Annotated in this window: 50 protein-coding genes and 1 riboswitch (1 of these 51 cut by a window edge); of the genes, 26 read left to right on the plus strand and 24 right to left on the minus strand. The window is 71.5% G+C overall.

Annotated features, from left to right (window positions below):
• On the minus strand, positions 1-817 hold the 5' portion of the coding sequence (gene hemW / locus ACYVLJ_RS42140; protein WP_460442904.1) for a coproporphyrinogen-III oxidase family protein. The gene continues 383 nt to the left of window position 1, outside the view; only the first 817 of its 1,200 coding nucleotides appear in the window; it begins with the start codon at positions 815-817; its stop codon lies beyond the left edge, outside the window.
• 14 nt (positions 818-831) lie between these two features.
• A complete protein-coding gene (locus tag ACYVLJ_RS42145; protein WP_451978665.1) occupies positions 832-1,248 on the minus strand; it encodes a VOC family protein in 417 nt (138 codons plus the stop codon).
• A 76-nt stretch (positions 1,249-1,324) separates the two neighbouring features.
• On the opposite strand from ACYVLJ_RS42145, the gene ACYVLJ_RS42150 reads away from it, so the two are divergent.
• The 11 genes from ACYVLJ_RS42150 (at position 1,325) to ACYVLJ_RS42200 (ending at position 9,764) form a co-directional block, all read left to right on the plus strand.
• Positions 1,325-1,900: a TetR/AcrR family transcriptional regulator gene (locus ACYVLJ_RS42150; RefSeq protein ID WP_460442905.1), complete on the plus strand. Its 576-nt coding sequence runs from the start codon at positions 1,325-1,327 to the stop codon at positions 1,898-1,900.
• A gap of 13 nt (positions 1,901-1,913) precedes the next feature.
• Positions 1,914-2,048, plus strand: coding sequence for a putative leader peptide (locus tag ACYVLJ_RS42155; protein ID WP_460442906.1), 135 nt, complete (start codon positions 1,914-1,916; stop codon positions 2,046-2,048).
• A 108-nt stretch (positions 2,049-2,156) separates the two neighbouring features.
• Positions 2,157-3,851: a nitrite/sulfite reductase gene (locus ACYVLJ_RS42160; protein ID WP_460442907.1), complete on the plus strand. Its 1,695-nt coding sequence runs from the start codon at positions 2,157-2,159 to the stop codon at positions 3,849-3,851.
• Positions 3,848-3,997 (plus strand): Insertion element protein, encoded by a 150-nt coding sequence (locus ACYVLJ_RS42165; protein WP_103348823.1) that lies wholly within the window; start codon positions 3,848-3,850, stop codon positions 3,995-3,997. The genes ACYVLJ_RS42160 and ACYVLJ_RS42165 overlap by 4 nt, the downstream gene beginning before the upstream one ends.
• A complete protein-coding gene (locus ACYVLJ_RS42170; RefSeq protein ID WP_460442908.1) occupies positions 3,994-4,689 on the plus strand; it encodes an adenylyl/phosphoadenylyl-sulfate reductase in 696 nt (231 codons plus the stop codon). Before ACYVLJ_RS42165 ends, ACYVLJ_RS42170 begins: the two co-directional genes overlap by 4 nt.
• Positions 4,690-4,700: 11 nt before the next feature.
• A complete protein-coding gene (gene cysD / locus ACYVLJ_RS42175) occupies positions 4,701-5,621 on the plus strand; it encodes a sulfate adenylyltransferase subunit CysD (RefSeq protein ID WP_451978653.1) in 921 nt (306 codons plus the stop codon).
• Positions 5,621-6,883, plus strand: a complete 1,263-nt coding sequence (locus ACYVLJ_RS42180) for a sulfate adenylyltransferase subunit 1 (protein WP_460442909.1) — start codon at positions 5,621-5,623, stop codon at positions 6,881-6,883. Before cysD ends, ACYVLJ_RS42180 begins: the two co-directional genes overlap by 1 nt.
• Positions 6,880-7,617, plus strand: a complete 738-nt coding sequence (locus ACYVLJ_RS42185; protein WP_460442910.1) for a sirohydrochlorin chelatase — start codon at positions 6,880-6,882, stop codon at positions 7,615-7,617. The genes ACYVLJ_RS42180 and ACYVLJ_RS42185 overlap by 4 nt, the downstream gene beginning before the upstream one ends.
• A gap of 163 nt (positions 7,618-7,780) precedes the next feature.
• On the plus strand, positions 7,781-8,410 hold the full coding sequence (locus tag ACYVLJ_RS42190; protein WP_460442911.1) for a cyclase: 630 nt from the start codon (positions 7,781-7,783) through the stop codon (positions 8,408-8,410).
• Between the two features lie 45 nt (positions 8,411-8,455).
• Positions 8,456-8,959: a DUF3291 domain-containing protein gene (locus tag ACYVLJ_RS42195; protein WP_460442912.1), complete on the plus strand. Its 504-nt coding sequence runs from the start codon at positions 8,456-8,458 to the stop codon at positions 8,957-8,959.
• A gap of 37 nt (positions 8,960-8,996) precedes the next feature.
• A complete protein-coding gene (locus ACYVLJ_RS42200; RefSeq protein ID WP_460442913.1) occupies positions 8,997-9,764 on the plus strand; it encodes an enoyl-CoA hydratase family protein in 768 nt (255 codons plus the stop codon).
• Between the two features lie 19 nt (positions 9,765-9,783).
• Here the strand turns inward: ACYVLJ_RS42200 and ACYVLJ_RS42205 are convergent, their stop codons facing one another.
• The 3 genes from ACYVLJ_RS42205 to ACYVLJ_RS42215 are packed head-to-tail and all read right to left on the minus strand — an operon-like array spanning position 9,784 to position 10,822.
• Positions 9,784-10,152 carry a barstar family protein gene (locus ACYVLJ_RS42205; RefSeq protein ID WP_451978636.1) on the minus strand — a complete coding sequence of 123 codons (369 nt, stop codon included), beginning with the start codon at positions 10,150-10,152 and terminating at the stop codon, positions 9,784-9,786.
• The gene (locus ACYVLJ_RS42210) at positions 10,149-10,607 is read right to left on the minus strand and encodes a guanyl-specific ribonuclease (protein ID WP_451978633.1); all 459 of its coding nucleotides are present in this window, start codon (positions 10,605-10,607) and stop codon (positions 10,149-10,151) included. Before ACYVLJ_RS42210 ends, ACYVLJ_RS42205 begins: the two co-directional genes overlap by 4 nt.
• Before the next feature lie 11 nt (positions 10,608-10,618).
• Positions 10,619-10,822 carry a hypothetical protein gene (locus ACYVLJ_RS42215; protein WP_257919930.1) on the minus strand — a complete coding sequence of 68 codons (204 nt, stop codon included), beginning with the start codon at positions 10,820-10,822 and terminating at the stop codon, positions 10,619-10,621.
• A 59-nt stretch (positions 10,823-10,881) separates the two neighbouring features.
• Between ACYVLJ_RS42215 and ACYVLJ_RS42220 the strand changes: the two genes are divergently transcribed.
• The 3 genes from ACYVLJ_RS42220 to ACYVLJ_RS42230 all read left to right on the plus strand — a co-directional run bounded on the left by ACYVLJ_RS42220 (position 10,882) and on the right by ACYVLJ_RS42230 (position 14,557).
• On the plus strand, positions 10,882-11,847 hold the full coding sequence (locus ACYVLJ_RS42220) for a quinone oxidoreductase family protein (RefSeq protein ID WP_451978630.1): 966 nt from the start codon (positions 10,882-10,884) through the stop codon (positions 11,845-11,847).
• Between the two features lie 137 nt (positions 11,848-11,984).
• Entirely contained in the window at positions 11,985-13,028 is a 1,044-nt protein-coding gene (locus tag ACYVLJ_RS42225; protein ID WP_451978627.1) for an alpha/beta fold hydrolase, read from the plus strand.
• A gap of 92 nt (positions 13,029-13,120) precedes the next feature.
• Positions 13,121-14,557, plus strand: a complete 1,437-nt coding sequence (locus ACYVLJ_RS42230) for an amino acid permease (protein WP_460442914.1) — start codon at positions 13,121-13,123, stop codon at positions 14,555-14,557.
• Here ACYVLJ_RS42230 and ACYVLJ_RS42235 read toward each other — a convergent pair.
• From ACYVLJ_RS42235 to ACYVLJ_RS42245, 3 genes are read right to left on the minus strand one after another with little or no spacing between them, the layout of a single operon-like run.
• Positions 14,554-15,603 (minus strand): NAD(P)H-dependent flavin oxidoreductase, encoded by a 1,050-nt coding sequence (locus ACYVLJ_RS42235; RefSeq protein WP_460442915.1) that lies wholly within the window; start codon positions 15,601-15,603, stop codon positions 14,554-14,556. The genes ACYVLJ_RS42230 and ACYVLJ_RS42235 overlap by 4 nt on opposite strands.
• Before the next feature lie 17 nt (positions 15,604-15,620).
• On the minus strand, positions 15,621-15,977 hold the full coding sequence (locus ACYVLJ_RS42240; protein WP_460442916.1) for a nuclear transport factor 2 family protein: 357 nt from the start codon (positions 15,975-15,977) through the stop codon (positions 15,621-15,623).
• A gap of 56 nt (positions 15,978-16,033) precedes the next feature.
• On the minus strand, positions 16,034-16,543 hold the full coding sequence (locus ACYVLJ_RS42245; RefSeq protein WP_451978615.1) for a MarR family winged helix-turn-helix transcriptional regulator: 510 nt from the start codon (positions 16,541-16,543) through the stop codon (positions 16,034-16,036).
• Between the two features lie 107 nt (positions 16,544-16,650).
• Here ACYVLJ_RS42245 and ACYVLJ_RS42250 point away from each other — a divergent pair, with 107 nt between their 5' ends.
• Positions 16,651-18,423, plus strand: coding sequence for a family 20 glycosylhydrolase (locus ACYVLJ_RS42250; protein ID WP_460442917.1), 1,773 nt, complete (start codon positions 16,651-16,653; stop codon positions 18,421-18,423).
• A 22-nt stretch (positions 18,424-18,445) separates the two neighbouring features.
• Here ACYVLJ_RS42250 and ACYVLJ_RS42255 read toward each other — a convergent pair whose 3' ends face one another.
• Positions 18,446-18,646, minus strand: coding sequence for a hypothetical protein (locus ACYVLJ_RS42255; protein WP_460442918.1), 201 nt, complete (start codon positions 18,644-18,646; stop codon positions 18,446-18,448).
• Between the two features lie 97 nt (positions 18,647-18,743).
• Between ACYVLJ_RS42255 and ACYVLJ_RS42260 the strand changes: the two genes are divergently transcribed.
• Positions 18,744-19,190 carry a pyridoxamine 5'-phosphate oxidase family protein gene (locus ACYVLJ_RS42260; protein ID WP_460442919.1) on the plus strand — a complete coding sequence of 149 codons (447 nt, stop codon included), beginning with the start codon at positions 18,744-18,746 and terminating at the stop codon, positions 19,188-19,190.
• A gap of 28 nt (positions 19,191-19,218) precedes the next feature.
• Positions 19,219-19,794, plus strand: a complete 576-nt coding sequence (locus tag ACYVLJ_RS42265; protein WP_451978603.1) for a hypothetical protein — start codon at positions 19,219-19,221, stop codon at positions 19,792-19,794.
• Positions 19,795-19,806: 12 nt separating this feature from the next.
• Here the strand turns inward: ACYVLJ_RS42265 and ACYVLJ_RS42270 are convergent, their stop codons facing one another.
• Together ACYVLJ_RS42270 and lepA are read right to left on the minus strand one after the other, a co-directional pair.
• Entirely contained in the window at positions 19,807-20,376 is a 570-nt protein-coding gene (locus tag ACYVLJ_RS42270) for a Uma2 family endonuclease (RefSeq protein ID WP_451978600.1), read from the minus strand.
• 130 nt (positions 20,377-20,506) lie between these two features.
• On the minus strand, positions 20,507-22,348 hold the full coding sequence (gene lepA, locus ACYVLJ_RS42275; protein ID WP_460442920.1) for an elongation factor 4: 1,842 nt from the start codon (positions 22,346-22,348) through the stop codon (positions 20,507-20,509).
• Between the two features lie 115 nt (positions 22,349-22,463).
• On the opposite strand from lepA, the gene ACYVLJ_RS42280 reads away from it, so the two are divergent.
• Entirely contained in the window at positions 22,464-23,084 is a 621-nt protein-coding gene (locus tag ACYVLJ_RS42280; protein WP_451978594.1) for a class I SAM-dependent methyltransferase, read from the plus strand.
• Here the strand turns inward: ACYVLJ_RS42280 and ACYVLJ_RS42285 are convergent.
• Both ACYVLJ_RS42285 and ACYVLJ_RS42290 read right to left on the minus strand, forming a co-directional pair.
• Positions 23,081-23,455: a VOC family protein gene (locus ACYVLJ_RS42285; RefSeq protein ID WP_451978591.1), complete on the minus strand. Its 375-nt coding sequence runs from the start codon at positions 23,453-23,455 to the stop codon at positions 23,081-23,083. The genes ACYVLJ_RS42280 and ACYVLJ_RS42285 overlap by 4 nt on opposite strands.
• A 23-nt stretch (positions 23,456-23,478) precedes the next feature.
• Entirely contained in the window at positions 23,479-24,342 is an 864-nt protein-coding gene (locus tag ACYVLJ_RS42290) for a DMT family transporter (protein WP_451978588.1), read from the minus strand.
• Positions 24,343-24,672: 330 nt separating this feature from the next.
• Between ACYVLJ_RS42290 and rpsT the strand changes: the two genes are divergently transcribed.
• A complete protein-coding gene (rpsT, locus tag ACYVLJ_RS42295; RefSeq protein ID WP_013228460.1) occupies positions 24,673-24,933 on the plus strand; it encodes a 30S ribosomal protein S20 in 261 nt (86 codons plus the stop codon).
• Between the two features lie 66 nt (positions 24,934-24,999).
• On the opposite strand, the gene holA is transcribed toward rpsT, so the two are convergent.
• Positions 25,000-25,980, minus strand: a complete 981-nt coding sequence (holA, locus tag ACYVLJ_RS42300; RefSeq protein ID WP_451978585.1) for a DNA polymerase III subunit delta — start codon at positions 25,978-25,980, stop codon at positions 25,000-25,002.
• Positions 25,981-26,116: 136 nt separating this feature from the next.
• Positions 26,117-26,250, plus strand: a riboswitch (SAM riboswitch).
• A gap of 13 nt (positions 26,251-26,263) precedes the next feature.
• Between holA and thrC the strand changes: the two genes are divergently transcribed.
• Complete coding sequence (thrC, locus tag ACYVLJ_RS42305; protein ID WP_451978582.1) at positions 26,264-27,529, plus strand: threonine synthase; 1,266 nt, start codon at positions 26,264-26,266, stop codon at positions 27,527-27,529.
• Positions 27,530-27,652: 123 nt separating this feature from the next.
• Here thrC and ACYVLJ_RS42310 read toward each other — a convergent pair whose 3' ends face one another.
• The 7 genes from ACYVLJ_RS42310 to nadD form a co-directional block, all read right to left on the minus strand.
• Complete coding sequence (locus ACYVLJ_RS42310) at positions 27,653-30,025, minus strand: ComEC/Rec2 family competence protein (protein ID WP_460442921.1); 2,373 nt, start codon at positions 30,023-30,025, stop codon at positions 27,653-27,655.
• Positions 30,022-30,747 (minus strand): helix-hairpin-helix domain-containing protein, encoded by a 726-nt coding sequence (locus ACYVLJ_RS42315; protein ID WP_460442922.1) that lies wholly within the window; start codon positions 30,745-30,747, stop codon positions 30,022-30,024. The genes ACYVLJ_RS42310 and ACYVLJ_RS42315 overlap by 4 nt, the downstream gene beginning before the upstream one ends.
• Positions 30,748-30,912: 165 nt before the next feature.
• Complete coding sequence (locus tag ACYVLJ_RS42320; RefSeq protein WP_451978573.1) at positions 30,913-31,770, minus strand: DegV family protein; 858 nt, start codon at positions 31,768-31,770, stop codon at positions 30,913-30,915.
• A 4-nt stretch (positions 31,771-31,774) separates the two neighbouring features.
• Positions 31,775-32,503 (minus strand): diglucosylglycerate octanoyltransferase, encoded by a 729-nt coding sequence (gene octT, locus ACYVLJ_RS42325; RefSeq protein ID WP_460442923.1) that lies wholly within the window; start codon positions 32,501-32,503, stop codon positions 31,775-31,777.
• A gap of 3 nt (positions 32,504-32,506) precedes the next feature.
• Positions 32,507-33,121 carry a histidine phosphatase family protein gene (locus ACYVLJ_RS42330; RefSeq protein WP_451978567.1) on the minus strand — a complete coding sequence of 205 codons (615 nt, stop codon included), beginning with the start codon at positions 33,119-33,121 and terminating at the stop codon, positions 32,507-32,509.
• On the minus strand, positions 33,118-33,513 hold the full coding sequence (gene rsfS / locus ACYVLJ_RS42335; protein WP_451978564.1) for a ribosome silencing factor: 396 nt from the start codon (positions 33,511-33,513) through the stop codon (positions 33,118-33,120). The genes ACYVLJ_RS42330 and rsfS overlap by 4 nt, the downstream gene beginning before the upstream one ends.
• A gap of 59 nt (positions 33,514-33,572) precedes the next feature.
• The gene (gene nadD, locus ACYVLJ_RS42340) at positions 33,573-34,142 is read right to left on the minus strand and encodes a nicotinate-nucleotide adenylyltransferase (protein ID WP_451979040.1); all 570 of its coding nucleotides are present in this window, start codon (positions 34,140-34,142) and stop codon (positions 33,573-33,575) included.
• A gap of 197 nt (positions 34,143-34,339) precedes the next feature.
• On the opposite strand from nadD, the gene ACYVLJ_RS42345 reads away from it, so the two are divergent.
• The 5 genes from ACYVLJ_RS42345 to ACYVLJ_RS42365 all read left to right on the plus strand — a co-directional run bounded on the left by ACYVLJ_RS42345 (position 34,340) and on the right by ACYVLJ_RS42365 (position 40,315).
• On the plus strand, positions 34,340-36,451 hold the full coding sequence (locus tag ACYVLJ_RS42345; RefSeq protein ID WP_460442924.1) for a RecQ family ATP-dependent DNA helicase: 2,112 nt from the start codon (positions 34,340-34,342) through the stop codon (positions 36,449-36,451).
• 100 nt (positions 36,452-36,551) lie between these two features.
• Positions 36,552-37,838, plus strand: coding sequence for an MFS transporter (locus tag ACYVLJ_RS42350; protein ID WP_460442925.1), 1,287 nt, complete (start codon positions 36,552-36,554; stop codon positions 37,836-37,838).
• A 69-nt stretch (positions 37,839-37,907) separates the two neighbouring features.
• The gene (argS, locus tag ACYVLJ_RS42355) at positions 37,908-39,632 is read left to right on the plus strand and encodes an arginine--tRNA ligase (RefSeq protein ID WP_460442926.1); all 1,725 of its coding nucleotides are present in this window, start codon (positions 37,908-37,910) and stop codon (positions 39,630-39,632) included.
• A 12-nt stretch (positions 39,633-39,644) separates the two neighbouring features.
• Positions 39,645-40,034 carry a PPOX class F420-dependent oxidoreductase gene (locus tag ACYVLJ_RS42360; protein WP_451978552.1) on the plus strand — a complete coding sequence of 130 codons (390 nt, stop codon included), beginning with the start codon at positions 39,645-39,647 and terminating at the stop codon, positions 40,032-40,034.
• The gene (locus tag ACYVLJ_RS42365; protein ID WP_460442927.1) at positions 40,031-40,315 is read left to right on the plus strand and encodes a putative quinol monooxygenase; all 285 of its coding nucleotides are present in this window, start codon (positions 40,031-40,033) and stop codon (positions 40,313-40,315) included. Before ACYVLJ_RS42360 ends, ACYVLJ_RS42365 begins: the two co-directional genes overlap by 4 nt.
• Here ACYVLJ_RS42365 and ACYVLJ_RS42370 read toward each other — a convergent pair.
• Positions 40,285-40,884 carry a TetR/AcrR family transcriptional regulator gene (locus tag ACYVLJ_RS42370; RefSeq protein ID WP_460442928.1) on the minus strand — a complete coding sequence of 200 codons (600 nt, stop codon included), beginning with the start codon at positions 40,882-40,884 and terminating at the stop codon, positions 40,285-40,287. The two genes, ACYVLJ_RS42365 and ACYVLJ_RS42370, sit on opposite strands and share 31 nt — an antisense overlap.
• Before the next feature lie 60 nt (positions 40,885-40,944).
• Between ACYVLJ_RS42370 and ACYVLJ_RS42375 the strand changes: the two genes are divergently transcribed.
• Positions 40,945-41,658 carry an SDR family NAD(P)-dependent oxidoreductase gene (locus ACYVLJ_RS42375; RefSeq protein WP_460442929.1) on the plus strand — a complete coding sequence of 238 codons (714 nt, stop codon included), beginning with the start codon at positions 40,945-40,947 and terminating at the stop codon, positions 41,656-41,658.
• A 111-nt stretch (positions 41,659-41,769) separates the two neighbouring features.
• On the opposite strand, the gene ACYVLJ_RS42380 is transcribed toward ACYVLJ_RS42375, so the two are convergent.
• A complete protein-coding gene (locus ACYVLJ_RS42380; RefSeq protein WP_460442932.1) occupies positions 41,770-42,243 on the minus strand; it encodes an IS3 family transposase in 474 nt (157 codons plus the stop codon).
• A partial coding sequence (locus tag ACYVLJ_RS42385) for an IS3 family transposase (RefSeq protein WP_460442930.1) occupies positions 42,233-43,043 on the minus strand: 811 nt, incomplete at its 5' end. The genes ACYVLJ_RS42380 and ACYVLJ_RS42385, both read right to left, overlap by 11 nt.

Here is a 43,043-nt window from a genome sequence, read left to right on the forward strand (position 1 = left end):
ACCGGGCGGCGTCGGACGCCGCCCAGTTCGACACCTCGTACCAGCGCAGACCCGCGGCCGACAGGGCGGCGTCGATCATTTCGTAGTCCGCGGCCAGCACGTCGTCGTCCGGCGCGGGCAGCTCGCCGCGGCGGACCCGGCGGGCCAGCGCCGTGCCGTCCTCGACGATCAGCGCGTACGCCGACACGTGGTCGACACCCGCCGCGAGCACGGCGTCGAGCGTCGCGAGGAGGTCGTCGGGCCGCTCCCCCGGCGTGCCGTAGATCACGTCGAGGTTCACGTGCTCGAACCCGGCCGCGCGCGCTTCGGCGGCGGCCTTCCCGGGCCGGCCCGGGGTGTGCACGCGGTCGAGGATCTTCAGCACGTGCGGCGCGGCCGACTGCATGCCCAGCGAGACACGCGTGTAGCCGGCTTCGCGGATGCCGGCGAAGAACTCCGGCGACGTCGACTCCGGGTTCGACTCGGTCGTCACCTCGGCGCCCGGGGCGAGCCCGAAGACGTCGCGGACGGCGTCGAGGACCGAAGCGAGACCGTCGGCGCCGAGCAGTGACGGCGTGCCGCCGCCGACGAACACGGTGTCGGCGGCGGGCGGCACGACCAGGACCTTCGCGGCGAGCTCCAGCTCGCGCCGCAGCCCTTCGAGCCAGGACTGCGGCGACGAGCCCGAGTCGAGCTCACCCGCGGTATAGGTGTTGAAGTCGCAGTACCCGCAGCGCGTCGCGCAGAACGGGACGTGCACGTAGACCCCGAACGCTCTGCTGCCGAGCCCCTTCAGGGCGCTTTCGGGCAGCGTGAGGTCGGTCGGGGAATCGGGCACCCCCCGATTGTCCCTTACGAAGCCGGGAGGTTCGCCGCCGCCCACTCGGGGTCGGGCGCGATCATCTCGATGACGTCGAGCAGCACGCCGTTCGGATCGGCGACGAAGAAGTGCCGCTGCCCGTACAGCTCGTCGACGACCGGGGCGACCAGTTCGACGCCCGCCTCCGCGAGCCGCTTCGCCTCGGCCGCGGCGTCCTCGACCACGAGCCCGAAGGACAGCCCCGACGTCGGCTGCGCCCGGAACCCCTCGGGCAGCGACTCGTGCCCGCGCCGGACGAAGCTGATCTCGTAGCCGGGCGCGCCGGCGTTGATGCTGGCGAACCAGTCCAGCTCGACCGTGACCGGCAGGCCGACCACGTCCCGGTAGAAGCGGGTGGTCGCGGCGACGTCGTCGACCAGGTACCCCGCCCCGAACCCCTTGACCTGCATCCCCAGTTCCTCTCTTCAAACCACTGCGTCCGTAGTACTCTATCCGTAGTGGCTCTAATCGGGCAAGGAGGATTTCGTGCGGCAGAACACCGAACGGCGGACGGCGTTGACCGACGCGGCCATCGAGGTCCTCGCCCGCGACGGCGCACGCGGCCTCACCTACCGCGCGGTGGACACCGAGGCCGGGGTCCCGCCGGGGACGACGTCGAACTACTTCCGCAGCCGCGACCAACTGCTCTCGGAAGCCGGGGAACGCGTGCACGTCCGGCTGTCCGCGCCGGAGGACGTCATGGCCGACCCGCGGGCCGAAGAGCCGTCGACCGGGCGGGTCGCCGCCCTGCTCGGCGACCTGGTGACGCGGCTGACCACGCGCCGCAGCTCGTACCTGGCGCTGCTCGAACTGCGCCTGGAGGCGAACCGCCGTCCGGAGCTGGCGACGGCGCTGACCGCGACGGTGAAGGAGAGCTTCGACGTCAGCGTGGGCTTCCACGAAGCCGCCGGGCTGCCCGGCGGACGGGACGAGGTCCTGCTGCTCTATCTGGCCCTCACCGGCCTGACCGTCGAGCGGTTGACATTGCCCGGGGCGTTCGCGGGGTACTCGGACGCGCAGGTCGTGGGCCTGCTGGTCGACCGCATTCTCCCAGGCGAGTGACCCTTCTCCCACCATGCGGGCAGCTCTGGACCACATTGTGGACGCGTGGCACGCTGGCGCCGTGACTCATGCCGGTGTTCTCCTCGTGGCCCGCCGCCACGTCGACCTCCTGCGGGTCGCCAGCGCCCTCTGCGTACCCGTTCGCTGACTGCCGCCGCCACCACCTGCCACGAAATCTGGACAGCCGGCGCCGGAGGAAACCCGCGCGAGCCGGTGCTCCTCCGCTGCCACGAAGAGCCTCTCGGAGGACGCCGCCATGGCCACCCCCACGCGCCAGACCCCCGCCCGCCCCGCGCGCGCCAAGCAGAAGCGCGGTGAGGGGCAGTGGGCGCTCGGTTACCGGGAGCCGCTGAACCCGAACGAGCGCTCCAAGAAGGACGACCACCCGCTCAACGTGCGGGCGCGGATCGAGAACATCTACGCCCACCGCGGGTTCGACGCCATCGACCCCGGTGACCTGCGCGGCCGGTTCCGCTGGTTCGGCCTCTACACCCAGCGCAAGCCGGGCATCGACGGCGGCCGCACGGCGACGCTGGAGCCCGAAGAGCTCGACGACCGCTACTTCATGCTGCGGGTCCGGCTCGACGGCGGCGCGCTGACCACCGGCCAGCTCACCGTGCTCGGCGAGATCTCGCAGGCGCACGCGCGCGACACCGCCGACATCACCGACCGGCAGAACATCCAGTACCACTGGATCCAGATCGAAGACGTCCCGAAGATCTGGGCGAAGCTCGAGAACGCCGGCATGACGACGATGGAGGCCTGCGGCGACAGCCCGCGCGTCATCCTCGGCTCGCCGGTCGCGGGCATCGCCGCCGACGAGGTGATCGACGGCACCCCGGCGATCGACGAGATCAAGCGCCGCTACATCGGCAAGCCCGAGTTCGCGAACCTGCCGCGCAAGTTCAAGACGGCGATCTCGGGCCAGCCCGACGTGGCGCACGAGATCCACGACATCGCCTTCGTCGGCGTGAACCACCCCGAGCACGGCCCCGGCTTCGACCTCTGGGTCGGCGGCGGCCTGTCCACCAACCCGATGCTCGGCCGGCGCCTCGGCGCCTGGGTGCCGCGCGACGAGGTCCCGGACGTCTGGGAAGGCGTCATCTCGATCTTCCGCGACTACGGCTACCGCCGGCTGCGCTCGCGGGCCCGGATCAAGTTCCTGGTCAAGGACTGGGGCGCCGAGAAGTTCCGCCAGGTGCTGCAGGAGGAGTACCTCAAGCGCGAGCTGATCGACGGCCCGCCGCCGGTCGACCCGGCCGTCCCGATCGACCACGTCGGCGTGCACCCGCAGGTCGACGGCAAGTTCTACGTGGGCGCCGCGCCGATCGCCGGCCGCGTCTCCGGCGGCACGCTGGTCGCCGTCGCGAAGGCCGCCGAGCGTGCCGGGTCGGGCCGGGTCCGGCTCACCCCGCAGCAGAAGCTCGTCGTGCTGGACGTCCCGCAGGAGCAGGTCGCCGGGCTGCAGGCGGAGCTGGCCGAGCTGGGCCTCGAGACGAAGCCTTCGCCGTGGCGGCGCAACGTGATGGCGTGCACCGGGCTGGAGTTCTGCAAGCTCGCCATCGTCGAGACGAAGGCGCGTGCGCAGCAGCTCGTCGCCGATCTGGAGAAGTCGCTCGCGGACATCCAGGACGGCCTCGACACGCCGGTCACCGTGCACCTCAACGGCTGCCCCAACTCCTGCGCGCGGATCCAGACCGCGGACATCGGGCTGAAGGGCCAGATCGTCACCGACGCCGACGGCAACCAGGTCGAAGGCTTCCAGGTGCACCTCGGCGGGGGGCTCGGCCTCGACGCCGGGTTCGGCCGGAAACTGCGGGGCCACAAGGTGACCGCCGCGGAGCTGACCGGGTACGTCGAGCGCGTCGTGCGCAACTACGTCGCCGGGCGCGAAGACGGTGAGCGGTTCGCGCAGTGGGCCGCCCGGGCCGAGGAAAGCGCGCTGCAATGACCGAGCGCGCGACGCCGTTCTACTGCCCTTACTGCGGGGACGAGGACCTGCGGCCGGAAGAGAACGGCGGCTGGCTTTGTTCCGCCTGTCGCCGGGTTTTCTCGGTCAAGTTCCTCGGACTGTCCCTTCCGGAGGTGTCCCGATGACCGCCACTGCCGACTACAAGACCCTCGCCGAGCGCGCTTCCAAGGAGCTCGCCGAAGCCACCGCCGACGAGGCGATCCGCTGGACCGTCGACACGTTCGGCGACGACTTCATCGTCGCGTCCAACATGCAGGACGCCGTCCTGATCGACCTCACCACCAAGGTGAAGTCCGATGTGGACATCCTGTTCCTGGAGACCGGCTACCACTTCGCGGAGACCATCGGCACCCGCGACGCGGTCGAGGCGGTCTACCCGAACGTGAAGATCGTCAACGCGCAGGCCGAGCAGAGCGTCGCCGAGCAGGACGCGGAGTACGGCGAGAAGCTGCACGACCGCGACCCGACGCTGTGCTGCAACCTGCGCAAGGTCGTACCGCTGCGCAAGACGCTGGCGAACTACTCGGCGTGGATCACCGGTGTCCGCCGCGTCGACGCGCCCACCCGCGCGAACACCCCGATCGTCACCTGGGACGACCGCAACGGCCTGGTCAAGATCAACCCGATCGCGGCGTGGACCGACGACGAGTTCAACGGCTACATCCGCGAGCACGGCATCCTCGAGAACCCGCTGGTGTCGATCGGTTACCTGTCGATCGGCTGCGCGCCCTGCACGGCCAAGGTGGCGCCGGGACAGGACCCGCGTAGCGGCCGGTGGGCGGGGCAGAGCAAGACCGAGTGCGGACTGCACGGCTGAGGAAGGGACGCATGACGACCTTGGAGCCCGCTACCGACGCGGCGCAGGACAACCTGGCCGCTCTCGAATCCGAAGCCATCCACATCTTCCGCGAAGTGGCGGGCGAGTTCGACCGGCCGGTGATCCTGTTCTCCGGCGGCAAGGACTCGACGCTGCTGCTGCACCTGGCGATCAAGGCGTTCTGGCCGGCGCCGGTGCCGTTCCCGCTGCTGCACGTGGACACCGGGCACAACTTCGACGAGGTCATCGAGTTCCGCGACCGCGTCGTCGAGCAGCACGGGCTGCGGCTGGTCGTGGCGAAGGTCCAGGACTGGATCGACGACGGCCGCCTGGAAGAGCGCGCCGACGGCATGCGCAACCCGCTGCAGACCACGCCGTTGCTGGACACGATCTCCGAGAACAGGTTCGACGCCGTGTTCGGCGGCGGCCGCCGCGACGAGGAGCGCGCCCGCGCGAAGGAGCGGATCTTCAGCCTCCGCAACGCTTTCGGCCAGTGGGAACCTCGGCGGCAGCGGCCCGAGCTGTGGAACCTCTACAACGGACGCCACCGCCCGGGCGAGCAGGTCCGCGTCTTCCCGCTGTCCAACTGGACCGAGGCCGACGTCTGGAACTACATCGCCCGCGAGAAGGTCGAGCTGCCGTCGATCTACTACGCGCACCGGCGCGAGGTCTACCTGCGCGACGGGATGCTGCTCGCCGAGGGCCCGTGGGGCGGCCCGCGTCCGGGCGAAGACGTCCGCGAGCTGACGGTCCGCTACCGGACGGTCGGCGACGGCTCGTGCACCGGCGCGATCGAGTCCACCGCGACCACCGTCGAAGAGGTCATCGCCGAGGTGTCGGCCTCGCGGCTCACCGAACGCGGCGCGACCCGCGCCGACGACCGGATGTCCGAAGCGGCCATGGAAGACCGCAAGCGTGAGGGGTACTTCTGATGAGTTCGCTGCTGCGCCTGGCCACGGCCGGGAGCGTCGACGACGGCAAGTCCACCCTGGTCGGCCGGCTCCTCTACGACACGAAGTCGGTGCTCGCCGACCAGCTCGACGCCGTCACGCGCGCGTCCGTCGACAAGGGACTGTCCACTCCGGACCTTTCCCTGCTCGTCGACGGCCTGCGCTCGGAGCGTGAGCAGGGCATCACCATCGACGTCGCGTACCGGTACTTCGCGACGCCGAAGCGGTCGTTCGTGCTGGCGGACACGCCCGGGCACGTGCAGTACACGCGCAACACGGTGACCGGCGCTTCGACCGCGCAGCTCGCCGTGCTGCTGGTCGACGCGCGCAAGGGCGTCATCGAGCAGACCCGCCGGCACGCGGCCGTGCTGGCCCTGCTGGGCGTCCCGCAGCTGGTGCTGGCGGTGAACAAGATCGACCTGGTCGGCTACGACGAAGCGACCTTCACGGTGATCGCCGAGGAGTTCGCCGAGCACGCGCTTTCGCTGGGGTACAAGCGGGGTTCGGTGCTCGCGATCCCGGTGTCGGCACTGGAGGGCGACAACGTCGCGACGCGCTCGGAGCGCACGCCGTGGTACTCCGGCCCCAGCCTGCTGGAGCACCTGGAGGACGTGCCGGTCGCGCCGGACCCGCACGACTCGGCGCTGCGGTTCCCGGTGCAGTACGTGATCCGCCCGCGCACGCCCGAGTACCCGGACTACCGCGGCTACGCGGGCCAGATCGCGGCGGGCACGGTGCGGCCCGGCGACGAGATCGTCGTGGTGCCGCAAGGCATCCGCAGCCGCGTCGAACGCATCGACACGGCGGACGGTCCCCTCGCCGAGGCGGGCGCCGGGACGTCGGTGACCCTCGTGCTGGCCGACGACATCGACATCTCCCGCGGCGACCTGATCGCCGCCGCGGACGCGCCGCCGCAGGTCACCGACGAGATCACCGGCACGCTGTGCTGGCTGTCGTCGAAGCCGCTGAAGCCGGGCGCGCGAGTGCTCGTCAAGCACGGTACCCGCACGGTCCAGGCGCTGGCCGGCGACCTGCACGCGCGGTTCGACGAGCAGACGCTGTCCAGTGTGGACTCACCGTCGTCGCTGGAGCTGAACGACATCGGGCGGGTCACGCTGCGGCTGGCCGAGGAGCTGGGCGTCGACGACTACGGCGTCATTCCGCGCACGGGCGCGTTCCTGGTCATCGACCCGAAGGACGGCGACACGCTCGCCGCCGGCCTGGTGGGTGAGCGCTTCTCGTGACGCCGCCCCTGGTCGCCGTCGCGCACGGCAGTCGTGACCCCCGCTCGGCCGCGACCGTGCGGGCGCTCGTCGACGTCGTGCGCGCGCAGGCGCCAGGGCTTCCGGTCCACGAGTCCTTTTTGGACCTTTCTTCGCCGCTGGTGACCGACGTGCTGCGCAAGCTGTACGCGGACGGCCACCGGTCGGCGGTCGTGGTGCCCCTGCTGCTCGGGAGCGCGTTCCACGCCCGGGTCGACCTGCCCGCGCTGATCGACCAGGTCGTCTCGGAATGCCCGGGCTTCCGCATCCGGGTGTCGGACGTGCTCGGTGCGGACCCGGCACTGGAGGCCGTCGCCTTGGACCGGCTGGCTTCCGCGTCACGCCGCCGCGGCACGGGCGTGCTGGTCAGCGCGGTCGGCTCGGCCAACGCCGACGCGAACGCGGTGGTCGCCTCCCTGGCCGCGCGCTGGGAAGAGCGCCTGGGTGTCCCGGTGAGCGAGGCCTTCGCTTCGGCGTCCCAGCCGGACATCCCGGCGGCGGTGGCGAAACTGCGTTCGCGGGGCGCGCGGCACCTGGTCGTGGCGTCGTGGTTCCTGGCGCCGGGTCTGCTGCCGGACCGGATCGCCCGGCTGGCCCGCGAGGCGGACCCGAAGGCGTTCATCGCCGGGCCGCTGGCCGACGACCCGCGCGTCGCCGACGTCGTGATCAGCAGGTATGCCGCCGCGATGAGCGGGTTGCTCCGCCAGTACGCCTGACCCCGGCCCGTACCGCCAAAAGGTGAGCGTCATTCACATTTAGCGTCACCGCGCGTACATGGGAACGGTAAATCCTTGACGCGCTACTTAACTTGCCGGTAACTCTCTAAGCGCTGCGCAGCTTTCTCCCTCCCCTCTTGAAACCGCAGGTAGGTGGATACAGATGAAAGCTCTTCACTTTTCCGAACTCGGCGCTCTGGTCGCGGCCGCGGCCCTTCCGGTCGCCCTCGCCGCCCCGGCGTCGGCGGCCACCACGGTCACCTTCGACTGCCAGGCCGACGCACCCATCGTCGGACCGCAGAAGGTGTCGCTGAACCAGGACGCGGACGTCACCGCGCCCGCCACGGTCGCCCCCGGCGGCGCGTTCGACGTCGTCATCGACCCGGCACCGAACACCGTGCCGAGCGACGTCAGCGGGAACAAGGTCAAGAACATCAACACCTTCGCGCTGAAGTTCCCGATCCCGGCCAACTCCACCTACGTCGGCGCGGACCTCGCCGGCGGGTCCGGCCTCGGCAGCACCGCACCCACCATCGCGGTCGCGAACGGCGTCGCGACCCTGAGCTTCCCCGGCCCGATCGCCGGCGGCGCCACCTTCGAGCTGCCGACCATCACCGCCCACCTGACCGCCGGCCAGTCGGGCACCATCGAGACGAAGCTGTCCGGCACCAGCTACACGGACCCCGGCCTGACGTTCAAGGCCGTGGCGAGCAGCATCATCGGCGACGTCACCGCGCCGACGGCCTGCTTCCCCAACCCCAGCCCGGTCTTCACCACGACGACCATCGGCTGACCGCGCGCCACCCCGCGGGCGGGATTCCGCCCGTAGGGTGGCCGCATGGGGAACTTCGAACTCGCTCAGGTCAACATCAGCCGGATGAAGACGCCGCTGGACGACGAGTCCTTCCGCGACTTCGTCGGCAACCTCGAACCCGTGAACGCCCTCGCCGACGCCGCACCCGGGTTCGTCTGGCGCCTGCAGACTGAGGACGGCGACGCGACGTCGGTCCGCGCCTTCGAGTGGGACGTCCGCGGCACGTCCGGGGTCCTGGTCAACATGTCCGTGTGGACGTCGGTGGAGACGTTGGCCGCCTTCGTCTACTCAGCCGGGCACGTGGCGATCATGAAGCGCCGCCGCGAGTGGTTCCACCACGTCCGCGAGGCGATGACGGTGCTGTGGTGGGTCCCCGCCGGGCACCGGCCGACGACCGCGGAGGCCGAGGCGAAGATCAAGCACCTGCGCGTCCACGGCCCGACGCCCGAGGCGTTCACGCTGAAGCAGCACTTCTCGCCCGTGGCGGAAGCCCGCGAGGGTGACCCCGGCTGGCTGTGCCCCGCGTAACACCGGCCGCGTGCGGGGAGTGTGCAAGGGTGTCGGCATGGCTGACGAACTGGTGCACTACGACGTGGTGGGCGGCACCGCCACGATCACCCTGGACTCCCCGCACAACCGCAACGCGCTCTCGGCCCAGCTGCGCCGCGAACTCTCGGACTCGCTGAGCGAAGCGGCGGCCGACGACGCCGTCCGCGTCATCGTGCTGACCCACACGGGCCCGGTGTTCTGCGCGGGGATGGACCTCAAGGAGGCCCGCGGCGCCGGCGCGGGCGACCAGGGCGTGAACGAGTTCCCGAAGATCCTCGAGCAGCTGTGGACGAGCCCGAAGCCGGTGGTCGCCCGGCTGGCCGGCCCGGCCCGCGCGGGCGGCATCGGCATGGTCGCGGCGTGCGACATCGCGGTGGCGGTGCCGGAAGCGACGTTCGCCTTCTCCGAGGTCCGCATCGGCGTGGTCCCGGCGGTCATCTCCCTGACGGTGCTGCCGCGGTTGAACCCGCGCGCGGCGCACGAACTGTTCCTGACGGGCGACACGTTCGACGCCCGGCGCGCGGTCGAAATCGGCCTGCTGAACTCGGCGACGTCCGACCTCGACGCCGAAGTGGCCCGGTTCGTGAAGGCACTCGCGGCGGGCGGCCCGAAGGCGCTGGCGGCGACGAAGGAACTGCTGAGCCGCCCCCGCCCCGCAACGCCGTCGGAGGGCTTCGAGGAGATGCTCGGCCTCTCGGCGAAGTTCTTCGCCAGCGAGGAAGGCCAGGAGGGCATCCTGGCCTTCGCCCAGAAGCGCAAGCCGAACTGGGTCCCCGAGGACTGACGTGGCGGCCGGACGCCGCTCAGGCGTCCGGCAGCACGACCGTGAGCCGCCACGAGCCGGCGCTGCGGCCGCTCGGCCCGAGGGCGCGCTGCGCGTCCGAAAGCACGCTGCGGATCGCCAGGTACGTCTTCGGCTCGGCCTTGCGCAGCGCCTCCGAGCCCGGCCAGATCAGCACGTGCTCCCCCGGCGGCAGCCAGGACAGATCCGTCAGGCAGTCGTAGAGCGCGTCGAGGTTGTGACCGAAGTAGTCCGGAAAGGACAGTGCCTCGGCGAACGCGTTCAGCGTGCCCGCCTTGTCCACGGTCGGCTGCGAGTTCACCACGTGCGGGTACGCGCCCCTCGCGAAGGCCTCTTCGGCGGCGGCCTTCGCCTGCTCCGACGCGCTCATCGGGCCGGGTCCACGACGACGAACGACGCGTAGTGGTCGCCGGTGTAGTACAGCTCGTGCGCGGAGCCCGTGATCAGCCGCCGCGCGCCGCGGTCGGCGCTGCCCGGGGTCTTCACGGTGTACTCGTGGTAGTAACCGGACTTCTTGGCGGGCAAGCGCTTCTCGCGGTTCTCGAACACGACGTCGTCGTTGCGCGGGTACGGGTACGGGCCGCCCTTTTCGATCAGCTTCCACGTGTCGGACGCCTGCGGGGGCAGAGCCGACAACGCCTTGACGGGCAGCCCGGAGTCGGTGCCCGGCACGGCCGCGCTCCCCTTCGCGGGCGCACTCGCCGAGGTGCTCGAAGCAGGCGTCGCCGGCGAGGTGCCGCTCACGACGTCCTTGACCAGCCAGCCCCCCAGCACCAGCACGAGGAGCCCGATCAGGGCGGCGGTGATCCGCCTTCGGTTGAACATGGTGCGCCAGCCTAGGACGGGGTGTCGGAGCGGTCGTCGTCACGCCCCGGAGTGAGCCGGCGGGCGAACAGGCCCACGAGCTTGTCGAGCACCCACGCGGCGGCCAGGCACAGCGGCACGACGACCACCATGACCAGCACGAACTGGACCGGGAACCACGCCTGGGCGAGCCACAGCTCGACCCCGTCCCACCAGTCGGCAAGCCCGTTGAACACGGTGTGAGCCTACGCGCGGTCTGCTGCCCCCGCGCCCCAGGGGAGGTACGTTGCCTGACATGTTCGCCGTGTACGCGCAGGAACCCAACGCCGAAAGCCCGCTGGACTCGCTCGTCGTGGGCGAGCGACCCGAACCCGACGTGCCGGACGGCTGGGTCCGCGTGCACGTCAAGGCCGCCAGCCTCAACATGCACGACCTCTGGACCCTGCGGGGCGTCGGCATCAAGCCCGACCAGTTCCCGATGATCCTCGGCTGCGACGGCGCCGGCACCCTCGACGACGGCTCCGAGGTCGTGATCCACTCCGTGATCAACGCGCCGGGCTGGCAGGGCGACGACACGCTCGACCCGAAGCGCACGCTGCTCACCGAGAAGCACCAGGGCACCTTCGCCGACCAGGTGATCGTCCCGGCCCGCAACGTCGTCCCGAAGCCCGCCGGGCTCACCTTCGCCGAAGCCGCCACGATGGGCACGGCCTGGCTGACCGCCTACCGGATGATCTTCGTCAAGTCCGGGCTGCGGCCGGGCCAGACGATGCTCGTGCAGGGCGCCTCCGGCGGCGTCTCGACGGCGCTGGTGCAGCTCGGCCGCGCGGCCGGGCTCCGCGTCTGGGTCACCGGCCGCACCGAGGAGAAACGCGCCCTCGCCTCGAGCCTGGGCGCCCACCGGACGTTCGAGTCTGGCGCGCGGCTGCCCGAACGCGTCGACGCCGTGTTCGAGACGGTCGGCAAGGCCACCTGGTCACACTCGGTGAAGTCGCTCAAGCCGGGCGGCATCATCGTGGTCTCCGGCTCGACCAGCGGCCCCGACGCGAACGCCGAGCTGCAGCGCGTCTTCTTCCTCCAGCTGCGCGTCTCCGGGTCGACCATGGGCACCCGCGACGAGCTCGCGGACCTGCTCGCCTACCTCGACCTGACCGGCGTCCGGCCGCAGATCGGCACCGAGCTGCCGTTCACCGAGGCCCCCAAGGGGTTCCGGGCGATGCTCGACGGCGACACCGCCGGCAAGATCGTCTTCACCCGCTAGAGCCCCGCTGAGCTGGGCGGATCGTCTTGTTCCGCCCGGCTCGGCATCAGGTGAATCTCTAACGTACTCAGTTCGAGATCTGGTCGTTAGCACCTGAATTCGACCAAAAGCCAATGGTCGCAAGGTAATCTGTAGTCATGACCGCGACGCAGCGGCCCGACTCGGCTGGACCGGGCGGCCGGCCCAGCAGCGACCCGGACCCCATCCGGGTCTCCTTCCGGCGCTACGCCGGCGTCCGCACCCGTGTCCTCGAGGTCGGCGAACCCGCCCAGGACCCGGAGCTCCCCCGCCGTTCACTGCGCCGGCGGTCCGCAGTGCCGCACGTGCGGCCCTCGGCACCGCGCTTGGTGCTGCTGCACGGGTACTGCGACAGCGCCGACACGTGGCGCCCCGCCCTGGAGCAGCTCGCGGCCGCCGGGATCCCGGCGGTCGCGGTCGATCTGCCCGGCTTCGGGGACGCGCAGCCACTGCGGCCCGGCCCGATGCTGCCGCAGCTCGACGCGTTCACCACGGCCGTCGTCCGCGAACAGGCCGTGCTCGGCTCGGTCGTGCTGGCCGGCAACTCCCTCGGCGGCACGATGAGCCTGCGCGCGGCCCAAAACAGCCGTTTGCCGATCTCCGGCGTCGTCTCGATCGCCGCGCCCGGGTTCGTCGACTCGTGGCTGATCCGCACGGTCGCGCGCTACCCGCTGCCGCTGCGGCTGTACTCCTCGCTGCCGGTACCGGTGCCGGGCTTCCTGGTGCGCAAGGTCGCCGAGCAGGTCGTCCCGCGGCTGCTCTACGCGAACTCGACCGCGGCGGACGCGACGCAGGTGCAGCGCTTCACCGCGCTCTTCCCGGACTACCGGGCGACCAAGAACCGCCTGGAGGAGGCCCGCCAGCTGGTCGCCGAGCTCGCCGACGCCTACCGGCTCGACTCGGTGAAGGTCCCACTGCTCGTCGTCGCGTGCGGCAAGGACAAGCTGGTCACGGCCGCGTCCGGGCGCCAGCTGCACACGCTGGTGCCGCACAGCAGGCTGCTGGTCCGCGAGGACTGGGGGCACTGCCCGCAGCTGGACGACCCGGTCGAGATCGCCGAGCTGCTCACGTACTTCGCGGCGAGCGCGGTCCGGACCACCCAGGCCAAGCGGGCCGCCGAAACGGCGTCGCGGGCCGTGAGCGAGGACACCGCGGCGGGCTGAGCGGCTCACACTGTCTTCACGCGGAGTTGGCGGTAGGTTCCCCCGTTGGGGTCCGTGATCCGGGCTCGTACACCGACGTTCGGGAGACGAAGATGTCCGCTCCAAGCCTGGGCTCCAGCTCCGGCATCTTCCGGCGCAAGCCGATCGACCAGATCCAGGACACCAGCGAAAGCGGTGGCCTCAACCGCACCCTGGGCCTGTGGCAGCTGACCGCCATCGGCATCGGCGGCATCATCGGCGCGGGGATCTTCGCCCTCGCCGGCAGCGTCGCGCACGGCGACGACTCGGCGGGCATCCCCGGCGTCGGCCCGGCCGTGCTGATCTCGTTCCTCATCGCCGGCGTCGCGAGCGCCGCGGCCGCGTTCTCCTACGCCGAGTTCGCGGGCCTGATCCCCAAGGCCGGTTCGGCCTACACCTACGGCTACGCGGTGCTGGGCGAGGTCGTCGGCTGGTTCATCGGCTGGGACCTGCTGCTGGAGTACACCGCGATCGTCTCGGTCGTCGCGATCGGCATCTCCGGCTACTTCAGCTTCCTGCTCGGCCAGCTCGGCCTCGACCTGCCCGCCTGGATGCTCGGCGCGCCCGGCACCGGCCCGGGCCACAAGGTCGACCTGTTCGCCGCGCTGCTGTGCCTGCTGATCGCGTACCTGCTCAACCGCGGCATCCGCAGCGCCGCCCGCTTCGAGACGGCGATGGTCGGGATCAAGGTCCTGATCGTGCTGGTGGTCATCCTGGTCGGCTTCTTCTACGTCAAGACCGGCAACTACACGCCGTTCGCCCCGGCGGGCTTCGGCGGCGCGGTGACCGGTGCCGCGACGGTGTTCTTCGCCGTCTTCGGGTACGACGCCATGAGCACCGCGGCAGAAGAGTCCAAGGACGCGCAACGGCACATGCCGAAGGCGATCATCTACTCGCTGGCCATCTCGATGGTGCTGTACGTGCTGGCCTGCCTGGTGCTGACCGGCATGCAGAAGTACACCGAGATCGACCCGAAGAGCGGTTTCTCGACGGCGTTCAAGTCCGTCGGGCTCTCCGGGCTGGCCACGGTGATCGCGATCGGCGCCATCATCGGCATCCTCACCGTGCTGTTCACGTTCCTGATGGGCGCCACCCGCGTCGGCTACTCGATGAGCCGCGACGGCCTGCTCCCGCCGTGGCTCGGCAAGACGAACCCGAAGCGCCAGGTGCCGAGCCGGATGACGTGGATCCTCGGCGGCGCGTCGGCGGTCATCGCCGGGCTGCTCCCGATCGGCGAGGCCGCCGAGCTGACGAACATCGGCATCCTGCTCGCCTTCGTCGTCGTCTGCGTCGCGGTGATCGTGCTGCGCTACAAGCAGCCCGACCTGCCGCGGACGTTCAAGACGCCGGGCATGCCGGTGGTCCCGGCGATCGGCGTGGTGTTCTCGATCTGGCTGATCACGTTCCTGCAGCCGGCGACCTGGCTGCGGTTCGCCGTCTGGTTCGTCATCGGCATGGTCATCTACTTCGCCTACAGCAAGCGGCACTCGGTGCTGAACCGCAAGGGTTAGCGGATCCGGTCGAGGCGCGCGGCGGCGTCGCGCGCCTCGACCTTCAGCCGTTCGACGATCACGGCGGCCGAGGCGTCGTAGGCGAGCGGGTAGGTCTGGCCCGCCCACAGGGAAATCGCTTCGGGGTCACCGGCTTTCGCCGCCGCCTTGCGCACCGGCCCGGCCAGGCTGTTCAGCTGCGGGTACGCGGCGGGCGCGCCCTCGGACAGCGCGTCCATGAACCTGTTGACCAGGCCGCGTGCCGGGCGTCCGCTGAAGGCGCGCGTGAACGCCGTCTCGCGCTCGGCGAGCGCCAGCGCCTTGCGGTGCGGCTCGGACGTCCCGGCTTCGTCGGCGCGCAGGAAGACCGTGCCCAGCTGGGCGGCCGCGGCACCGGCGGCGAGCACGGCAGCGACGTCGGCGCCGTGCACCAAGCCGCCGGCGGCGATCAGCGGCAGGTCGACGTGCGCGGCGACCAGCCGCAGCAACGCGAGCACGCCGTATTCCGCGCCGCCACCGGGCGAGGCGGCGTCGTCGGTGAACAGGCTCCGGTGCCCACCCGCCTCGAACCCCTGCACCACGAGCGCGTCGGCGCCGAGGTCCACGGCCCTCCGCGCGGCTTCCGGCGTGGTCACCGTGACGACGACCTTGCTCCCGGCCTCGTGCAGGCGCACGACGTCCGACGGCGTGGGCGGCCCGAAGGTGAACGACACCACGGGAACGCCCTTCTCGAGGACGACGTCCAGCTTCGCCGGGTAGGCGTCGTCGTCCCACTTCGCCTCGCCGAGCTCGACGTCGTACTCACGCGCGAAGGCCTCCAGACGCTCGCGGTGCGCGGAGACGTCGGCGCCGGTGTCGGGCTGCGGGACGAAGAGGTTGACGCCGAACGGCTGCCCGGTCAGCTCGCGCGTGCGGTCGATCTGCGCGGCGAGCGCCGCCGGGGTGAGCATGCCGGCGCTCAGGAAGCCGAAACCGCCGGCCTCGGTCACCGCGGCGACCAGCTCGGGCGTGGTCGGGCCGCCCGCCATCGGGGCGGCGATGACCGGGAAACTCAGCTCGTCGAACATGCCGCCGAGCGTAGTACTCAGGCGGGCAGCACCATCGTGTACAGCTTCTTGATGCGCCCGTCCTCGACGAGGGCGACGTCGATCCCGCGCACGACCGGCGGCCCGCCCGCCGGGCCGAGCGCCCAGGCGAGGTGGCCCAGGTCGCGGTTCACCAGCACTGGCCCGGCCGGCGAGAACTCGAAGTCGGGAGACTGCGCCAGCAGCCCGCGGGCCTTGGCGTCCAGCTCCTCGTGGCCGGTCGCGAACCCTTCGGGATCGGCGAACTCGACGTCGGCCGCGTAGGTCGCCGCGATCGCCTTCGCGCGCCGCTCGTCGTCGCGCTCGTTGAAGACTTCCAGGAGATTGGCCTCCATCAGCTCGGCCACCGTCGCCATCGCACCCTCCTCGTTCCGAAGACGACCGCCATATTACGTGACATGTCACGTAATTGTCAGGGGTGGTCCTCCGGCCGCGGCAGGCTGCCGTGCTCGACGAGCGAGTCGTAGACGCGGTCGAGCAAGGCGGCCAGCTGCGGCTGCCCGTCCGGCCCGAGCGCGTCCAGGAAGGCCTTGCGCACGAACTCGACGTGGTCCGGCGCGGCCCGCCGGAGCGCCTCCCAGCCGTCGCCGGTCAGCTCGACGTCGGTGGCCCGGCGGTCTTCGGGACTGACGCCGGTGCCGACCAGGCCGCGTTCCCGCATCCGCTTGAGGTGGTGCGAAAGCCTGCTGCGCTCCCAGCCGATGCGGATCGCGAGGTCGGTGACCCGCATCCGGCCGGCGGGCTCGCTCGTGAGGGCGACCAGCACGTGGTAGTCCGCGAGCGACAGGCCGCTGTCGGCGCGCAGTTGCCGGTTCAGCTCGTACTCCAGGCGGAGGTGCACCTTCATGTAGGCGTACCAAGCGGCCGTCTCGGCGCCGGTAAGCAGCGCGAACGGCGAGCCCGGCACGAAGTCCCGCGTCACCTCGCGAGCTTAACCACCCGAACTGGTCTAGACCATGACCGCCGGAAATGCGACGATCCGGCCAGGTGCGACGGCGAGGTCGCGCCCATCCCGCCAGGAGGTCCCCGGTGAAGACACCCCTCGCGCGGCGCGTCGGCCGCGCACTCGCCGTGCTGGCCCTGATCGGCGCCAGTACCACCGCCGCCCAGCTCACCCCGGCCGCCGCGGCCACCCCCGCGCTGCAGTCGATCGTGCCCGTCCCGGTGTCGGTGACACCGGCGGCCGGCGTCGCGTTCCCGCTGGTCTCGACGACGAAGATCGTCACCGAAGCCGGCTCGGCGCCCGCCAAGCAGGTCGGCGACTACCTCGCCGGGGTGCTGCGCCCCTCGACGGGCTTCGCGCTGCCGGTGTCCGACGCCCCGGCGTCCGTGCCGTCGGACAGCATCGCGCTCCTGCTCAGCGGCGCGCCCGCGTCGGTCGGCGCGCAGGGCTACCAGCTGGTGGCCACCGCTTCGTCGGTCACCGTGCGAGCCACCACCGCCGACGGACTGTTCGCGGGCGTCCAGACCCTGCGGCAGCTGCTGCCGGGCCGGGTCGAGAGCCCCACCGCGCAGACGGGCCCGTGGAGCGTCCCGGGCGCGACGATCCTCGACTACCCGCGTTTCGGCTACCGCGGCGCGATGCTCGACGTCGCGCGGCACTTCCACCCGGTGCCGACGGTCAAGCGGTACATCGACGAGCTCGCCCAGTACAAGATCAACAACCTGCACCTGCACCTGGCCGACGACCAGGGCTGGCGCATCCAGATCGACAGCTGGCCCCGGCTGGCGACCTACGGCGGCAGCACGCAGGTCGGTGGCGGCGCGGGCGGCTACTACACGAAGGCGCAGTACACGGACATCGTGAACTACGCGGCTTCGCGCCACATCACGATCATCCCCGAGATCGACATGCCGGGGCACGTGAACGCGGCCCTGGCGTCGTACGCCGAACTGAACTGCAACGGTGTCGCGCCGGCGCTGCGCACGGACACGGCGGTCGGCTACAGCTCGCTGTGCATCTCGAAGGACATCACGTACACGTTCATCGCGGACGTCCTGCGCGAACTGGCGGCCCTGACGCCGGGCCCGTACCTCCACATCGGCGGCGACGAAGCCTCGTCGACGTCGTCGGCGGACTACCTGACGTTCGTGAACAAGGTGCTGCCCCTGGTCGCGGCGACCGGCAAGTCGGTGGTGGGCTGGCACGACATCGCGAAGGCCACGCTGCCCGCTTCGGCGACGCCGCAGTTCTGGGGCACCACGACGGCGGACTCCGGCGTGTCGGCCGCGGTTTCGCGCGGCAGCACGGTGATCCTGTCGCCGGCGAACAAGGCGTACCTCGACATGAAGTACAACAGCTCGACCCCGATCGGCCTGTCGTGGGCGGGCTACATCGAGGTCCAGGACGCGTACGGCTGGAACCCGGGGTCGTACCTGTCGGGCGTCGGCGAGTCGGCCGTCCGCGGCGTCGAATCGCCGCTGTGGGCGGAAACCGTGGTGACGCCCGCGGACATCGACTACCTGGCGTTTCCGCGGCTGGCGGCGCACGCCGAGCTGGGCTGGTCCCCGTGGTCGACCCACGACTGGACGGCGTTCCGCACCCGCCTGGGCGCCCAGGCCCCGCGCTGGGTGGCACAGTCGATCAACTTCTACCGCTCGGCCCAGGTCTCGTGGGACACGGGCGGCACGACGAACCCGGGGACGTGCGCGGACCCGGAGTGGAGCGCGTCGCAGGTGTACACCGGCGGGAACGTGGTGTCCCACAACGGCCACAAGTGGACGGCGAAGTGGTGGACGCAAGGCGAGGAGCCGGGCACGACGGGCCAGTGGGGAGTGTGGACGGACAACGGCGCCTGCTGAGCCGGCGGCCGGGCTCGCTTCGTCAGGAGCCCGGCTTCCGCCTGGCCCGGACCTGCCGCCACACCAGGCCCACGAGGGCGACGAGCACACCGGCGCAGATCGGCCACAGCTGGCGCCACGGCTGTTGGTGGATCAGGTGCATACCGGCGAACGAGAGAACCAGGAACGCCACGAACGCGGCCGGGAAGTACTTCCGGCCCCAAGCGGAGTCGTCGTCGCGCATTTCTCTCCTTCGCGGGTGAGCCAGTCAACCACGTCCCACCCACCGTTCATCCGGTGATTCCGGAACACCCGGTTCGCCCCGCGGGTTAGGTTGGGGCATGAGCGTTGATCTGGAGCAGGTGCGCACGCTGTCGCTGAAGGAAAACGGCCTGGCCACGGTCGCCACCACCCGGGCGGACGGCACCGTCCACGCCTCCGTCGTCAATGCCGGCGTCCTCGCGGACCCGGTGACCGGCGCGCCGGGCGTCGCGTACGTCGCGGTCGGGCAGGCGCGCAAGCTCGCCCTGCTGCGGCGGGCCGGGCACGCCACCGTGACCTTCCGGCGTGGCTGGAACTGGGTCTCGGTCACCGGCGCCGTGCACCTCATCGGGCCGGACGACCCCGACCCCGCCTTCGACGCCGCGGGCCTGCCGAAGCTCCTGCGCGACGTGTTCATCGCCGCCACCGGCACCCACGACGACTGGGCCGAGTACGACCGCGTGATGGCCGAGGAGCGCCGGGTCGCGGTGTTCGTCACGGCGGACCGGATAATCGGCAACCCCTGATCCCACCCGGCCCCCAGGAGTCGTCCCGTTGTCCGAGTCCCCGCTCCGCGTCACCACCCCGGTCAAGGTCCTGGTCGGCGTCTTCGCCGTCGCCGACGCCGGGTTCGGGGTGGCTCTTGCCCTGGGCCTGGTGCGCGGCCTTTCGCCGTGGCTGATCGGCGGCGCCTACGCGGCCACCGTGCTCGTCGCCGTCTTGGCCTACCGCGTCTCCCGCGCGCGCATGCTCAAGCGCGGCTTCGAAGGCCTGCGCGACCTCACCATCGGCGACGAAGGCATCCGCCTGCCCGCGGGCACGCTGAGCACCCGGGTCGTCCCGTGGTCGCAGATCGCCGACGTCAACCCCCGCCGGTCGGCCCGCTTCGGCGACGGCTACCTGCGCGACGCCCTCTGGCTCGACCTGGTCACCGGCGGCGGCGTCGAGAGCTCGGTGCAGCGGTACGCACCCCGCGCCCGCCTCGAACCGGCTCCGCCGCACCGGAGGCAGTTCGACCAGACCGCGATCCTCGACCCGGTCCTCTTCGACGCCGTCGTCGACCGGCTCCGGAAGGAGCTGCGCAACCGGCAGCTGCACGCCCAGCTCCGCGGCACCCCGCGCATCCGCTGACCGGCGCCCGGTTCAGCCGAGCCGGCCCAGCAGCTCCCGCGGCACGATCCGCACCGGGTACGGCCGCTCGACCTCCAGCGCCTCGTCACCCGCGGCCTTGGCCACCTGGTGGTAGTGGCCCTCCTCGTCCAGCTCGAACACCGACAGCGTGGGGTCGGCCGGGTCGATCACCCAGTAGCTCCCGGTCCCGAGCCGCTCGTAGACCGCCTTCTTGAGGTTGAGGTCGTAGATGGCGGTGCTGGGCGACAGCACTTCGACGGCCAGCACCGGCGGCGCCGGCAGGTCCTTCTCGGTGAAGTCCCCGACCCGGCCGACCAGGACGTCCGGCTGCAGTTCGATCCGGTCGCCGTGGTGCACCGCGAAGGGCGCCCCGAAAACGTCGAACTCCGCCGGGCACACCGCTTCCAGCACGCCGTAGAGCCGGTAGGTGATCTTCTGGTGCCGGGCACCGGGTGCCGGGGTCACGAGCAGCGCCCCGTCGATGAGCTCGTATCTTCGCCCGTCATCCGGCATCCCCTCCAGGTCGCGCACCGTCATGGGGCCCGACCCGGCCGGATACTGGATGTCCGTCATGGCAGTCATGGTGCCCTCCTTTCGCTCTTCACACCAGAGCACCAGACAGCACCGACAGAAACCGCATCGAACACGGGTTCGGCGCCCATATTCACACGAAGGCGTGAATATGGGCGCCGCTGTCACTTCAGCGTGACACTTACTTCTTGCTCTTCCCGGTGTCCTCAGTGGACAGAGCGGCGACGAAGGCTTCCTGCGGGACCTCGACCCGGCCGACGGTCTTCATCCGCTTCTTGCCTTCCTTCTGCTTTTCCAGCAGCTTCCGCTTCCGCGAGATGTCACCGCCGTAGCACTTGGCGAGGACGTCCTTGCGGATCGCGCGGATCGTTTCGCGCGCGATGATCCGCGAACCGACCGCCGCCTGGATCGGCACCTCGAACTGCTGGCGCGGGATGAGCTCGCGCAGCCGCGTCGCCATCCGGTTGCCGTAGCCGTACGCCGCGTCCTTGTGCACGATCGCCGAGAACGCGTCGACGGTTTCGCCCTGCAGCAGGATGTCCACCTTGACCAGGTCGGCGATCTGCTCGCCGGCCTCTTCGTAGTCCAGTGACGCGTAGCCGCGCGTGCGCGACTTCAGCGTGTCGAAGAAGTCGAAGATGATTTCCGCCAGCGGGATGTTGTAGCGCAGCTCGACGCGGTCCTCGGACAGGTAGTCCATGCCCAGCAACGTGCCGCGCTTCGTCTGGCAGAGCTCCATGATCGTGCCGACGAACTCCGACGGCGCCAGGATGCTGACCTTCGACACGGGCTCGTGCACCTCGGCGATCTTCAGCCCGCTCGGCCAGTCGGACGGGTTCGTCACGACGACCTCGCTGCGGTCCTCCAGGATCACGCGGTAGATGACGTTCGGCGCCGTCGAAATCAGGTCGAGGCCGAACTCGCGCTCGAGCCGGTCGCGCGTGATCTCCAGGTGCAGCAGGCCGAGGAAGCCGCAGCGGAAGCCGAAGCCCAGCGCCACCGACGTCTCCGGCTCGTAGTCGAGCGCGGCGTCGTTCAGCTGGAGCTTGTCCAGCGCCTCGCGCAGCTCGGGGTAGTCGGACCCGTCCACCGGATACAGTCCCGAGTAGACCATCGGCTTCGGCTCGCGGTAGCCCGCCAGCGCTTCCTTGGCGCCGTGGCGCTCCGACGTCACGGTGTCGCCGACCTTGGACTGCCGGACGTCCTTCACGCCGGTGATCAGGTAGCCGACCTCGCCGACGCCGAGCCCCTTGCTGGGCTTGGGTTCCGGCGAGATGATGCCGACTTCCAGCAGCTCGTGCGTGGCGCCGGTGGACATCATCTTGATCTTCTCGCGCGGCGTGATCTTGCCGTCGACGACCCGGATGTAGGTGACGACGCCGCGGTAGGTGTCGTACACGGAGTCGAAGATCATCGCGCGGGCCGGCGCGTCGGCGTCGCCCTGCGGCGCCGGGACCTGCTTCACGACCTCGTCGAGCAGCTCGGCGACGCCCATGCCGGTCTTGGCCGAGACCCGCAGGACGTCCTCCGGCGCGCAGCCGATGATGTGGGCGAGCTCACCCGCGTACTTGTCGGGGTCGGCCGAGGGCAGGTCGATCTTGTTCAGCACCGGGATGATCTGGAGGTTGTTCTCCAGCGCCAGGTACAGGTTGGCCAGCGTCTGGGCCTCGATCCCCTGCGCGGCGTCGACCAGCAGGATCGCGCCTTCGCACGCCTCCAGGGCCCGGGAGACCTCGTAGGTGAAGTCCACGTGGCCGGGGGTGTCGATCATGTGCAGGACGTGGTCCTGGCCGTCGACCTGCCACGGCAGCCGGACGTTCTGCGCCTTGATCGTGATCCCGCGCTCGCGCTCGATGTCCATCCGGTCGAGGTACTGGGCGCGCATCGCCCGCTCTTCCACGACGCCGGTGAGCTGCAGCATGCGGTCGGCCAGGGTGGACTTGCCGTGGTCGATGTGCGCGATGATGCAGAAGTTCCGGATCAGCTCCGGCGGCGTGAAGGTGGTGTCGGCGAACGTCGTCACTCGAATGAGTCCTCGGAAAGTCGGGGATGGCCACCTCTATGTTCCCATGGCCCTCCGGGTGCGGGTGGGGGTCATCCCCGATGCGGGGTTCGGAGATCCGTGGTGCCCTCGAAGGATGAGCACTTCGCCCCAGCCGGCACCCCCTCCCCAGCCGGAGACCAGCGGCTTCGCCCGCGTTCTCGACCGTGCGTTCGGTCACCCCTCCGGACCGCTCGGCCGCCTCGGCGGCTGGGTGATGGCGCGGGGCAACGCCGCCACCGAACACCGCGTCGTCGACCTCGCGAAGATCGAACCGGACGAGACCGCGCTCGTCGTCGGGCCCGGGCCGGGCGTCGGCCTGGCGGCCGCGGCCCGGCTGGCCGGGCGCACGATCGGCGTCGACCCCTCCCCCGAGATGCTCGGGCTCTGCCACGAGCGCTGCGGCGAGACCGTCGAGCTGCGCGAGGGCTCGGCCGCGCGCACCGGCGAGCCCGACGCCTCCGTCGACGTCGTGCTGACCGTGAACAACGTGATGCTCTGGGACGACCGCGCGGCCGGGTTCGCCGAGCTGTTCCGGGTGCTGCGCCCCGGCGGGCGGCTGCTGCTGTCCGCGCACGAGAAGTGGCTGCCGGTGAGCAGGCACGTGCTGGCCGACGAAGCCGCCGAGGCGGGCTTCGCCGACCTCCAGACCTGGACCTGGGACCCGCCCGGCTTCGCCGCGCTCGCCGCGCAGTTGCGCGCGGTCAAGCCCGCCTAGCGGGTGTCCGTGCGGATCGGGTGGCCCTCCGGCACCTCGATCAGCACGATGCGCGTGCCGTCCGGGTCGGCGATCCAGGCCTCGTCGAGGCCCCAGGGCTCCCGCTGGGCGTCCCGCACGGGTTCCAGGCCCTTCGCCGCGAGGTCCGCCATGGTCCCGGCGAGGTCCCGGACCTGCAGCCAGAGCACCAGGTCGGGCGACGCGCCCGTCTCGCCCCGGCCCGAGACCTCCAGGGAGCCGTGGCCGAGGAAGAACACGGTGCCGCCGGGGAACTCGCGCTCCACGGCGAGGCCCAGGGTGTCGCGGTAGAACGCCGTCGTCGCCTCGACGTCACGCGGGCGGATCAGCAGCCGGCTCTTCAGGACTTCCATCCGACCATGCCTACCGGACGGGCTCAGGCGGCCGCAATCGCGGCGATGCCGGTCAGCACGATCACGGACCCGGTGAGCCGCCGCACGGCGTCGCTCTCGCCCAGCACCAGCCAGGCGGCGAGGCCGCCGAGCACGATGCTCAGCTCCCGGGCGGGCGCGACGAGGCTGACCGGCGCCATCGTGAGCGCGAACAGCACGAGGATGTACGCGACCGGCGAGAGCACCGCGACCAGCAGCACCTCGCGGCGGTGTTCGCGCCAGACCCGGGTCACCTCGGCGCGGTCGGCCAGCGCCCCGGGCACCAGCAGCACGCTCTGCAGCACCGAGCCGAGCCCGAAGTAGACGACCGGCGGCACGCGGAGCCCGGTCACCGAGTGCGCGTCCCAGAGCGTGTAGCCGGCGATCACGGCCCCGGTCAGGAGGCCGTAGAAGATCCCGGCCTTGACCGCCTGGGGGTCGCCCGCCTTGCGGCCGGTGCTGATCACCAGCACCCCGGCGATCACCAGGAACGCGCCGACCAGGCCGAGCCATCCCGGCCGCTCGCCGAGCACCAGGACGGCGGCGAGCACCGAGAGCAGCGGCCCGGTACCGCGGGCGACCGGGTAGACGACGGAAAGGTCGCCGACGCGGTACCCGCGCTGCAGCACGACGCCGTAGGCGATGTGCAGCACCGACGTCACCACGGCGGCCACCAGCCAGCTCCACTGTGGACGTTCCGGCTCGACCACCAGCAGCACGGCCGTGACCGGCAGGAGGAGCACGGCGGAAACCGTGTAGTAGAGCCAGACGAACTGGGTGCCGCCGGAGGAGATCCGCTTGGCGGCGAGGTTCCACGCGGCGTGCACGACGGCCGCGACGAGGACGAAGGACAGAGCAGTGGCGTTCACGGGACCCCTTCGGGTTTTCGCGCGCGCGAAAACCGGGTCCTCCAGGCTTTTGCCCCGTCAGATGAACGACCGGCCGTCCGGGCCCGCCGATGGTGCCGCTCGGACCAGACCCGCCGGTCCTGGTTGTGTGGTGCGGGGAGCGCGGACCGGCGACGGAACCCTAGGCACTGACTCCGCCCCACCGTACTCCCGGTTCCGGACGCGCGCGGCGCGGCTGTTAAAGTGGTCGCTCGTTGCCCGTGCGGCATTCCGTCATGGAGGAAACCCGCTTCCGAGCGGGGCCACAGGAGCGCGGCGGCGAATCTCACCGAGTGAAACAGGAGTTGCCCTATGGCCAACATCAAGTCGCAGATCAAGCGCATCACGACGAACGAGAAGGCGCGTCAGCGCAACCAGGCGATCCGGTCCTCGGTGAAGACCGCGATCCGCAAGGTCCGCGAAGCCGCCGAGGCCGGCGACAAGGCCAAGGCCGTCGAGCTGCAGCGCGACGCCGCCCAGAAGCTGGACAAGGCCGTCTCGAAGGGCGTCATCCACGCCAACCAGGCCGCCAACAAGAAGTCGGCGCTGGCGAAGCGCGTCAACGCGCTCTGAGCCGCTTGATTTCTGGGAAAGCCCCGGCTCCGGCCGGGGCTTTTTCATGCCCGGACACGCTCGTCGTCACCGATCGCCCTTGGCGGCCGCCACCTCCAGCACGGCTCGCTCCAGCGCGTAGCCCGGGTCCGCCGCCACCCCCTTGACCTCGGCGTTCAGCCTCGCCACCACGCGCATCGCCGTCGCCAGGCCGTCGGGGTTCCAGCCGCGCGACTGGCCCTGCGCCTTGCGGATCTTCCACGGCGGCATGCCCAGCTCGCCCGCCAGCTGATTCGGGTTGCCCCGGCCCGCGCCGGACACGCGGGCGATCGTCCGGACCGCGTCGGCCAGCGCGTCGGCCACCAGGACGTGCGGGACGCCCAGCTGCATCGCCCAGCGCAGCGACTCCAGCGCCGCCGAGCGGTCGCCGCCGACCGCCTTCTCCGCGACCGCGAACCCGGTCACGTCGGCGCGGCCGCGGTGGTAGCGGCGGACCGCGTCGGCGTCGACCGTCCCGCCCGTGTCGGCCACCAGCTGACCGGCCGCCGAGGAGAGTTCCCGCAGGTCGGAGCCCACGGCGTCGATCAGCGCGGCCACCCCGGCCGGGTCGATCTTGCCGCCCGCCCGGCGCACCTCGTGCCGCACGAACTGCTCGCGCTCGGCCGGCTTGGTCAGCTTCGGGCACTCGGTGACCTCGGCGCCGGCCTTCTTGAGCGCGGCCGGCAGCGACTTGCCCGCCTTGCTGCGGCCCCCGCCGGTGTGCACGACGACCAGCACGACACCGTCCGCCGGGTCCTTCAGGTACGACGCGACGGCGTCGGCCAGCTCCTGCGAGATGTCCTGCGCCGACTCCAGGACGATCACACGGCCTTCGCTGAACAGCGACGGGCTGACCAGTTCGGCGAGCTCGGGCGCTGTGAGTTCGGACACCCGGACGCGGGTCAGCTCGGCCGTCGCGTCGACGGCGCGGGCGGCGCCGAGCGTCTCGCGGACGGCCCGCTCGATCAGCAGTTCTTCCTCGCCGAGCACCAGGTGCAGCGGGGCCGGGGCGGTGGCTTGCGCGGTCACGGACGAATCCTCTCACTTGCTCCTTCGTGCCCCCGCTCCGGTGATGTCGGGCAGCCACCATGGCACAGCGTGACCGCCATGTCGTACGGTGTCCTCGAGGCGGCGCGCTGACTCGCGCGCACCGACAACCGAATACCGCTCATCCAGAGGGGCAGAGGGAACGGCCCGACGAAGCCCCGGCAACCGGCGTACAGCCCGTCATCCCGCGATCGCGGGGTAGCTGACGACCACGGTGCCAATTCCGGCCCGCTTCGGCGGGGCAGATGAGGAAAGGAACCTCGCGATGACCGCCACCCTCGGAACGACCTCCACCACGAAGACCCCGGATCTCGGTCCCGCCGTCGAACTGGTGTCGAAGGAAGAGGGCCACCGGCAGCCGCTCGCCCCCGAGTTCGTCTCCGCCGAGGACTTCTCGCCGCTCGAGGTCGCCTACGACTTCGGCCGCGTCCGCCGTGAGGACATCGAGGCCGGCCCCAAGAACATCTGGCGCTACAAGAAGCTCCTCCCGGTGCCGTCCAACGTCGAAGAGATCCCGAACACCGAGCCCGGCGCGACCCGCCTCATCCGCGCCGACCGGCTCGCGAAGGAGCTCGGCCTCAAGCGCGTGTGGGTCAAGGACGACACCGGCAACCCGACGCACTCCTTCAAGGACCGCGTCGTCGCCGTCGCCCTGGCCGCGGCGCGCGAGTTCGGGTTCGAGGTGCTCGCGTGTCCGTCGACCGGCAACCTGGCCAACGCGACGGCCGCCGCCGCGGCCCGCGCGGGCTGGCGGTCGGTCGTGCTGATCCCGAAGACCCTCGAGCGCGCCAAGATCCTCACCACCGCGGTGTACGACGGCGACCTGATCGCCGTCGACGGCAACTACGACGACGTCAACCGCCTCGCCACCGAGCTGGCCGGCGAGCACCCGAAGTGGGCGTTCGTGAACGTGAACGTCCGGCCGTACTACTCGGAAGGCTCGAAGACGCTGGCCTTCGAGGTCGCCGAGCAGCTCGGCTGGCGCATCCCGCCGCAGATCGTCGTGCCGATCGCCTCCGGTTCGCAGCTGACCAAGGTGGACAAGGGTTTCCGCGAGCTGGGCCAGCTCGGTCTCGTGGACGCCAGCCCGTACAAGGTGTTCGGCGCCCAGGCCACGGGCTGCTCGCCGGTGTCGACGGCGTTCCGCGAGGGCCACGACGTGGTCCAGCCGGTGAAGCCGGACACGATCGCCCGTTCGCTGGCGATCGGCAACCCGGCCGACGGCCCGTACGTGCTCGACATCGTCAACCGCACCGGCGGCGCGATCGAGGACGTCACCGACGAAGAGGTCGTCGAGGGCATCCGTCTGCTGGCCCGCACCGAGGGCATCTTCACCGAGACGGCCGGCGGGGTCACCGTTGCCACGGCGAAGAAGCTGGTCGAGACGGGCAAGCTGGACCCGGACGCCGAGACGGTCCTCCTGATCACCGGCGACGGCCTCAAGACCCTCGACGCGGTCGAGAACCACATCGGCCCGAAGGCGACCGTGCCCCCGTCGGCCAAGGCCGTGAACGAGGCCCTCGGCTACTGACGTCCGCAGCCGGGGCGAGCCCGCGTGCCCGCCCCGGCGCCATGGCCTCCTTCCGTTCGCGCGGTGGGCGGTTCATCGGCCGGGGTGCTCCTCGCCCGGCCACGCTCCCGGTGGCCGCCGGGCTCACCGGCGCGGCGGACCGCGTGGCTCGCCCCGGCGGACGATCGCCGGGCCCGCGACCACCGCCGTGTCGCCGTCCACGTCGGTCCGGGTGACCAGGGCGCCCAGCGCCGTCAGGCTGTCCATTGTGGACTTGCTCGGGTGGCCGTACGTGTTGCCCGCGCCCACGCTGACCAACGCCATCCGGGGGGCCACCGCCGCGAGGAACGACGGCAGCGAGTAGCGCGAACCGTGGTGGGGCACCTTCAACACCTCCGCCTTCAGGTCGCCGACGTCGGCCAAGAGGTCCGCCTGCGCCGCCAGTTCGACGTCGCCGGTCAGGAGCACCCGGCCCGCCGGGGTTTCCGCGCGCAGGACCACCGAGCTGTTGTTGATCGTGGTGCCGTCCTGCTGACCGGCCGAGCGGGCCGGGACGTAACGCGGGCCGAGCACGTCGAGCGAAAGCCCGGGCCACGCCAGCTTCTCCCCCGGGCTCAGCTCCACCAGCGGCACTGCTTGCCGCTCCGCCTCCGCCGCCACCTGGCGCCACGCCCACTCCGGCGCCCGCCCGGGGCCGACGGCGACACCGCCCACCGCCCGGCCGTCGAAGACCGACGCGAGCCCGCCGATGTGGTCCGCGTGCAGGTGGCTCAGCACCAGCAGCGGGATCCGGTCGACGGCCAGCCGCTGCAGGCATTCGTCGACCGGCCCCGGCTCGGGCCCGGTGTCGACGACGACCGCCCGCCCGGGCTCGGCGGTCGCCAGCACGACCGCGTCGCCCTGGCCGACGTCGCACTCGACCATCGCCCAGTTCCGCGGGGGCCACGCCGGCGCGAGCACCCGGACCGGCACGAACACCAGCAGGGCGCCGACCACCAGCACGGCCATCGCCAGCCGCACGCGACGACGCCGGGCCGCCAGGACCAGCACCGCGAGGACGGCGGCGGCGAGCAGCCCACCTGACCAGCCACCCGGCCACGGCACGACCGCCCCGGGCGCCCGGGCACCGTGACGCGCCACCGTGATCAGCCACTCGGCCTCCGGACCGGCCAGGTGCACCAAGACCTTCCCGGCGCCCGGCCACCAGGGACCGGTGACCGTGGCCAGCACGCCGAGCACCGTCACCGGCGCCACCACGGGCGCGGCGAGGACGTTCGTCAGCACCGACACCAGGCTCACCGAACCCGCCATGCCCGCGATGACCGGCGCCGTCACCAGGAACGCCGCCAGCGGGATCGCCAGCCCTTCGGCGAACCCGGGTGGGACGCCGCGGCGGACCAGCGCGCCGGCCCAGCGGGGCGCGAGCAGGACCAGCCCGGCGGTGGCGAACACCGAGAGCGCGAACCCGAAGTCCGTCGCCATGGCGGGATCCGCCACCACGAGCACGCACACCGCGAACGCCAGCGCGGGCAACGCCGAACCCCGCCGTCCCAGCGCCAGCGCCAGCAGGGCGACCGCCGCCATCACCCCGGCCCGCAGCACGCTCGGTTCCGGGCCGACCAGCACGAGGAACCCGGCCAGGCACACGCCGGCGGCGACCGCCGACAGCCTGGGGCCGAGCCGCAGCAAGCGCAGCAGGAGCAGGACGGCTCCGCACGCCACGGCGAGGTTTCCCCCGCTGACCGCGGTCAGGTGGGCGAGTCCCGCGGTGACGAACTCCTGCTCGACCCGCGGCGACAACGCGCTCGTGTCGCCCAGGACCAGTCCCGGTATCAGGCCGGCGGGTTCGTCCGGCAGGACCTGGCACAGGTCGTGGAGACCGGCGCGCAGGCCGGCCGCCGCCCGCTGCCACCACGGCGCCGGGCCGGGCTCCCCCGGCGGGCCGCGGACGGACAGCACCGCGACGGTCAGGTCCGCACCGCGCGGCGGCAGCAGCATGCCGGTGGCCGTCACGTCCTGGCCCGGCACGAGGGCCGCCCACTGCGCGACCGGTGCCAGCAGCAGGACGCGTCCGGACGACGAGACCGGCCGGCCGTCGACCGACGCCGAGCGGACGTCGGCGGTCAGCACCACCGACCGGGCACCCGCCTGCTGATCGGCGTACCCCGCGCTGCGCACGGGTTTCGGGCGTTCGGTGACGACGACCCGCAAGGCCGCCGGCAGCCCGTCCCCGGCCGCGGCGCGCAGGTCGTCTGCCTGCGCGCCGCGGATCCGCCAGGCGACCGGACCGGCGGCGACGAGCCCCAGCACGAGCAGCGCCGCCGCCGCACCGAGCACTCGCGGCCGCCCCCGCGCTCGCCAGAGCACCAGCCCGGCGAGCACCGCCGAGACCAGGCCGACGGCGACCGCCGTCCACCAGCCCAGCAGCAGGCCGCCCAGCGCCGCGAGCCAGCAGGTCAGCGCCGCCGGGACGAGGCGCATGTCCTGGCGGGTGTCGATCGGGGGAAGGGTGCTCATCCGACCGTCACCTGCCCACGGAGTTTCTCGAACTTGCTTTCCCCGATCCCGGAGACTTCGCGCAGTTGCTCGACTTTCGTGAAGCCGCCGTGGTCGGTGCGCCACTGGACGATCCGCTGGGCCGTCACCTCGCCGACGCCCGGCAGCGTGTCCAGCTGGTCCGCGCTGGCCGCGTTGAGGTCGACCTTGCCGCCCGCCGGGGCGCCGCCCGGGCCGGCGGGTGGTGCCGGTGCCGGGATCCCGACCGCGAGCTGTTCGCCGTCGGTCACCCGGCGGGCGAGGTTCAGCGCGTTCAGGTCCGCGCCGGGTTCGGCGCCGCCGACCGCCCGCAGCACGTCCGCGACGCGGGCGCCCTGGGGGACGGTGACGAGACCGGGCGACCGCACGCGGCCGATCACGCTGACGACGAGGCCGGCCTGGGGTGCGGCCCGGGCCGATGCCTCACTCGCCGGTTTCGCGCTGGGGAGCGCAGGTGGCGGCTCGGGCACCGGACGGCCCCCGAGGAGCGCGACCGAGCCGAGGACGATCACCACGACCGCCGCGAGGACACCGGCGAACGCCCACCGGCGGCGGCCGGCACCGGCCGGGCCGCTCGGCAGCCAGCGCCGGACCAGCCGGCCGCCCGGCCCGACGGTGGTCGCGTCGGGCGAGAGCTGGTCGGCCAGCCAGGCGAGCCGGTCGTTGACGGGAGGGCCCGGATCCCGGGCGGGCTGCTCGAACACACGATCGACGTTAGGGCCCGCGGGGAGGCGTCCGACAGGGGTGCCGCCGCGTCCTGTGGACAACCGGGGTGATGGGGATGGATCCCTCCGGCCCGGCCCGGGAACGGCCGTTTCCGTCGTACCCGGGTGGCATGCTGGAGGGTTCGGCGCGCCACCCGGCCGCGGCTACCGGCGGGAGGGCACCGCCCGCTGGACGACCACGCCGAGCACGCCGGGCCCGGTGTGCGCCCCGATCACCGCGCCCAGTTCGGAGACCACGCAGCCCGCCGAGCGCGGCACCGCTTCCTCCAGGCGGTTCGCCAGCTCGACCGCCCGCTCCGGCGAGGCGAGGTGGTGGACGGCGAGCTCGACGTCGTCGTCCTTCGCGGCCTGAGCGGCGAGCTCGACCAGCCGCGCGAGCGCGCGGTTCATGGTGCGGACCTTCTCCAGCGGCAGGATCCGGCCGTCCGACATGTGCAGCACCGGCTTCACCGCCAGCGCCGTGCCCAGCAGGGCCGCCGCCGGGCCGATCCGGCCGCCGCGGCGCAGGTGGTCGAGGGTCTCGACGACGAACAACGTCGACGAGCAGCCGGCCGCCGTCACGGCCGCGGCCTCGACGTCCGCCGCGGAAGACCCGGCCGCGGCGGCGTCGGCGGCGTGCAGCGCGGCGAACCCGAGCCCCATCGCCGTCGTGCGCGAGTCGACCACGCGGACCCGGTCCGGCCCGACCTCCTGCGCCGCCAGCACGGCCGCTTCCCAGGTGCCCGACAGCTCGCGCGAAAGGTGCACCGAAACGATCGCGTCCGCGCCGTCGGCGAGCGCCTTGCGGTACTCCGCCGCGAATTCGGTGGGTGTCGGCCGGGAGGTCGTCACGATCTTGCGCTGGCTCATCGCTTCGGCGACCGCCGCGGGGCCGGTTTCGACGCCGTCGAGGGAGACCACGCCGTCGACGAGGACGTGCAGCGGCACCACCCGGACCGAGTGCCGTTCGGCGAAGCCCTCCGGCAGGTGGGCGGTGGAATCCGTGACTACGGCGACCGACACGCCGTCAGCCTACGTGGCCGGGAGCCGGGACCGGCGCCAGCAACACGGACATCGCGTCCCCCACCGACGCGTGCCCCTGCCAGCCCCAGTGCATGCCGTCCGGGTTGCCTTCGCCGCTCAGGACGTGCTCTCCGACAACGGCTTCGAGGTCGAGCAGGGGAACCCGTGCCCGCGCACCCCACGCCGCCATCGCCGCCGCCGCGGCGGGACGCGCGGTGTGCACGCCGCCGTAGGCCGCGGCCCGGTGCACCGACGGCAGCCACCCGAAGATCGGCAGTTCGGGCCGCAGGACGCGCAGCGCCTCCACCGCCATGTCGAGGTACTGCACCGTGAGCTTCGCGGGCAGCACCGCGGGACGACCGCGGAAGGCGACCGAAAGCCGGGGCTGCGCGGCGAGGTAGGCCTTGCGGACCACCCGCCGGACCGGGTCGGGCCGCAGGTACCGCAGGCCCGTGCGCAGGTAGGTCGGCAACGGCGAAGGCAGCGTGTCCATGCTCCCGATCGCCAGCACGACCGCGTCGACGTGGTGCAGGTCGGCCCAGACGCGCGGATCGCCGGTCAGCGACCACCAGACGTCCCGCGCGGTCCAGCCGATGCCCGCGACCAGGTCCGCGGTGCCGCCCAGGGCCGCGGCGGCGACGTTGGGCCACAGCCGCGGCTCGTCCGCGGCGCAGGGTCCTTCGGGACCGTGAAAGCTCAGCGAGTCGCCGAACACCAGCAGGCGCGGCCCCATCGGCTAGCCGTGCATCCCCGCGTTGTAGGCCTGCAGCCGCCACTTGTCGTCGCGCCGGCCCAGCTCGACCCAGTGGCAGTTGGAGATGCCGCCGAGCGACGGCCAGGTCTCCACCGGCAGGTTCAGCAGCCGCGCGGTGAGCGCCGTGATCAGCCCGCCGTGCGCGGCGAGCAGCACGGTGTCGCCGACTTCGGAGTTGGCCTGCAGCAGGTCGGCGACCACCTCGCTCGCCCGGTCGGCGACGTCGAGGCGGTTCTCGCCGCCCGGCGGTGCCCAGGTGGCGTCACGGCGCCAGCGGTCGCGCTCGCCGGGGTAGGCCTCGTCGACCTCCGCGCCGGTCATGCCCTGCCACTCGCCGAGGTGCGTCTCGCGCAGCCGCTTGTCGATCCGCAGCGGGACGCCGATCGCGTCGGTGAGCACGGTGGCCGTGTCGGTGGCGCGGCGCAGGTCGGACGCGATGACGAGGTCCGGGGAGAACCGGGCCAGCGCGGGAACCGCGAACCGGGCCTGGTTCCAGCCGCGCGGGGTCAGCGCCGAGTCGAGGTGACCCTGCATGCGTCCGGCGGCGTTGTAGTCCGTCTCGCCGTGGCGCCAGAGCACGAGCCGCCGCGGACTCACGGGGCGTCCGCGTCCTCGTCGGCGGGCTGTTCGTCGAGTCCGGCGACCTCGATGCGCGGGCAGTCCTTCCACAGCCGTTCGAGGCCGTAGAACGTGCGCTCCTCGACGTGCTGGACGTGCACGACGACGTCGACGTAGTCCAGCAGGACCCAGCGGCCCTCGCGGGCGCCTTCGCGGCGCACCGGCTTGTGCCCGCTCTCCCGCAGCTTCTCCTCGACGTTGTCGACGATCGCGCCGACCAGGCGCTCGTTGGACGCGGAGGCGATGACGAAGGCGTCGGTGATGACGAGCTGCTCGGACACGTCCAGCACGACGACGTCGCTGGCCTTCTTGTCCGCCGCCGCGTGTGCGGCCGCTACGGCCAGCTCTCGTGCCTCGGACGTGGCTGCCACAGTGCTCCTTCACAGATCGGGTTCGCCCGAGAAGGGTACCCGCCGGGACCAGCGGCCTTTCAGTCGCTCTTCCGGTAGAGATCCTTCTTGGCGATGTAGCGGACGACGCCGTCGGGGACGAGGTACCAGACCGGCTCGCCGCGTTCGACGCGCTCGCGGCAGCCGGTCGACGAGATCGCCATCGCGGTGACCTCGACCAGGCTCACCTTGCCGCTGGGCAGGTGGTGCGAGTTGAGCCGGTAGCCGGGCCGCGTGACGCCGATGAAGTGCGCGAAGTCGAACAGCTCGTCGGCCTTGTGCCAGGTGAGGATCTGCTCGAGCGCGTCGGCGCCGGTGATGAAGTAGAGCTGGTCCTCCGGGTATTCGGCGTGCAGGTCGCGCAGCGTGTCGACGGTGTATGTCTGGCCGGCGCGGTCGATGTCCACGCGGCTGACCGAGAAGACCGGGTTGGACGCGGTCGCGATGACCGTCATCAGGTAGCGGTCCTCGGCCTTGGTCACCTGGCGGCTCGTCTTCTGCCACGGCTGGCCGGTGGGGACGAAGATCACTTCGTCGAGCCCGAACCGGGACTGGACCTCGCTGGCCGCGACGAGGTGGCCGTGGTGCACGGGGTCGAACGTGCCGCCCATGACCCCGATCCGCCGTGGTGACATGGAAGAGGAGCCTATACATCGGCGGGCGCGGCCGTCCTGTGCTGCCGGACACCTCGCCCGACCGGGCAATTACTGTGATTCAGCTCACATTACGGCCGGTATTCGTCGCGAACGGTCCGTTCGCGACGCCGCCGATTCCCGGTCTGTCGGTGCCATGGGGTAGACGTGGGGACGTGGACACGACCAGCACCACCTCAGCCCTCCGCGACCGCGCCGAGACCCTCCTCCGGGCCCTGGCCGGCGACTCGGCGAAGCTGCGCGAAGACCAATGGACGGCCATCGAGGCCCTCGTCGCGCAGCGCCGTCGCGCGCTGGTCGTGCAACGGACCGGCTGGGGCAAGTCGGCGGTGTACTTCCTGGCCACGGCCCTGCTGCGCGAGCAGGGCAGCGGGCCGACGGTCATCGTCTCGCCCCTGCTCGCCCTGATGCGCAACCAGATCTCGGCGGCGGCGCGGGCCGGGATCCACGCGGCCACCATGAACTCAGCCAACCCCCAGGAGTGGGAGCAGGTCCAGGCCGCCGTCGCGGCCGGCGAGGTCGACGTCCTGCTGGTCAGCCCCGAACGGCTGAACAACCCGGACTTCCGCGACAACGTGCTGCCGAAGCTGACCGCGAGCACCGGGCTGCTGGTGGTCGACGAGGCGCACTGCATCTCCGACTGGGGGCACGACTTCCGGCCGGACTACCGGCGCCTGCGCACGCTGCTGGGCGAGCTGCCCGACGGCGTCCCGGTGCTGGCGACCACCGCGACGGCGAACGACCGCGTGGTCACCGACGTCGCCGAGCAACTCGGCCTCGGCACCGGCGGCGACACGCTGGTGCTGCGCGGCAGCCTCGACCGGGAAAGCCTGCGGCTGTCGGTGTGCCGGCTGCCGACGTCGCAGGCCCGGCTCGCGTGGCTGGCGGAGCACCTGGCCGAACTGCCCGGGTCCGGGATCATCTACTGCCTGACGGTCGCGGCGGCGCACGACGTCGCGTCGCTGCTCAAGGACCGCGGCTACCCGGTGGCGGCCTACACCGGCAAGACCGACCCGGCCGACCGGCAGGCGGCCGAGGACGACCTGCTCGGCAACCGGGTCAAGGCGCTGGTCGCGACGTCCGCGCTGGGCATGGGGTTCGACAAGCCGGACCTCGGGTTCGTCGTGCACCTCGGGGCACCGTCGTCGCCGATCGCGTACTACCAGCAGGTCGGCCGCGCCGGGCGTGGCGTGGAACGCGCCGAGGTCGTGCTGCTGCCCGGCGAAGAGGACAGGGCGATCTGGGCGTACTTCGGCTCGCTCGCGTTCCCCGACGAGCTGCGGGTGACGCAGGTGCTGAACACGCTCGCCTACGCCGACCGTCCACTGTCGACGGCCGCGCTCGAGCCGTCGGTGGAGCTTTCCCGGTCACGGCTGGAAATGGTGCTCAAGGTGCTGGACGTCGACGGCGCGGTGCGGCGCGTCAAGGGCGGCTGGACGAGCACGGGCGAGAACTGGGAGTACGACCGCGGGCGGTACAAGCGGGTCGCCGAAGCCCGCGACCGCGAGCAGGAAGCGATGCTCGGCTACCTGGCGGCCGACGGCTGCCGGATGGAATACCTGCGGCGCCAGCTGGACGACCCCGAGGCGGCGCCGTGCGGGCGGTGCGACAACTGCACCGGGAACCACTGGGACACCACGGTGGCCGAAGACGTCGCCGAGGCGACCCGCGAACGGCTGCAGCGGCCCGGCGTCGAGGTCGCGCCGCGGAAGCAGTGGCCCACGGGAATGTCCTCTTTGGACGTTCCGGTCTCGGGCCGGATCGGCGCGGACGACCAGGCCGAGCCGGGCCAGGTGCTCGGCCGGCTCACCGACGTCGGCTGGGGCAACCGGCTGCGCGAGCTGGTGGGTCCCCAGGCCCGGGACACCGAGGTGCCCGATTCCGTGTTCAAGGCCTGCGTCCAGGTGCTGGCCGGGTGGCAGTGGTCCGAACGGCCGGTCGCGGTGGTGGCGGTGCCGTCGGAGACGCGGCCGCAGCTCGTGTACAGCCTCGCGACCCGGCTGGCCGAGGTCGGCAGGCTGGACTTCCTGGGCGCGCTCGACGCCGAGGGCCCGCCGCCGCGTCAGGCGAACAGCGCGCAGCGGCTGGCCGACCTGTGGCGGCGGATGAGCATGCCGGCCGACCTGGCGGCGAGCCTGCCGGGCGGACCGATCCTGCTGGTCGACGACGTCATCGACACGGGCTGGACCATGACACTGGCGGCGCGCTTGCTGCGGAAGGCCGGGGCACCGGCGGTCCTGCCGTTCGCGTTGGCGAGCACGGCTTAGGAGACGGTAAAAAACGGGGATCCGGACGAGTGAGAACCTTTCGCACAGCGAAGCACTGTGGCAAAGTCCCGTGACACCTTCGGGTGACGTGGAGGCCGCCATGACCGAGTCCACCGTGCAGGCGTCGCAGCGGCACAGGCTGCCGGTGCGCAAGCTGTTCGCGGCGAGCGCGGGCAACGCGCTGGAATGGTTCGACTGGACGATCTACGCGACGTTCAGCATCTACTTCGCCAGCGCGTTCTTCCCACCGGGGAACGACACCCTGGCCCTGATCAACACGTTCGCCACCTACGCGCTCGCGTTCTTCTTCCGCCCGCTCGGCGGGGTGCTGCTCGGGCGGTTCGCGGACACGCGCGGCCGGAAGCCGGCGATGATCCTGACCATCCTGCTGATGGCGGGCGGGTCGGTCGCGATCGGGCTGCTGCCGACGTTCTCGCTGGTCGGCTGGCTGGCGCCGATCCTGCTGCTGCTCGCCCGCGTCGCGCAGGGGCTGTCGCTCGGCGGGGAGGTGTCGAACGCGTCGGCGTACCTCGGCGAGATCGCGCCGCGCGAGCGTCGCGGCCGGTACTCGGCGTTCTTCTACATCTCGACCGGGTCGGCCGTGCTGGTCGCGACCGTGCTCGGGTTCGTCCTGTCCCGGGCGCTGGACAAGGCGCAGCTCGCGTCCTGGGGCTGGCGGCTGCCGTTCCTGCTCGGCGGCGTCTTCGGCCTGATCGGGCTGTGGCTGCGCCGGAGCATCGCCGAGACCGAACTGTTCGAGCAGACGAAGACCAAGGCGCGGAAGCTCGAGCGGCCGCTGCTGACGACGTTGACGCACCACCCGAAGGCCGTCGGCCGGCTCGTCGGCTTCACGATGCTCTCGACCCTCTGCTACTACACGTTCTTCAGCGCGCTCACGTCGTTCGCGGTGAAGAGCCGGCACGCCGACGCCGACGCCGTCTTCCTCGCGCTTTCGGTCGGCACGGCCCTGTTCATCGCGCTGCAGTACCCGCTCGGCGCGCTGGCGGACCGGGTCGGGCGGAAGCCGCAGCTGCTCGTCTGGTCGGGCGCGACCGCCGTGGTCATCGTGCCGCTGTCCACTTTGATCGGCCCGAACATCGGCGGCCTGCTCGTCGTGTTCTGCGTCGGGCTGGGGCTGTACAGCGCGATGACGTCGATCGCGCCGGCCATCATGAGCGAGCTCTTCCCCACCGAGCTGCGCGGGCTGGGCATCGGTGCCTGGTACAACCTGACCGTCGCGATCTTCGGCGGCACCGCACCCCTGCTGATCACGCTCTTCGGCTCTGTCTCGCCGACGCTCTACTTCTGGTACGTGGCCGTCGGCGCCGCGATCGCGTTCGCCGTGATCCTCACGCTGCCGGAAACCAAGGGCAGCGAGCTGCGGTAAACCCTTCGTCACCGGCCGGTCACGCTCGCTACGCTGCGGGCTCCGTGACCGAGCCGAAGGAGGGACACCGTGCCGCAGACCGCCGACGTTACCGAGGAGCTGGCGCGCCGCGTGGTGGCCGCCGCCGGCCGGGCACTCGACGTCGACCTGACGCCGGAGCAGGCGCTGATCCAGGCGTCGCCGCGCGAAGGCGTCGACTACCAGGGCAACCTCGCGATGAGCCTGGGCAAGCGGCTCGGGCGCCCACCTCGTGAAGTAGCCGAGGCGATCGCCGGGGCCCTGGAGCTCGACGGCATCGCCGGGCCGCCCGAAATCGCCGGGCCGGGCTTCCTCAACTTCGTGCTGTGCAGAGAATGGCTCGAAGAGCGCACGGCCACGCTACTCGCCGATCCCCGTCTCGGCGTGCCGGAAACCGCGGCGCCCCGGCGGATCGCGCTGGACTACAGCAGCCCGAACGTCGCGAAGGAGATGCACGTCGGGCACCTGCGCACGACGGTGATCGGCGACGCGCTGGCGCGTCTGCTGCGCTTCGCGGGGCACGAAGTGCTGCCGCACAACCACCTCGGCGACTGGGGCACGCCGTTCGGGATGCTCATCGAGCACCTCCTCGACGTCTCGGCCGGGCAGAGCGGGATCGCCGACCTCGACGCGTTCTACGGCGAAGCACGGCAGAAGTTCGACAACGACGAGGCCTTCGCGATGCGGGCGCGCGAGCGGGTCGTGCTGTTGCAAGGCGGGGACGAAGAGACGCTCGCCGTCTGGAGGGAGCTGATCGCCGAGTCGACCCGGCACTTCCACGAGGTCTACGCACTGCTCGGCATTTCCTTGACGGACAAGGACATCTACGGCGAGAGCTTCTACAACCCGTACCTCGCTGCCGTGGTCGAGGACCTCGAGAAGGCCGGGCTGACCGAAGTCAGCGACGGCGCGATCTGCGTGTTCCCCGACGGGTTCCGCAACCGCGAAGGCGACCGGCTGCCGCTGATCGTCCGCAAGCGCGACGGCGGCTTCGGCTACGCGGCCACCGACCTGGCCACGGTCCGGTACTGGACGGCCGAACGCGGCGCGACCGACCTGCTCTACGTCGTCGGAGCGCCTCAGGCCCAGCACTTCGCGATGCTGTTCGCCGTCTGCCGCGAGGCGGGCTGGTTGCCCGCGCACGCCGAGCACATCGGGTTCGGCACCGTGCTGGGCGCGGACGGCAAGACCATGCGGACCCGCGCCGGCGGCACGGTGAAGCTGGCCGACCTGCTCGCCGAAGCCGTGACGCAGGCCGCCGCGGTCGTCGCCGAACGCAGTGAGCTCGACGCGGCGGGCCAGGCCGAGGTCGCCCGCGCGGTGGGCATCGGTGCGGTCAAGTACGCGGACCTGTCGGGTGACCGCGAGCGTGACTACGTCTTCGCCTGGGACCGGATGCTCGCCAAGGAGGGCAACACCTCGGTGTACCTCCAGTACGCGCACGCACGGACGCAGTCGATCCTGCGCAAGGCCGGCGGCGTGCCTGACGGACGGGCAATCACGCTCGAAGCGGCGGCGGAGCGGGCTCTGGCGCTGAAGCTGCTTAGGTTCGGCGAAGCACTGAAGGCCGCGACAGACGGCTACGCGCCACACAAGCTCTGTACGTACCTGTACGAGACGGCGGTCGCGTTCTCCCGGTTCTTCGAGGAATGTCCGGTCCTGAAGGCGTCTTCGCCGTCGCTGCGCGCTTCGCGGCTCAGGTTGACTACGCTGACGTCGACCACGCTCGCGCTCGGGCTCTCCCTGCTCGGCATCGAAGCGCCCGACCGGCTCTAGCGGGAGACCACTGTGGAACTGCCCGGCGACCTGCTCGCGTTGCTCCGCGAGCCCAGCCTCTGCTTCCTGTCGACGGTGATGCCGGACGGCTCGCCGCAGCTCACCCAGACCTGGGTGGACACCGACGGCACGCACATCCTCGTCAACACCGTGCTGGGCCACCAGAAGCAGCGCAACATCGAGCGTGACCCGCGGGTGGCGCTCAACGTCGCCGACCGCGACCGGCCGTCGCGGTACTACGCGATCCGCGGGCAGGTCCTGGAGATGACCGAGGACGGCGCCGTCGACCACATCGAAAAGCTGTCGCAGCGCTACCTCGGCGGCCCGTACCCGTGGTGGGGCGGGCGCGACCAGACGCGGCTGCTGCTCACGATCAAGCCGGACCGGATCAACCCGACGTGATCATCATCGCCGGCTGGCTCGCGGTCGCCCCCGAAACCCGCGACGCGTACCTCGAAAGCTGCGTCGAAGCGATCCGGCTGGCGCGGGAGGCGCCCGGCTGCCTGGACTACGCGCTGGGCGCCGACCTGCTCGACCCCGGCCGGATCACGGTGTACGAGCGCTGGGAGTCCGATGAGGACCTCGAGCGCTTCCGCGGGTCCGGGCCGTCGGACGAGCAGACGGCGCAGATCCTCGACGCCTCCGTGTCGCGCTACCGGATTTCCGCGGTCGAAGCGCCCTGATCCGCCAGTAGCGCCACCAGTTCATCGGCCAGGCCGCGGCCGACCGGCTCCCGCGTCGCGAGGAGCCGGTACCAGAGCGTGCCGAACACGACGTCGACGACCGTGCCCGGCCGGACACCCGCGGGCAGTTCGCCGCACTCGCGGGCCCGGTCGACGATCACGCCGAGCGCCTCGCGGCGGCGGTTGAGGAAGTCCTCGCGGAACCTTTTGCCGAATTCCGGGTCGATCTGCGCCTGCGCCATCAGCGCGCGCAGGGTGTCCGCGACCTGCGCTTTGTCGCCGAGTTCGAACGTATTGCCCAGGAAGTGCGCGAGGTCGGCGCGGAACGTCCCCTCGTCGGGGATGGGCACGTGCAGGTCCGCCTTCGTCGCGAGCGCGTCGAGCAGGACGTCGGCCTTCGAGGGCCACCAGCGGTAGATCGTCTGCTTGCCGACGCCGGAGCGCGCGGCGATGCCTTCGACGGTCAGTGCGCCGTAACCCGCCTCCGCGACCAGGTCGAGCGTGGCGGCGAGGATCGCCAGCCGGCTCTGTTCGCTGCGCTTGCGTCCGGGACGGGACTGGTCGGTCATGGGATCCGATGGTAGCGTCGAATTCGAAACGAGACGTACCGGTTCGAAATGGGGAACAGCATGAGCATCGCTCTCGTCGCCGGCGGCACTTCGGGCATCGGCCTGGCGACCGCGCGGCGGCTACGCGAGCAGGGTTACGACGTCCACGTGACCGGGCGCGGCAAGGAGCGCCTCGACGACGTCGCTTCGAGTGATCCGGAGCTGACCGGCCACCAAGCGGACGGTGGCGACGCCACGGCGATGGGTGCCCTGGCGTCGTCGCTGGGGACGGTCGACGTGCTGGTGGTGAGCCTGTCCGGGGCCGAAGGCATGGGGCCGGTCGACGCGCTGGACCTCGAGATGCTGCGGCGGGCGTTCGACGCGAAGTTCTGGGCACACCTGACGACCATCCAGGCGGTGCTGCCGCACCTGGCGTCGGACGGGTCGATCACGCTGCTGGGCGCGATCAGCGCGCGGGCAGCCATGCCGGGGACAGCGGGGATCGCCGCGCTCAACGCGGCGGTGGAAGCGCTGGTCAAGCCGCTGGCCGTCGAGCTGGCGCCGCGGCGGGTGAACGCGGTCTCGCCGGGCGTCGTCGACACGGCCTGGTGGAGCGGCTTCCCGGCGGAGGTGCGGGAGGGGTTCTTCGCGCAGACGGCGGCTTCGATCCCGTCCCGCCGCGTGGCGACGGCCGACGACGTCGCGGAGGTGGTGGCCTTGGCGGCCACGAACCGCAACCTGACCGGCACGGTCCTGGAGGCCGACGGCGGCGCCCGCCTGGTCTCCCTCGGCTGACGACCGCCACTTTCCCGTGAAGCGACGGCCGGACACCGTGATTGAGCGGGCATCACGCGTGATTGAAGGGGCGACACGTGGAGTTGCCCCGGTGAGGCGGACACGGGGTTTTCAGGCGGCAGAGGCCTGAGCGTAGTGGTTGATGCGGGTTTCGGTGGGGGTGTTGTGGCCGACGGTGGAGTGCAGCCTCGTGTGGTTGTAGTAGTGCAGCCAGGTGAACACGTCCTGGCGGGCTGCGGCGCGGGTGGGCCAGATTGTGGTGCCGATCTCGGTCTTGAGGGTGGCGAAGAAGGCTTCGGCGACGGCGTTGTCGTAGCAGGACCCGACCCGCCCGACCGAGGGCCGGATCTTGTGTTCGGTGAGCGCGGCCCGGAACTGGCTCGAGGTGTATTGGACCCCGCGGTCGGAGTGGAAGACCGCATCGTCGTTGATGAGGCCGCGGGCGGTGGCGAGGTCGATCGCCTGGCAGACCAGGTCGGTGCGCATGTGGTCGGCCATGGCGTGGCCGACGACCTCGCGGGTGTGCAGGTCGATGACGGTGGTGGAGTTGCCCCGGTGAGGCGGACACGGGTTTTCAGGCGGCAGAGGCCTGAGCGTAGTGGTTGATGCGGGTTTCGGTGGGGGTGTTGTGGCCGACGGTGGAGTGCAGCCTCGTGTGGTTGTAGTAGTGCAGCCAGGTGAACACGTCCTGGCGGGCTGCGGCGCGGGTGGGCCAGATTGTGGTGCCGATCTCGGTCTTGAGGGTGGCGAAGAAGGCTTCGGCGACGGCGTTGTCGTAGCAGGACCCGACCCGCCCGACCGAGGGCCGGATCTTGTGTTCGGTGAGCGCGGCCCGGAACTGGCTCGAGGTGTATTGGATCCCGCGGTCGGAGTGGAAGACCGCGTCATCGTTGATGAGGCCGCGGGCGGTGGCGAGGTCGATCGCCTGGCAGACGAGGTCGGTGCGCATGTGGTCGGCCATGGCGTGGCCGACGACCTCGCGGGTGTGCAGGTCGATGACGGTGGCCAGATACAGCCAGCCTTCGAAGGTGGGCAGGCAGGTGATGTCCCCGACCATGCGTTCTCCGGGCGCGGTGGCGGTGAAGTCGCGGCGGATCAGGTCAGCCACCGGGGTGATCGGGCCGGCCGCGGGCCGGGTCAAGTTCCGGCGTTTGCGGCGGGTGATCCCGGCCAGGCCGTATTCGCGCATCAGCCGCTCGACCCGCTTGTGGTTCACCACGATCCCGCGGCGGTGCAGCTCCGCGGTGATCCGCGGCACCCCGTAGGCGCGCCGGTGCTCGGCATGAATCGAGGCGATCAAGGTGACCAGGTCGGCCTCGACCGCCGCCCGCTGGGCCCGGGCCGTCTCGGCGGCGACCCACTCGTGGAAGCCCTGCCGGCGCAAG

This window comes from Amycolatopsis stemonae (genome assembly GCF_054781455.1).

Excerpts from the sequence above, each read along its gene's own strand:
- ACYVLJ_RS42145 (WP_451978665.1), bottom strand. The coding sequence starts at position 1,248 with ATGCAGGTCAAGGGGTTCGGGGCGGGGTACCTGGTCGACGACGTCGCC.
- ACYVLJ_RS42155 (WP_460442906.1), top strand. The coding sequence starts at position 1,914 with ATGCGGGCAGCTCTGGACCACATTGTGGACGCGTGGCACGCTGGCGCC.
- ACYVLJ_RS42160 (WP_460442907.1), top strand. The coding sequence starts at position 2,157 with ATGGCCACCCCCACGCGCCAGACCCCCGCCCGCCCCGCGCGCGCCAAG.
- ACYVLJ_RS42165 (WP_103348823.1), top strand. The coding sequence starts at position 3,848 with ATGACCGAGCGCGCGACGCCGTTCTACTGCCCTTACTGCGGGGACGAG.
- ACYVLJ_RS42170 (WP_460442908.1), top strand. The coding sequence starts at position 3,994 with ATGACCGCCACTGCCGACTACAAGACCCTCGCCGAGCGCGCTTCCAAG.
- cysD (WP_451978653.1), top strand. The coding sequence starts at position 4,701 with ATGACGACCTTGGAGCCCGCTACCGACGCGGCGCAGGACAACCTGGCC.
- ACYVLJ_RS42180 (WP_460442909.1), top strand. The coding sequence starts at position 5,621 with ATGAGTTCGCTGCTGCGCCTGGCCACGGCCGGGAGCGTCGACGACGGC.
- ACYVLJ_RS42190 (WP_460442911.1), top strand. The coding sequence starts at position 7,781 with ATGAAAGCTCTTCACTTTTCCGAACTCGGCGCTCTGGTCGCGGCCGCG.
- ACYVLJ_RS42195 (WP_460442912.1), top strand. The coding sequence starts at position 8,456 with ATGGGGAACTTCGAACTCGCTCAGGTCAACATCAGCCGGATGAAGACG.
- ACYVLJ_RS42200 (WP_460442913.1), top strand. The coding sequence starts at position 8,997 with ATGGCTGACGAACTGGTGCACTACGACGTGGTGGGCGGCACCGCCACG.
- ACYVLJ_RS42205 (WP_451978636.1), bottom strand. The coding sequence starts at position 10,152 with ATGAGCGCGTCGGAGCAGGCGAAGGCCGCCGCCGAAGAGGCCTTCGCG.
- ACYVLJ_RS42210 (WP_451978633.1), bottom strand. The coding sequence starts at position 10,607 with ATGTTCAACCGAAGGCGGATCACCGCCGCCCTGATCGGGCTCCTCGTG.
- ACYVLJ_RS42220 (WP_451978630.1), top strand. The coding sequence starts at position 10,882 with ATGTTCGCCGTGTACGCGCAGGAACCCAACGCCGAAAGCCCGCTGGAC.
- ACYVLJ_RS42225 (WP_451978627.1), top strand. The coding sequence starts at position 11,985 with ATGACCGCGACGCAGCGGCCCGACTCGGCTGGACCGGGCGGCCGGCCC.
- ACYVLJ_RS42230 (WP_460442914.1), top strand. The coding sequence starts at position 13,121 with ATGTCCGCTCCAAGCCTGGGCTCCAGCTCCGGCATCTTCCGGCGCAAG.
- ACYVLJ_RS42235 (WP_460442915.1), bottom strand. The coding sequence starts at position 15,603 with ATGTTCGACGAGCTGAGTTTCCCGGTCATCGCCGCCCCGATGGCGGGC.
- ACYVLJ_RS42240 (WP_460442916.1), bottom strand. The coding sequence starts at position 15,977 with ATGGCGACGGTGGCCGAGCTGATGGAGGCCAATCTCCTGGAAGTCTTC.
- ACYVLJ_RS42255 (WP_460442918.1), bottom strand. The coding sequence starts at position 18,646 with ATGCGCGACGACGACTCCGCTTGGGGCCGGAAGTACTTCCCGGCCGCG.
- ACYVLJ_RS42260 (WP_460442919.1), top strand. The coding sequence starts at position 18,744 with ATGAGCGTTGATCTGGAGCAGGTGCGCACGCTGTCGCTGAAGGAAAAC.
- ACYVLJ_RS42270 (WP_451978600.1), bottom strand. The coding sequence starts at position 20,376 with ATGACTGCCATGACGGACATCCAGTATCCGGCCGGGTCGGGCCCCATG.
- ACYVLJ_RS42280 (WP_451978594.1), top strand. The coding sequence starts at position 22,464 with ATGAGCACTTCGCCCCAGCCGGCACCCCCTCCCCAGCCGGAGACCAGC.
- ACYVLJ_RS42285 (WP_451978591.1), bottom strand. The coding sequence starts at position 23,455 with ATGGAAGTCCTGAAGAGCCGGCTGCTGATCCGCCCGCGTGACGTCGAG.
- rpsT (WP_013228460.1), top strand. The coding sequence starts at position 24,673 with ATGGCCAACATCAAGTCGCAGATCAAGCGCATCACGACGAACGAGAAG.
- thrC (WP_451978582.1), top strand. The coding sequence starts at position 26,264 with ATGACCGCCACCCTCGGAACGACCTCCACCACGAAGACCCCGGATCTC.
- ACYVLJ_RS42310 (WP_460442921.1), bottom strand. The coding sequence starts at position 30,025 with ATGAGCACCCTTCCCCCGATCGACACCCGCCAGGACATGCGCCTCGTC.
- octT (WP_460442923.1), bottom strand. The coding sequence starts at position 32,503 with ATGGGGCCGCGCCTGCTGGTGTTCGGCGACTCGCTGAGCTTTCACGGT.
- nadD (WP_451979040.1), bottom strand. The coding sequence starts at position 34,142 with ATGGGCGGCACGTTCGACCCCGTGCACCACGGCCACCTCGTCGCGGCC.
- ACYVLJ_RS42350 (WP_460442925.1), top strand. The coding sequence starts at position 36,552 with ATGACCGAGTCCACCGTGCAGGCGTCGCAGCGGCACAGGCTGCCGGTG.
- ACYVLJ_RS42370 (WP_460442928.1), bottom strand. The coding sequence starts at position 40,884 with ATGACCGACCAGTCCCGTCCCGGACGCAAGCGCAGCGAACAGAGCCGG.
- ACYVLJ_RS42375 (WP_460442929.1), top strand. The coding sequence starts at position 40,945 with ATGAGCATCGCTCTCGTCGCCGGCGGCACTTCGGGCATCGGCCTGGCG.